Source organism: Vibrio sp. 1CM8B, from assembly GCF_023161685.1.
Taxonomy (GTDB): Bacteria; Pseudomonadota; Gammaproteobacteria; order Enterobacterales; family Vibrionaceae; genus Vibrio; species Vibrio coralliirubri.
Genome location: NZ_JALNTU010000009.1, coordinates 115,343 through 173,013, shown reverse-complemented (window position 1 = coordinate 173,013; position 57,671 = coordinate 115,343). Strand labels below are relative to the sequence as shown.

44 protein-coding genes and 1 riboswitch (2 of these 45 running past the window's edge) are annotated in these 57,671 nt (G+C 44.1%); of the genes, 24 read left to right on the top strand and 20 right to left on the bottom strand.

From position 1 onward, the window contains the following. The 5 genes from MSG36_RS17500 to MSG36_RS17480 all read left to right on the top strand — a co-directional run. Positions 1-387 carry the 3' portion of an ABC transporter ATP-binding protein gene (locus MSG36_RS17500; RefSeq protein ID WP_004736532.1) on the top strand. 384 nt of this gene lie to the left of the window's left edge, so only the last 387 of its 771 coding nucleotides appear in the window; its start codon lies beyond the left edge, outside the window; it ends in the stop codon at positions 385-387. Positions 388-523: 136 nt separating this feature from the next. Next, a complete protein-coding gene (locus MSG36_RS17495; RefSeq protein WP_050621843.1) occupies positions 524-1,294 on the top strand; it encodes an ABC transporter substrate-binding protein in 771 nt (256 codons plus the stop codon). Positions 1,295-1,373: 79 nt separating this feature from the next. Beyond that, positions 1,374-2,114 (top strand): ABC transporter permease, encoded by a 741-nt coding sequence (locus MSG36_RS17490; protein WP_017066929.1) that lies wholly within the window; start codon positions 1,374-1,376, stop codon positions 2,112-2,114. A 2-nt stretch (positions 2,115-2,116) separates the two neighbouring features. Then, entirely contained in the window at positions 2,117-2,794 is a 678-nt protein-coding gene (locus MSG36_RS17485; protein ID WP_017062123.1) for an ABC transporter permease, read from the top strand. A 223-nt stretch (positions 2,795-3,017) separates the two neighbouring features. Then, a complete protein-coding gene (locus MSG36_RS17480; RefSeq protein WP_248369038.1) occupies positions 3,018-5,891 on the top strand; it encodes an ImpA family metalloprotease in 2,874 nt (957 codons plus the stop codon). Positions 5,892-5,927: 36 nt separating this feature from the next. Here the strand turns inward: MSG36_RS17480 and xthA are convergent, their stop codons facing one another. The 3 genes from xthA to emrD form a co-directional block, all read right to left on the bottom strand. Continuing rightward, a complete protein-coding gene (gene xthA, locus MSG36_RS17475; protein WP_010437369.1) occupies positions 5,928-6,734 on the bottom strand; it encodes an exodeoxyribonuclease III in 807 nt (268 codons plus the stop codon). Positions 6,735-6,903: 169 nt separating this feature from the next. Further along, positions 6,904-8,994, bottom strand: coding sequence for a S9 family peptidase (locus MSG36_RS17470; RefSeq protein WP_248369043.1), 2,091 nt, complete (start codon positions 8,992-8,994; stop codon positions 6,904-6,906). 333 nt (positions 8,995-9,327) lie between these two features. Next, entirely contained in the window at positions 9,328-10,533 is a 1,206-nt protein-coding gene (gene emrD, locus MSG36_RS17465; protein WP_086971794.1) for a multidrug efflux MFS transporter EmrD, read from the bottom strand. Between the two features lie 499 nt (positions 10,534-11,032). Between emrD and MSG36_RS17460 the strand changes: the two genes are divergently transcribed. Beyond that, entirely contained in the window at positions 11,033-13,150 is a 2,118-nt protein-coding gene (locus MSG36_RS17460) for a methyl-accepting chemotaxis protein (RefSeq protein ID WP_248369035.1), read from the top strand. A gap of 127 nt (positions 13,151-13,277) precedes the next feature. On the opposite strand, the gene MSG36_RS17455 is transcribed toward MSG36_RS17460, so the two are convergent. The 5 genes from MSG36_RS17455 to dinG all read right to left on the bottom strand — a co-directional run bounded on the left by MSG36_RS17455 (position 13,278) and on the right by dinG (position 18,190). Continuing rightward, positions 13,278-14,411, bottom strand: a complete 1,134-nt coding sequence (locus tag MSG36_RS17455; protein WP_086971790.1) for a cupin domain-containing protein — start codon at positions 14,409-14,411, stop codon at positions 13,278-13,280. A gap of 64 nt (positions 14,412-14,475) precedes the next feature. Further along, a complete protein-coding gene (gene rsmS, locus MSG36_RS17450) occupies positions 14,476-14,646 on the bottom strand; it encodes a pleiotropic regulatory protein RsmS (protein WP_017055021.1) in 171 nt (56 codons plus the stop codon). After that, positions 14,636-15,184: a primosomal replication protein gene (locus tag MSG36_RS17445; protein ID WP_248369032.1), complete on the bottom strand. Its 549-nt coding sequence runs from the start codon at positions 15,182-15,184 to the stop codon at positions 14,636-14,638. The genes rsmS and MSG36_RS17445 overlap by 11 nt, the downstream gene beginning before the upstream one ends. A gap of 22 nt (positions 15,185-15,206) precedes the next feature. Beyond that, a complete protein-coding gene (locus MSG36_RS17440; RefSeq protein ID WP_248369030.1) occupies positions 15,207-15,986 on the bottom strand; it encodes a TSUP family transporter in 780 nt (259 codons plus the stop codon). Positions 15,987-16,114: 128 nt separating this feature from the next. Next, the gene (dinG, locus tag MSG36_RS17435) at positions 16,115-18,190 is read right to left on the bottom strand and encodes an ATP-dependent DNA helicase DinG (protein WP_017066711.1); all 2,076 of its coding nucleotides are present in this window, start codon (positions 18,188-18,190) and stop codon (positions 16,115-16,117) included. Between the two features lie 513 nt (positions 18,191-18,703). On the opposite strand from dinG, the gene MSG36_RS17430 reads away from it, so the two are divergent. Together MSG36_RS17430 and MSG36_RS17425 are read left to right on the top strand one after the other, a co-directional pair. Continuing rightward, positions 18,704-19,717: a porin gene (locus tag MSG36_RS17430; protein ID WP_116871836.1), complete on the top strand. Its 1,014-nt coding sequence runs from the start codon at positions 18,704-18,706 to the stop codon at positions 19,715-19,717. Between the two features lie 74 nt (positions 19,718-19,791). Continuing rightward, on the top strand, positions 19,792-20,439 hold the full coding sequence (locus MSG36_RS17425; RefSeq protein ID WP_248369027.1) for a DUF2057 family protein: 648 nt from the start codon (positions 19,792-19,794) through the stop codon (positions 20,437-20,439). Between the two features lie 75 nt (positions 20,440-20,514). Here the strand turns inward: MSG36_RS17425 and MSG36_RS17420 are convergent, their stop codons facing one another. Beyond that, a complete protein-coding gene (locus tag MSG36_RS17420; RefSeq protein WP_248369024.1) occupies positions 20,515-21,243 on the bottom strand; it encodes a pseudouridine synthase in 729 nt (242 codons plus the stop codon). 321 nt (positions 21,244-21,564) lie between these two features. Between MSG36_RS17420 and MSG36_RS17415 the strand changes: the two genes are divergently transcribed. After that, positions 21,565-23,793 carry an NADP-dependent isocitrate dehydrogenase gene (locus MSG36_RS17415; RefSeq protein WP_248369022.1) on the top strand — a complete coding sequence of 743 codons (2,229 nt, stop codon included), beginning with the start codon at positions 21,565-21,567 and terminating at the stop codon, positions 23,791-23,793. A gap of 302 nt (positions 23,794-24,095) precedes the next feature. On the opposite strand, the gene cspD is transcribed toward MSG36_RS17415, so the two are convergent. Further along, positions 24,096-24,317, bottom strand: coding sequence for a cold shock domain-containing protein CspD (gene cspD, locus MSG36_RS17410; protein WP_004736548.1), 222 nt, complete (start codon positions 24,315-24,317; stop codon positions 24,096-24,098). Positions 24,318-24,902: 585 nt separating this feature from the next. Between cspD and clpS the strand changes: the two genes are divergently transcribed. Together clpS and clpA are read left to right on the top strand one after the other, a co-directional pair. Continuing rightward, a complete protein-coding gene (gene clpS, locus MSG36_RS17405) occupies positions 24,903-25,223 on the top strand; it encodes an ATP-dependent Clp protease adapter ClpS (RefSeq protein WP_004737430.1) in 321 nt (106 codons plus the stop codon). A gap of 39 nt (positions 25,224-25,262) precedes the next feature. Beyond that, positions 25,263-27,536 (top strand): ATP-dependent Clp protease ATP-binding subunit ClpA, encoded by a 2,274-nt coding sequence (gene clpA / locus MSG36_RS17400; RefSeq protein WP_048607331.1) that lies wholly within the window; start codon positions 25,263-25,265, stop codon positions 27,534-27,536. A 243-nt stretch (positions 27,537-27,779) separates the two neighbouring features. Here clpA and infA read toward each other — a convergent pair whose 3' ends face one another. The 3 genes from infA to aat all read right to left on the bottom strand — a co-directional run bounded on the left by infA (position 27,780) and on the right by aat (position 29,488). Continuing rightward, a complete protein-coding gene (gene infA / locus MSG36_RS17395) occupies positions 27,780-27,998 on the bottom strand; it encodes a translation initiation factor IF-1 (protein ID WP_001040192.1) in 219 nt (72 codons plus the stop codon). 81 nt (positions 27,999-28,079) lie between these two features. Continuing rightward, positions 28,080-28,778, bottom strand: a complete 699-nt coding sequence (locus tag MSG36_RS17390) for an arginyltransferase (RefSeq protein WP_248369020.1) — start codon at positions 28,776-28,778, stop codon at positions 28,080-28,082. Then, positions 28,778-29,488, bottom strand: a complete 711-nt coding sequence (gene aat, locus MSG36_RS17385) for a leucyl/phenylalanyl-tRNA--protein transferase (protein WP_248369018.1) — start codon at positions 29,486-29,488, stop codon at positions 28,778-28,780. The genes MSG36_RS17390 and aat overlap by 1 nt, the downstream gene beginning before the upstream one ends. A 53-nt stretch (positions 29,489-29,541) precedes the next feature. On the opposite strand from aat, the gene MSG36_RS17380 reads away from it, so the two are divergent. Next, positions 29,542-29,997: a glycine zipper 2TM domain-containing protein gene (locus MSG36_RS17380; RefSeq protein ID WP_050634895.1), complete on the top strand. Its 456-nt coding sequence runs from the start codon at positions 29,542-29,544 to the stop codon at positions 29,995-29,997. A 162-nt stretch (positions 29,998-30,159) separates the two neighbouring features. Beyond that, entirely contained in the window at positions 30,160-31,440 is a 1,281-nt protein-coding gene (aroA, locus tag MSG36_RS17375; RefSeq protein ID WP_248369016.1) for a 3-phosphoshikimate 1-carboxyvinyltransferase, read from the top strand. A 61-nt stretch (positions 31,441-31,501) separates the two neighbouring features. On the opposite strand, the gene MSG36_RS17370 is transcribed toward aroA, so the two are convergent. Beyond that, entirely contained in the window at positions 31,502-31,747 is a 246-nt protein-coding gene (locus MSG36_RS17370; RefSeq protein WP_017062104.1) for a YciN family protein, read from the bottom strand. A 439-nt stretch (positions 31,748-32,186) separates the two neighbouring features. Between MSG36_RS17370 and topA the strand changes: the two genes are divergently transcribed. From topA to MSG36_RS17350, 4 genes are all read left to right on the top strand, one after another. Then, entirely contained in the window at positions 32,187-34,817 is a 2,631-nt protein-coding gene (gene topA, locus MSG36_RS17365) for a type I DNA topoisomerase (protein ID WP_248369014.1), read from the top strand. A 524-nt stretch (positions 34,818-35,341) separates the two neighbouring features. After that, entirely contained in the window at positions 35,342-36,571 is a 1,230-nt protein-coding gene (glgC, locus tag MSG36_RS17360; RefSeq protein WP_080582251.1) for a glucose-1-phosphate adenylyltransferase, read from the top strand. After that, positions 36,561-38,015 carry a glycogen synthase GlgA gene (gene glgA, locus MSG36_RS17355; RefSeq protein ID WP_248369012.1) on the top strand — a complete coding sequence of 485 codons (1,455 nt, stop codon included), beginning with the start codon at positions 36,561-36,563 and terminating at the stop codon, positions 38,013-38,015. The genes glgC and glgA overlap by 11 nt, the downstream gene beginning before the upstream one ends. 285 nt (positions 38,016-38,300) lie before the next feature. Beyond that, entirely contained in the window at positions 38,301-39,098 is a 798-nt protein-coding gene (locus MSG36_RS17350) for an alpha/beta hydrolase (protein ID WP_017062100.1), read from the top strand. Between the two features lie 131 nt (positions 39,099-39,229). On the opposite strand, the gene MSG36_RS17345 is transcribed toward MSG36_RS17350, so the two are convergent. Further along, complete coding sequence (locus tag MSG36_RS17345) at positions 39,230-39,547, bottom strand: DUF2007 domain-containing protein (protein WP_050651525.1); 318 nt, start codon at positions 39,545-39,547, stop codon at positions 39,230-39,232. A gap of 64 nt (positions 39,548-39,611) precedes the next feature. Continuing rightward, on the bottom strand, positions 39,612-40,292 hold the full coding sequence (locus MSG36_RS17340; RefSeq protein WP_248369010.1) for a TVP38/TMEM64 family protein: 681 nt from the start codon (positions 40,290-40,292) through the stop codon (positions 39,612-39,614). A gap of 379 nt (positions 40,293-40,671) precedes the next feature. On the opposite strand from MSG36_RS17340, the gene MSG36_RS17335 reads away from it, so the two are divergent. Continuing rightward, positions 40,672-41,031 (top strand): DUF3316 domain-containing protein, encoded by a 360-nt coding sequence (locus tag MSG36_RS17335; protein WP_248369007.1) that lies wholly within the window; start codon positions 40,672-40,674, stop codon positions 41,029-41,031. A 97-nt stretch (positions 41,032-41,128) separates the two neighbouring features. Here the strand turns inward: MSG36_RS17335 and MSG36_RS17330 are convergent, their stop codons facing one another. The 3 genes from MSG36_RS17330 to torD all read right to left on the bottom strand — a co-directional run bounded on the left by MSG36_RS17330 (position 41,129) and on the right by torD (position 44,070). After that, a complete protein-coding gene (locus MSG36_RS17330) occupies positions 41,129-41,719 on the bottom strand; it encodes a TfoX/Sxy family DNA transformation protein (RefSeq protein ID WP_019820997.1) in 591 nt (196 codons plus the stop codon). A gap of 127 nt (positions 41,720-41,846) precedes the next feature. Next, positions 41,847-41,932: riboswitch (cyclic di-GMP riboswitch) on the bottom strand. A 170-nt stretch (positions 41,933-42,102) separates the two neighbouring features. Next, a complete protein-coding gene (gene purR / locus MSG36_RS17325) occupies positions 42,103-43,107 on the bottom strand; it encodes an HTH-type transcriptional repressor PurR (RefSeq protein ID WP_017063507.1) in 1,005 nt (334 codons plus the stop codon). Positions 43,108-43,422: 315 nt separating this feature from the next. Then, on the bottom strand, positions 43,423-44,070 hold the full coding sequence (gene torD, locus MSG36_RS17320) for a molecular chaperone TorD (RefSeq protein ID WP_019820999.1): 648 nt from the start codon (positions 44,068-44,070) through the stop codon (positions 43,423-43,425). 285 nt (positions 44,071-44,355) lie between these two features. Here torD and torR point away from each other — a divergent pair, with 285 nt between their 5' ends. Continuing rightward, positions 44,356-45,069: a two-component system response regulator TorR gene (torR, locus tag MSG36_RS17315; protein WP_248369004.1), complete on the top strand. Its 714-nt coding sequence runs from the start codon at positions 44,356-44,358 to the stop codon at positions 45,067-45,069. A 164-nt stretch (positions 45,070-45,233) separates the two neighbouring features. On the opposite strand, the gene elyC is transcribed toward torR, so the two are convergent. Next, on the bottom strand, positions 45,234-46,085 hold the full coding sequence (elyC, locus tag MSG36_RS17310; RefSeq protein WP_248369001.1) for an envelope biogenesis factor ElyC: 852 nt from the start codon (positions 46,083-46,085) through the stop codon (positions 45,234-45,236). Positions 46,086-46,200: 115 nt separating this feature from the next. On the opposite strand from elyC, the gene cmoM reads away from it, so the two are divergent. The 5 genes from cmoM to fdhF all read left to right on the top strand — a co-directional run. Then, positions 46,201-46,986 carry a tRNA uridine 5-oxyacetic acid(34) methyltransferase CmoM gene (gene cmoM / locus MSG36_RS17305; RefSeq protein WP_017063509.1) on the top strand — a complete coding sequence of 262 codons (786 nt, stop codon included), beginning with the start codon at positions 46,201-46,203 and terminating at the stop codon, positions 46,984-46,986. A gap of 125 nt (positions 46,987-47,111) precedes the next feature. Continuing rightward, positions 47,112-48,449, top strand: coding sequence for a chromosome partition protein MukF (gene mukF, locus MSG36_RS17300; protein ID WP_172379746.1), 1,338 nt, complete (start codon positions 47,112-47,114; stop codon positions 48,447-48,449). Further along, complete coding sequence (gene mukE / locus MSG36_RS17295; RefSeq protein ID WP_248368998.1) at positions 48,430-49,230, top strand: chromosome partition protein MukE; 801 nt, start codon at positions 48,430-48,432, stop codon at positions 49,228-49,230. The genes mukF and mukE overlap by 20 nt, the downstream gene beginning before the upstream one ends. Then, a complete protein-coding gene (gene mukB / locus MSG36_RS17290; protein ID WP_248368995.1) occupies positions 49,227-53,687 on the top strand; it encodes a chromosome partition protein MukB in 4,461 nt (1,486 codons plus the stop codon). Before mukE ends, mukB begins: the two co-directional genes overlap by 4 nt. Positions 53,688-54,006: 319 nt before the next feature. Beyond that, a protein-coding gene (gene fdhF, locus MSG36_RS17285) for a formate dehydrogenase subunit alpha (RefSeq protein ID WP_248368993.1) crosses the window boundary here: on the top strand, positions 54,007-57,671 show its 5' portion. 565 nt of this gene lie beyond the right edge of the window; only the first 3,665 of its 4,230 coding nucleotides appear in the window; it begins with the start codon at positions 54,007-54,009; its stop codon lies off the right edge, out of view.

The window sequence follows — 57,671 nt, the reverse complement described above, 5'->3', positions numbered from 1 at the left end:
GCGATTGAAAATGCAGAGTTACTACTGAAGAAAGTAGGGCTGTATGAACGTAAAGATTACTACCCGGGTCATTTGTCTGGCGGCCAACAACAGCGTGCTGCTATTGCGCGAGCGCTAGCGGTTGATCCTGAAGTGATGCTGTTTGATGAACCTACATCGGCATTAGACCCTGAGTTAGTAGGCGAAGTGCTTGGTGTAATGCGCGATCTAGCAGAAGAGGGAAGAACCATGCTTGTGGTAACGCACGAAATGGCTTTTGCTCGTGACGTATCTAACCATGTGATGTTCTTGCATCAAGGTCTAGTGGAAGAACAGGGCGATCCAGCTAAACTGTTTACGGAACCTGAATCTGAGCGTTTACAACAATTTATCTCATCGATTTACTAATCAGAATTGAAATGCCGTTGCCAAGGTACACTGCGACGGTGTGAACAATAAAACACAACAAGTAAGTTAATAAGTAACAACAAACACAATATTAAAACTAGCAAAACATAAAAACCTAAATCACAGGAGTAGGGATATGAAAAAGTGGTTATTAGTCGCGGCACTTGCTGCAACTGCTGCAACGGGCGTAGCTCAAGCAAAAGAATGGAAAACAGTACGTTTCGGTATTGAAGGTGCTTACCCTCCATTTAGCTGGACAGAAGCTGACGGTTCACTGAAAGGCTTCGATGTCGATATGGCTAACGCGCTTTGTACTGAAATGCAGGTGCAGTGTAAGATCGTTGCACAAGATTGGGATGGTATTATTCCTTCTCTACTTGCTCGTAAATATGATGCGATCATCGCGGCAATGTCTATCACGGAAGAGCGTAAGAAAAAGATCGACTTCACTGGTAAATACGCACTTATCCCAAACAATTTCATCGCTAAGAAAGGTGCCGACCTTAACTTTGATGATCTAAGTGGTAAAAAGATCGCCGTTCAACGTGCAACAACGCACGATAAGTACCTAACAGACAACTACGGCGACACTGTAGAAATCGTTCGTTACGGTTCATTCGATGAAGCTTACCTTGATCTAGCTAACGGTCGTGTTGCTGCTGTACTGGGTGATGCATCTGCTCTAGAAGAAGGTGTCCTAAACAAAGCTGGTGGTGAAGACTACGAATTTGTTGGTCCATCACTAACAGATCCTAAGTGGTTCGGTGAAGGTTTTGGTATTGCTCTACGTAAGCAAGACAAAGATCTGACTAAGCAATTAGATGCTGCAATCATTTCACTACGTGAAAAAGGCATCTACCAAGAGATCGCTGCTAAATACTTCAACTACGACGTATACGGTGAGTAATCTCTAGCATCACTTCTTAAGGGAGAGGTTCTCCTCTCCCTGTCTTACCAACTTTTTCGCAGTTCTGTTGGAATGCATTATGTTTGATTTACAAGGATATGAAGCGTCGATCCTGAAAGGGGCGGTGCTCACAATCGAAGTTGCCTTGCTGTCGCTAATTTTAGCTATGGTTCTTGGTATGCTAGGTGCCTTAGCAAAACTAGCGCCTTATCGCTGGGCTCGTGCTATCGCAACCCTCTACACAACCGTTATTCGAGGCATTCCTGATCTCGTCTTGATGATGCTGATTTTCTTTGGTGGACAAATCCTTTTAAACAACAGTTTGTATTCCATCAATGAGTGGCTCAATGAGTGGTTCACATCAAGTGATCCTAACCACGAATGGACCGCTTACTTACCTGATTATATTGATGTCAGTCCATTTGTTGCTGGTGTCTTAACCATTGGCTTCATCTTTGGCGCTTACATGGCTGAAACCTTCCGTGGTGCGATCATGGCGGTTGATAGCGGTGAAATGGAAGCAGCAAAGGCCTATGGCATGGGACCTGTTCTAGCGTTCCGTCGTATTCTATTACCGCAAATGATTCGTCACGCCCTGCCGGGTTTTGGTAACAACTGGTTGGTTTTACTTAAAACTACCGCGTTGGTTTCCATTATTGGCCTAGAAGATATGGTGCGTGTTAGCGCACTGGCGGCAGGCTCAACCAAAATGCCATTTACCTTCTATATGACAGTGGCGATTATCTTCTTATTCTTCACCAGTGTTTCGACGGGCTTACTTAAGCTGGTTGAACGTAAATTCAGTATCCACGCGAGGTAGTTATGGACTTTTCATTGATAATTGAAAGCCTGCCGATTTACCTTGGTGGTTTGTGGACAACGGCTTGGATGGTTTGTGTCGCTTTGATTATTGGCTTATTCGTAGCCATACCATTAGCGATCGCTCGTAATAGCCCCAATATGCTGATTAACGCTCCGGCTTGGTCATTCATCTATTTCTTCCGTGGTACGCCGTTATTGGTGCAGTTGTATCTGATTTACTACGGTATGGACCAGTTCTTCCCAGTAAAAGACACGCTTTGGGAAAACGCTTGGTTCTGTGCTCTAGTAGCATTCATTCTTAACACATCAGCATATACAGCAGAGATCATTCGCGGTGCCATTAACGGCTTACCTAAAGGTGAAGTTGAAGCAGCAAAAGCGTACGGCATGAGTACACCAAAGACTTACCGCCGTATCATCTTACCAAGTGCTCTACGTCGCGCATTACCGGCTTACAGTAACGAAGTTATCTTCATGCTTCACGGTTCTGCGGTAGCTGGTATCGTAACCATTATGGATCTAACCGGTGCTGCTCGTTTGGTTAACTCACGTTACTACGCTCCATTCGAGTCTTTCTTAACGGCAGGTCTGTTCTACATGGCACTAACGTTCATCATTATCGCGATTTTCAAATTCGCAGAGAAACGTTTCCTTGCTTACCTAAGACCCCTTAGCTAATCGCACGGTATCCATACAGTTAACAAAACGGCGCTCATTGAGCGCCGTTTTTTATATCGTGAGAAAACTCAATGATAGCTTTGTAGAGGTTCATCTAGAAGAACTGTAGATTTTTCAAAACAGTTAACTTGCTTCAAATTGCATTAATATATTCATTAGAATAATTGCTTTGCTCTTAACGATAGATAGACTCGGCGAAATTTTGTTGTTGTATGGAATAATGATGAAAAAGAGTAGCTTACTGTCGAACTTGGTTGTTTGTGTTATCGCGTTATCACTTTTAGGATGTGGAGGTGGTAGTGGTGGTGAAAGTGCCCAAACTGGTTCTGGAGGTTCTGGAGGTTCTGGAGGTTCTGGAGGTTCTGGAGGTTCTGGAGGTTCTGGAGGTTCTGGAGGTTCTGGAGGGGAAGGTAATGAAGGCGGTGGAAGTGGGGATCCTGGTATCACTCCGGTTCCACAAACTGCTGTTCAAAAGGCGTTGTCCACAGGTGACGCTTCTTATGTAGCAGACTCCAATGAATTCATTGATGCAAGCCAAGCGTTAGTTACTGAATACAACTCGAACTACAACCACATTAAGCAAGCTCTATCACAAAACTCTGATGGTGAGCCTTTACGCAATCTTCATTGGGATCCAACACACGATACGGCAATTATCTTACCAACTTATGGTTTTAACGATGTCATCTTGCAAACCAATAAAGCGATGCAAGATGGGTATTCCGACCAAGAGCTTGTTATTGGTATCGCGGGTTATACGTCAGATAACAGTCGCTATGCAGCATTGGCAAGTAACCCGTTTCGAACTAAGCAACGCTTTCCAGATTCTGTCAACGAAGAGATGGATATTTGGCTAGAAAACTTGGTTAAGTGGGCTGCTGATAATGATTCACCACAAAATGTCGTATTAGCTCAGCTCGATCAATCTCATTATTTTCCTGACGACCAAGCTACGCGCAACTGGTTGACTAGCAATATCAATCCTTCAATGGTTATTAATGCCGACAATACTTGTGATGGCGGTAAGTTGAGTCAATGCATTGAAAACAATAACCCTGATTTACTGGTTTTGTCTCAAAAGCTGAATGATGGTGATGACATTGAAGATGTGATTACGGGTTTACGCTTGGCGTTCAATAAAAATATACCAGTGTTATATCTACACCTTGATGGCGGCATGACGGACTTAGGTAACGCGCTATTTTCAGAAATGCACATGACTTACGTTGGCGACAACTATTGGCGTAAGCTCGGTTTATCGAACTGGGATTCTACACAGCTGATAGATCGAATGCCGGATAATATTGTTCAACAACAAGCTCTTTTTCAGCGACTGAAAGACAACAGTTTTACCGTCGATCTGAATTCGTGTGAGGATAAATCTTGTCCTGACGATTCCAACATGAATGAAGAGTTCTATGCCGCTGCGAACAGTATTCGTTCACACCTAACGACTCTTGATAGCAAAAAAATTGATCTGTTTGCAACCGATGATTATGAATATGAAAAGCTGTTGCTGCTACTTGCTGATCATTATCGTCAAGACGTTCAGTACCCAATGGGTAAGGGCGTGACAGAGAGAATTGATTTTCTTCGTTCTTATTACAGTGATTACGCGACCTACAACAGTCGCGTGTATAACGCGGCGCAACCAAGTCTAGGTAACTTTAGTACCAAGAGTTTTGAAAACGTACCGCTCGTCACCAAAACAATTGCCTTTGAGTCCAAGAGACACTTTCGATCAGCTGGAGTGTACGCATTGCCAGGTGAGACGATTAAGGTGACTCGTTTGGACAGTAATGAGGTGGCGACATCGATAGCATTTAATACCCTACGTAGTGGCGCGACTCACGAATTTTCGGGCGATGATGGCTATGCTAGGCCGAAGTTTTTGACCTCAGTAACCTATCCAGTGAAAACAGGAGAGACGATTTATCTGACTTCTGCCTATGGCGGAACATTACAGGTTCATTTTGATACCAATGATATTGATGTTGAACTGCGTTTTGAGAATGTTGCTCAACACCCTGTTTGGCGAAGTGAAGCCGACAACGACAGTTTTGTCGCCCAGCTTGAAGAAGGAAAGTTTGATTGGGCCGAGTTGGTTACACCTGGGTTCGAAGTCCATTCTAAACTAGACAAGATGAAAGAGTCTATCAATGCCTCAGATTGGGCGCAGCCGCATGATATGGCTCTTGTCACAGAGCGTTATGTACATAACTTTCCTCATGCGCTTGCAGGTTTTAGAGGTCCTGGGATTGATGAAATTACTGAAGTACATCAATACGGTGAGGCAAAGGGCTGGGAAATTGCGACCATTGATATCGTGAAGCACATGAATGCCGATCAAGCGAACTGTGGTTACGGCTGTTCAGGAAATCCTTACGATGCTTACTGGTCTTTTCACCCATTAGGGCATGGTGATCTTCACGAGTTAGGGCATGGCTTAGAGCGTGGTCGATTTAGGTTTAGCGGTTGGGATGGGCACTCTACAACGAACTACTATTCGTATTTTAGTAAATCAAAATATTATAAAGACACAGGAAAAGTATCGTCTTGCCAAGGCTTAGATTTTAAAGGGCAGTATGAAGTTTTGCAGCAGAGCCGATCTCAACCTGACCCAAATGCTTTTATGGCAGCTCAGAATCAAACGGGTTGGAGTTGGGGAGCACGCATCTACATTCAAATGATGATGTTAGCTCAAGAGCAAGGCGTATTAGATTATGGCTGGCATATGTTAGGACGATTACACTTGATTGAACGTGAGTTTAATCGTTTGAAGTCGAGTGATGACTTGTGGGCCGCACATAGGCAAACCATTGGCTTTGACAGCTATACAAGAGATGATGCAAATCAGATCACGAACGACGATTGGCTGTTGGTTGCGCTGAGTTATGTCAACGAGCGCGATATGCGGAATTATCTAGATATGTGGGGCTTTAGTTTTACGGACAAAGCCAAACAACAAGTCGTGACACTGAATTTGCCACCAATGCCACTAACGTACTTCGCGAGCTCAAACCAAGGTTATTGTGTCGATGAGTTTGCCACAGCACCTATTAGTGTTGACGGGACAACCCCTTGGCCAATCAACTAATCTAAAAATAAATAGGGAGCATGAGCTCCCTGTTTTCTATTTAAACGTCGACCAAATTGGCGCGTGATCTGATGGTTTTTCTATACCGCGCAGTTCGTAGTCGATGCCTGCTTCCGTACACTTATCAGCAAGTTTCTGAGTTGCTAGTACAACGTCAATACGCAGGCCGCGGTTATCCACGAAACCTTTTGAGCGGTAATCAAACCACGAGTATTGATCATTCACTTCAGGGTGCAGCAAGCGGAAGCTGTCTACAAAGCCCCAGTCCATCAATGTTTTCAACCATTCGCGCTCTTCTGGTTGGAAAGAACACTTACCTGTTTTTAACCAACGTTTCGCATTAGGTTCACCAATGCCGATGTCTGCGTCGATAGGGCTGATATTAATGTCGCCCATTACGATCACTTGCTCATCTTTGTTGTGATAGTCGTTTAGGTAAGTCATTAAGTCTTTGTAGAATTGGCGTTTGTACGGGTATTTTGTTTCGTGCTTGATGTTATCCCCTTGAGGGAAGTAGCCATTTAGCACGGTAACCTTTTCACCATTTTCATCTTCAAACGTCGCCATGATCATGCGCTTTTGATGATCTTCATTATCTGTTGGGAAACCCTTCTGCACAGAGATAGGCTCTTGCTTACACAACATTGCCACACCGTAGTGGGCTTTTTGACCGTGGAAGTAAACCTTGTAGCCCATTGCTTCAACATCAGCAATTGGGAAGGCTTCATCGTGTACTTTTATCTCTTGCAGACCAATCACGTCGGGTTGGTGTTTGTCGATAATAGCTTGCAGTTGGTGAAGGCGGGCTCTAAGGCCGTTGATGTTGAAGCTAATTACTTTCATTTGTTTTTATACCTCTCGTAAACCTTTGTCACTGCTTGTCTTTAAAGGCTTTTGATTTGGTGAATTTCATGGTTCATCGTATTTAACCATGCTTGATAATTTCTGTCGCCACTTTGTGGAGACAAAATGGCGACATTAAATGATGTGAATACTTACAGTTACGTAGAATCTATTGAGTCTTTAGTAAATCCAAAAAGAACGCGTATTCAAGTGCGTCTTCTTTTAGTCGTTTAAATCGACCAGAAGCGCCACCGTGACCGGCTTCCATATCGGTTTTGAACAGCAACACATTGTTGTCTGTTTTCATTTCACGCAGCTTCGCCACCCATTTCATTGGCTCAAAGTATTGCACCTGTGAGTCATGCAGGCCTGTCGTTACCAACATGTTCGGGTAGTTTTGTACCTTAATGTTGTCGTACGGTGAGTACCCCAGCATGTAATCGTAGTAGGCTTTATCGTTCGGGTTACCCCATTCGTCATACTCGTTGGTGGTTAGAGGAATCGATTCATCAAGCATGGTTGTCACAATGTCTACAAACGGAACATGTGCACCAATACCACGGTACAGTTCTGGTGCTTGGTTGATGATTGCTCCCATCAATAGACCGCCAGCAGAGCCACCAACGGCGAACACTTTATCTTTTGCGCCATAGCCTTCTTCAACAAGCTCTTTGGTTACATCAATAAAGTCGTTGAACGTGTTTTGTTTGGTCAGTTTCTTGCCATCTTCATACCAAGGGCGACCAAGCATTTCTGAACCGCGGACATGTGCGATGGCATAAACAAAACCTCTATCCAGTAGGCTTAGGCGAGTTGAGCTGAAGGTAGGTTCAATCGTAGAGCCGTAAGAACCGTAGCCGTATTGGTAGATTGGATTAGTGCCGTCTTTCTTAAATAAGTCTTTACGATAAACCAAAGACACAGGAACTTGCTTACCATCGCGGGCCGTAACCATGATTCGCTCTGATTGGTAGTTATCCGCTTCGAAATCACCTAATACGGGTGTTTGCTTCATGAGCTCGGATTCACCTGTACTTAGGTCGAAATCATAATAAGTACCTGGCGTGGTTAAGCTGCTGTAATAGATACGAACTTTTGAGTTATCTAATTCATAGTTACTCGTTAGGTAAGCGGCAAATGCGGTGTCGTTAAATTCAAGTGGGAACTCGTGGCCTGTTGAGAGTTGGCGAACTTTCACTGTAGACAAGCCATCCGCGCGTTGCTCGTAAACAAGATGGTCATCAAACAACTCGAAATCAACAAGCTGAGTATTATCGTCCGCTGGGATGACATCGACCCATTTTGAGCGGTCATGCATCTCTTCGGCGGTGACTTTCATTAAACGGAAGTTGACCGCTTGGTAGTTGGTGTAGATGTAATACCAATCACCTAGCTTAGCGATGCTGTACTCTATGCCTGTCTCTTTTGGGTAGAAAGCCTCAGCTGTAGCCTTTGGGTTGTTGGCATCGATGACTGAAACACCGCTGGTTTCTGTGCTCGAGTGCCAAATGTAGACCTGTTCACCATCTTTGCTTTTACTCAAAGAGGTGTAGTAAGCGCTATCGGTTTCTTCGTAGATTAACTCATCGCTTGCCTGAGCGGTGCCTAACACGTGGCGGTAAACTTGATAACCCAGCAATGTTTGTGGATCTTTTTTGATGTAGTAGAAGGCTTGGTTGTCGTTTTGCCATGCGATAGCACTTGAAGCACCTTCAATTTCATCTTTTAGGTATTCACCTGTTGTGAGGTCTTTGATCTTGATGGTGTAAATTCGGCGGCTCAGCGTATCTTCGCCATAGGCCAACAAATTTTCGTCTGGGCTGATCGTTAAGCCACCAATACTGAAAAAATCATGTTCTTTTGCTAGCTCGTTAACATCTAAGATGACTTGCTTGTCTGTGCCTAAAAAGTTTTTTTCACGCAGGTGAACTGGGTATTCGTTGTCGCCTGTGACTTTATTCGAGTAGTAGTAACTGCCTTTGCGAACCGGTACCGAATTGTCGTCTTTGGCGATTCGGCCTTTGATCTCTTCAAATAATTGTTTTTGTGCTGCTTCTGTATGTTTCAGCACTGTATCTGCGTACTGATTCTCTTGTTCAAGTTGTTGCAAGACCTCTGGATCTTGGCGTGCATCATCGCGCATCCAGTAGTAATCATCGATTCGGCTGTCACCATGAATCGTCATTGCGTGAGGGACTTTCTTAGCAACGGGTGCTTGGGTTTGCTGAGCGACGAGTTGTGATTGAGAGTAGTGGTTCATGGTTGAGATTCCTTGATTGCTGCATCCGGCGACAAGCGCTATTGATACGACTAATGTGGTTAAAGCGATACGCATCTATATATCCTTAGTGTGCACCTTACTCTTTTTGATGCCAGCATCCTTTGTTGGTTGGGTATCTTCCAGTGATATTATTTGTAATTGGATTCAGGATATGCACCTTTATCGTAAGTGTCAGTTATTGTTTTCAAAAAATCAAAGCAATGTTAAATGAAATTACTGATACGTGAGAGTGGAAGGAATAAGGTGCAACAAAAAAGGGACACACTTTTCAGTATGTCCCTTTCTTTTGTTTGGCCGGATTTGAGCTTTACGTTAAATAGCCAATGGCATTTCGTTTGAGTGGTCAGGTTTACGATTAACCCAACGTAAACCAAGCATAGCGATGAATGACATTGCAATCATCAAGCAACCGAGTGGCAATTGGTCTTGAGCTGGGAAGAACGATGCCAATAGTGTCGCGATGCCAGCCCCTAGGTTTTGCATGCCACCTAAAATCGCACCTCCGGTACCAGCGTGGTACGGGAATGGCGAAAGTGCCCCTGTTGTCGCTGCTGGGAATAATATGCCAGCGCCCAAGAAGTAAATGGTTGCACCGCCAATTAAGGTTAATGCTGTTGTATGACCAAACAGACCCGGTATCAATACCACTGTTGAGCCTACCAAGATAGCTATTAGACCAACATTCAGTGCGCGGCGCTCAGAGCGACGTTGTGCGATGTAACTAGATAAGCCAGCACCGACTAAGTAACCCGGAATAGGCAAGACAAACAACAAGCTTACTGTCGTTGCCGGTAAGCCAAGCACGCCACCAAGCAACACACCTGCCGCTGCTTCAAATACGGCTACGCCAGCAAATGTTGCGACCAATACCAATAAGAAACCTTGGAAACGTTTATCAGACAGAACGAACTTGTAGCTGTTGGCAACCGATTCATGCTTGCGTCGTTCTTTCGGCAGTGTTTCCATCATGCTCGTCATCATAGTGATCACAACAGCAATACCAAACAGCGCAAGGAATAAGTAGCTAGAACGCCAACCGAAAACTTCGGTTAGGTAACCACCCAGTACAGGAGCTATCAATGGTGAGAAAATCACACACATGCTAATCAAGCTGTTTGCACGGTGCAGTTCTGCGCCTTCAAAACAGTCGCGAGTCAATGTACGAGACATCGCACCACCACAACCGATGCCCAAACCTTGGATAAAGCTGCCCGCTAAGAACCATTCATATTCGTGAGCGAACAATGCTACCAAAGTACCGATGATGTAGATGATCAAACCAATCACGATGATCGGTTTACGACCTAGGCGATCAGAAAGTGGGCCGTAGACAAATTGCGACAGACCATAAGGGATCAAGTAACACGCCATCACCGCTTGCAGTGAAGATGCCGAAACTAAGAACTCACCTGCCATATGACCGATAGAAGGCACGTACATCGTTTGAGTCATTTGACCTACGGCAGTCAGAATAGCGATTAAAAAGGTAAGTTTCGCTAATGGAAACGAGGCGGACATTTGCGTATCTCTCCAAAAATTAAGACGTAAAAAGCCTTAGCGCTCCATTAAAGGAGAGCCAAATGAATAAAGTGATCAGGGAATCTAGGCGCGAGATATTAGAGCTTGATTGCGGGCTTAGCAATCAAAAAGTGTGAAGTTGAGCAAGATAAAAATCTATAACTTAGATTATAAAAACTAATCCGAAATCGCTGTATTTTAAAGAGAGAGAGGGTGGAGTGGGCTTCCTTTAAATATCGATGTTTTGGCTATATCCACAGCGCTAAAACCTAAGCAACATAGCCAATGATTATATGAGTACATCATTTGAAATCACAGAAAAAAGGAAGAAAACACGCTCTATTAACATTTGTGTAAACTTTCGTTTTATATGTAAGCAATTTGTGCTGTAATTATCCGCTAAGCTATTCGTCTAACTCATTTACATTGTGTACAGCAATTCGTTGTCGATGTGATAGTTATGGTTATGGAAGTCTTTTGGCTTAAATAAGGATATTAAATGCGCTCTCTATCGGTACAGTGGAAAATAACCCTCTTAGCAGGTTGTTGTTTAATCATTACGTCACTGTCTCTTATTGGTTTCTCGATCTACAACGCAACGAGCAATCAACAAGTCATCAAATCTCAAAGTTCAGAATCAGTTATCAATAAAACTCAGCAGTTGTTGGCGTCTGTTTCTCAGCTTAATGCTCAAGAAACTCAACGTTATGTAGACGAAGCTATTTACCGCGCAGAGATGCTTGCGGCCAGTGCTCAGTTTCTAAAGAACAATGCAGACGAAAACTTTACGCCAAGTGAAGAGCTTCGTACCGCCTTGGATGAAATGGTTCGTCGCTCGGTTTTAAACTTCGACTCTATTCAAGGAGCGTATCTAGTTTTCAAGCCTGACTTGCTCGATAGTGAAGATGCGAATTATGTCGATGCTGATTATGTTGGTTCCAACGAAAAAGGTCGTTTTGCTCCTTACTGGAAGGTGGCAGATAACGGTGAAAATGTTCTAGCGAACGTTCTTTCAGAATCTATCTTGAATGATGACAGCAATAGCGAACGTTTTTACTGTCCTTTGTCTACAGGGCAAACGTGTATTAGTACGCCGAGAGTTGTGAACAGCGGTGGTGTAGCACTACTTACGTCCTCTATTTCGGTACCCATCTTAGTCGACGATGTCGCGATTGGTTTTCTTGGTATAGATTTAAGACTCGATGGTTTAACCAGTGTGATTACTCAATCTGACCAGAGCTTGTTTAACGGTGCGGGCAAAGCTTACGTGGTTAGTCTAGATGGTTCAGTCATCGCTTCTGATGATTCAAGCATTGCAGTCGGTTCAACCTTCCAAAGTGACAATACAAACAGTGATTTAATGACCGACTTTATCTTTGGTGGTGAAGTGACAACGCAATGGAGCGAGAACGGTGAGTGGTTACTTGCCTTTGCACCTGTTGTTGCGGCTAACCAAACTTGGGGTGTGTTGTTTGAGATCCCAAGAGAGAGCGTCGTCGCTGATGCCAACAAATTGGATTCCATCATTAGTACCAAGTTAAGTGAAGGCATTAAGACGGAAGTGATTGCCGGTACTGTGTTCATTTTGTTCGGTTTAGCCATTATCGCATTTGCTTCACTTTCAATTGTTAAACCTATTCGACAAGTGGTCGAGCGACTTAACGATATTGCTTCTGGTGAAGGGGATTTGACGCAGCGTTTAGAGGTTAAGTCTCAAGACGAAATTGGTCAGCTATCTAAAGGGTTCAACTTATTCTTAGACAAGCTACAACACACGATCAAAGAAGTTATTCACACCACAGAGCAAGTGGCGAGCACGACAAGCCAGGCTAAAGCATCGGCATCAAGCACTCGAGAAAGCAGCGAATCTCAATTTAAAGAAGTCGATCTTGTGGCGACAGCAGCTGAAGAGATGACTCAAACAGCGGGCTTAGTGGTACAAAATGCAGAAGTGGCCGTTGATGCCGCTTGCGAAGCGAATCGTTCTGCTCAACAAGGGCAGCAAGTTATCGAGCTTTCTGCTGGTGAAATGAGAAAGCTGGTGGAGCGTATGTCGAGTGCTGTTCCTATTGTTGAAGAGTTGGCAAAAAATAACGGTAACATCACCGAGATCTTAAGTGTTATTGAGGGGATTTCTGAGCAAACTAACTTACTGGCATTGAATGCGGCGATTGAAGCAGCTCGTGCTGGCGAACAAGGCCGTGGCTTTGCTGTTGTTGCGGATGAGGTAAGAAACCTCGCAAGTCGCACACAATCATCGGTTGGTGAGATCAGAGCGGTGATCGACAAGGTTCATGCTGGAACTCAAGATGTCGTTGAAGCGATACAAGAAGGCAATATACTTGCAAACGACACAGCACTACACGTTCAGAAAGCAGTTGAAGATCTGGGGTCGATCTTTACTTCTATTGAGGCGATCAGTGATATGAACAGTCAGATCGTTCGAGCAGCTGAAGAGCAACAATCGGTTTCCGGTGAAGTAAATCAAAGCGTGGTTAATATTCGCGATTTGAGTGCGAAGATCTTGGAGCAAGCCGCGGCTTCTGAGCAAGTGGGTAATGAAATTGACCAGCTGTCTCAACAACAACAGAAATTGGTCAATCAGTTCAAGGTATAGTTGTTCAAGGTATAAGTATTAATCCTTAACCAATTCTTGAATAGAAAAAGGGACAAATGAAGATTTCATTTGTCCCTTTTTTAATTGTTTCTCTAGAAGCTGGTCAATAACCAGCGGTTGACGCTGCTTACTCTTCAATAAACCAGTAGCCTTTGTTGACCAATTCAGTCACGACAGTTATGCCCGAAGGAGATAGGGCAGTAGCCGAGGTAATCATGGTCTCATCGCAAAGTATGTTGAGTAACGAAGAATCCGCTTCATCAACCTTAACCACCTCACCATTAATGTAAGCCGTGTTGCTTTCATTTTCGTGGTAGAGCGCTTTTAAGCCTGATACTCGGTGAATCTCACCTTCAGACTCTAAGTGTTGAGCGATCTCTTCTTGAGTCCATAGTGGCTCAGGAGCAACGATATCAAGTTGGTGGCGTGATTGGCTTAGCAGACAGCCCATGAATTCACTGATGGTTTCAGGTTGCTCTAGTGCAGATTTCAACATGTCTGTGAGATTGCTTAAATCCGATGAACGAATTTTTCCGTAGCCTTCTTGCGTTTTGAATTCTGGATCGTGCAGGTGTACGTCACCCATATCATGAGCAAGCACAAAATCGGCAAAGTTGCTGATCAGCTCTTGTTCTTTAGGGGAGCGGTAGCCAATAGAGTAGCTCATTGACGGCTCTAACGTGTTCCCTTCATGTGGGAAACCCGGTGGGATATAAAGGATATCGCCCGGCTCTAAAGTTTCATCAATGATCGGGTCAAAACCTTCAATTTGACGAAGTGCAGACGCTTGAACAGTCTCTTTGTATTGGCCAACATCTTTAGCGCCAACCTTCCATTGACGTTTACCTTGACCTTGAATGATGAAGACATCGTATTGATCAATATGTGGGCCTACGCCGCCTTCAGGTGCTGAGTAACAGATCATGAGATCGTCGAATAACCAGTTTGGTAACGCTTGGAATGCCTCAGTCAGCTGATTTGCGCCTTGGTGCCAGTGGTTCGCAGCTTGAACGATCAGTTGCCAATGGCTTTCGGTTAATTCGCCAAATTTTTCTTCAGAGAATGGGCCGTGTTCTGCAGTCCACTGATTGTCGAGGTTAGAGACAAAGCGAGAATCCACTTCTTCTTCCATCGATAAACCAGCAAGTTCTTCCGGCGAAATTGGGTCGACGAAGTTTTGGAAGCCACCCTTTAAGATGGTTGGTTTTTTATGCCAGTAGTTTTCAAGAAACTCGGGCATAGAAAAGCTGAGTTGGTACATGTGAATCCTGTATATTTTTATGCTAGATGCTAGATGCTAGATGCTAGATGCTAGATGCTAGATGCTAGATGCTAGACGCTAGTTTGGCTTGTAAATCTTGCTGGACAATTTTGATTGCTTCTAACGCGACTTTTGGATCGATTTCGTTGCTTTCGAGCAGATAGATCAGGTCGACAGCTAACTTAACTTCTTCTGGTGCGTTATCCAGTGGTGATGGTGTGTTATCAGTGTTCATTTCGCTTAGGGTTCTCTAAGTTAATCAGTCTCTCAATATTTTTCATTGAGTCTTCACAGCGTTCTAATCGCTCTTTGGCTAACTGCCAAGCCTCTTCCGCTTTTTTCTTACCGTGGCGAGGCGCAGAATCAAAAGCTAATTTCCGTACTCGCACTAAATCGACCAATCGCTTTTGCCAGTCTTGGTGCTGAGCGAGTTCGTTGTATAGATCGTTAAGGGTTTTCCCTGACTTACTTTTTCGGTCCAAGCGTAAATCGTGGTTGGCTAACTCTCTTTGGATTGCTGCAATCTGATTGGTCAGTTTTTCTGTCAGGTAGTTGGCTCTGGACGCGGTCAGTTGATTTGAGGTTTGTTCACGTACAATGGTGCGGTACGTTGCCTGAGTTTCAAGTGCATAGGGAAGCAAAACAGAGGCGCCACATTTAAATAAGGCTCGGTCAAATAAGGCTTGATGATAAGCCCCTCGAGATTTATCAACCTGCGAGCAATGGCCAATCAAGGTATCAATGACACTTTTTAGCTTTGAAAATTGATTCATTTCACTTCCCGTTGGCTACTGCCTATAAGTTCACAAACCAAGCTTCGTATGCCAGTTTAATTGCAAGTACGCTTACTACGGTAACAAACACAGGTCGTATAAATGTAGCACCGAAACGAATAGCAGAGTGAGCGCCAACGAATGCTCCAGCCATCAAACAAAGACCCATGGTTAAACCTAGAACCCAATCAATATGACCAAGAATCGCGAAGGTCATCAAAGAGGTAAAGTTACTGGTAAAGTTCATGGCTTTGGATAGACCAGAGGCAAGTAAGATGTTTAAGCGGTAAAGCGCCATAGAGCTTACCGTCCAAAACGCGCCAGTTCCTGGGCCTGCAACCCCATCATAAAAACCAAGAATGAATCCTTGGTACTTTTGTTTTCTCTTAAGCACAGGGCAAGGGTTAGGAGACACATTATGGCTCACATCTGGAGTCTTATGAAAAATGGTATAGACAGCAGCGGCAAGAATGACTAACGGCAATACCTTCTCTAACCACTCAGTGCTAATGGCATCAACAGTGAGCGTGCCGATTGTCGCACCTATTAAAGTAGATATGAATGCATTGACCCAACACTCAGGCTTGAACAGCTTTTTACGGTAGTAAGTGAATGCAGCTGTAGATGAAGCAAACGTTGCGGCCAGCTTATTAGTTCCGAGTGCAATGTGTGGCGGTAAACCAAGCGATAGCAAAGCTGGAACGGTTAACATCCCTCCGCCACCTGCGACAGCATCAATAAAGCCCGCTGCAAATGCAACCAGAGCAAGTATGACCAACATGGTTGGCTCAATCATTTCCATAAATAGCTAGTGTTCTCGTTATCGGCTGATAGGGCAGCCACATGAAAAATCTACGGATTAGTCATGTTGGGTTGTGAATGCAAGGGCCTAGCGATGAAGGCCCATAACTACCTCGAGGGCAGGGGATATTAGTATTTTATTGTTCTTTTAAAAGGCGGTAGTGAATCGAGTAGGGACTTTCCGTATCGCTTCGTTACTATGCGTCTATCAAGGATCGTGACTTTACCAGAATCTCTTTCCTTACGCAGTAGTCTACCCACAGATTGAATAAGCTTTTTACTCGCATCTGGAACAGTAATCTGCATAAAAGGGTTGCCACCGCGTGATTCAATATATTCTGAATGTGCTTGCTCTACAGGAGAGGTAGGAACACCAAAAGGAATCTTGGTAATCACCAGGTTTTCAAGAAGCTCACCCGGTAGATCAAGACCTTCAGAAAAGCTGCCAGTTCCAAAAAGAACGCTGGTTTTACCTTGGTCTATTAGCTTTTTATGTTTTTTTAGGATTTCAGTTCGTGAAGTATCACCTTGAACCTGCAATGCCCACGACTTTTTAACGAAATCTGTTGCTAACGCCTCTGCAACTTTGTTCATTTGCCAGTAAGAAGAGAATAGAACGAGATTGGCTTTTTTGTCTTCTATTACCTTAGGCAAAATTTCAATAAGATATTCAGTAAACTGAGGTGCTTGTGGTTCGTACTTCATTGCCGGCACGATCAACTCAGCTTGATTCTGGTAATCAAACGGTGATGCCAAAGCCAAAAATTGTACGCCATCTTCTGCTTTTTGGCTGATACCTGCTTGATGACAGAAAAAGCTGAAAGAGTTGAGCGCCCTCATGGTCGCAGATACTAATACGGCACCAACACAGCGGCTCCAGATTTGCTGATCCAGTTGCCACCCCACCTCTAGTGGTGAAACATTCACAACGAAATCGCCTTCGCTTTCTTTGTTCAGTTCGAGCCAACGAGCCAAAGGAGCGCCTTTTTCTCTCTTCGGTTCTGCCATTAAGCGCCAAACTTGGGCAAGGTTCTCTGTTCTTTGTATATAGAAGCCAATTTCTGCCAGTGCGGGCTCTGCAAGTTTTGCTGAAAGCTCGCCGTCTTTAACTCGTTCTGCAATTAGGTCTGCAATCTTCGCAACGGCTTGGCTCGCCTTTTGTGTGAGTTGCTTGAGATCTTTAGATTCATTCTCTAGCCACTCAGGTAAGTCGCCATGTTCGAAGCGATACAAGCCGTCTTCAAAGTGGTTAGCGTCAAACTGTTTGCTCATTTGAGTCAGTGTCGGGATTAGCTGTTGCACTGAGTCTTGCAGCTCATTTCTAAATCGGTGGACACGTTTCTCGTCTGCAAGACCTGAAAGCTTAGTGATTGATTGATTCAAACGCTCCAACCATGACGCCGCGCCTTTTAAGCTCGCAGCCGCAGAAGAGTGATCTCTGGCTACATGCGGTAAATGGTGAGCTTCATCGAATATATAGATGCTATTTTCTGGTTCAGGAAGTATCACGCCGCCGCCTAAGTCTGCATCAGCCATCACTAAACTGTGATTGGCGATAATCACGTCTGCTTTATCTAACTCTGAGCGAGCTTTCTGGAAAGGGCAGTCTCTATGCGTAGGCATACTGTTGTTACAGCTATGCTTATCACTGACAATCATCTGCCAAATCATATTGTCGATGGGTTTTGGCCACGAATCACGGTCACCATCCCATTTACCTTGGGTTAGGCTGCGGTACATGGTTTGAAGTTGGTCGATATCCTTCTTCTTCGGCTTAGATTCGAACATTGCCATTTGTCCGCCATCAACCCCGCAGGCAGCGGCTAGCTTTTCGGAACAACAATAACGCTGTCTACCCTTCGCTAATATGAAAGAAAACTCTCGATCAGTCAGTCTTCTATATAGAGGGAGATCCTTATTGACGAGCTGTTCTTGTAGCGCAACCGTCGCTGTCGATATGACTATTTTTCGATTATTGAGCACAGCGACAGGAATAGTAGCCATTAAATAAGCCAGTGATTTCCCGATCCCCGTTCCTGCTTCTGCAACAATCATGCGATTACTTTTGTGGTATTGACCACAAAGTGTCTTCGCTATTTCTGCAACAAGGTAATTTTGAGCACGACGAGGTACAAAGTTGTCCAACTGATCTTGGAGGTTTTGATAACTGGTGCGAATAGATTTTTGAATTTTAGTAGTTAGCATACTGTGACCTACGTAACGGAGCGAGGATAGTAGCACATATCACTAGTCGGTACATTTACGGTGAAATAGCTTGCTTTTGAATCAAAGGTAGATCTTGTTCACAAAAAAAAACTGAACCATCAGGAACTTAACTATTTTATTTATGTTGTGAAATATAAATATTAAAAAAGACCGGCTTGTAGGTGTTAAATCCTGAAGTGTGGCGTTGTTGCGAGTTGTTTGCGGTGTTAAATGCTGTTTTGTTCTTTTTTTGGATTATTATATTTCCTGATAAAACTAAGGATAAGCTGCTCGTAAAACAATGAAAAAAAATGTAAGTGGTTGATTTTGATTGCTTTGTGTTTTTTTTAGGTTTGTTTTTAGTTTATTTGACACGCAGGATAATCTTTTGCAATCTAGACCTCGAAATTTAGTGACGGTGATTAACCAACAAAGAGTGGTAATGACCAGTCATAAAAATAAAAGGGAACCGGGCAAGGATCTCCCATTCTTAGAAAAGGCAGTGGATTTATTATGAAAAAGACTCTATTAGCGCTAGCTATCGCAGCTACAGCAACTTCTGTTAACGCAGCAGAAATTTACTCTAACGACGATACTAAAGTTGGCCTAAAAGGTGAGGTAGATATCTACCTAACTCAATCTGAAGTTGACGATGTTTCTGGCGTAGGTTCTGAGAAGAAAGACGCAGACGTATCTACTTGGGCAAAAATCCAACTAGACGCTGAACAGAAGCTAAACGACCAGTTCACAGCATTCGCATCTTTCGAAATCGAATCTGACGGCAGCAACGCTAAGTTTGATGATGTTCTAGCTGGTTTCAAAACTGACACTTGGGGTATGGCTTTCGGTGAAACTGGTGACCTAGCAGAATCTGCAGACGCTATCCAGAAAGACGATATCACAAACGAAGGTAACTACATGGGTTCTACCGGTGGTCACCACCGCGAGTCTGCTGGCCACGGCGCTGTATTCAAAGGTCAATTCGTTGAAGGTTTCACTATCGTAGCTGATGTTAATACTAACTCTGATGACGACGTTGATAACACATACGGTATCTCTGCAGACTACGCATTCAGCAACTTCTCTATCGGTGCTTCTTACATCACTGGTGAAGCTGCTAAAGACGTAGATTACTCTCTTGCTGGTGTTTCTGCTTCTGCTGAGTTTGGTGGCCTATACCTAGCTGCAACTTACGCACAGTACGAAGGTAACCAAGGTTACGGTTACTGGGACCTAACTTCTAATTACGGTAACGGTGATACTATGGGTATCGCAGCTGCTTACCAAATCGACGCTGTTCGTCTATACACGACTTACGCAGTAGCAACGACTGATGAGCGTGTAAGCAGCACTGGTGTTGTATCTAAAATCTCTGATGTTGATTCATCTAACCTAGTAGTTGGTGTTGACTACGCATTCCGTGACAACATCCTATTCCTAGCTGAATACCAAACTGCTGACTTCGAGACAGATACAAAAACTCTTGATGCTGACGGCGTAACTGCTGGTGTTTACTACACATTCTAATCTGTAGTTAATTATGCTATACAAAAGCCAGCTATTAGCTGGCTTTTTTACATTTATTGATTAAGGAATCGTACATGAACAAGTGGTATTTGAGTTTTGTCTGCCTATTCTCTGCACCATATGCAACGGCTGCTCTTGATTTAGCTTCTGGTATTTCACTAAATACTTTGAACGGCGAGGTTGTTGAAAGTGCAGAAGATGCTGTATTTGCCCCAGGTGAAAACCAACTCGTTTTAGATTACACAGGGTATTTGAGTGATAAAGGTAAGCGCGAATTTATCAGTACAGTTCCTTACATTATGGTTGTAGATGTTCCTGAAAATGCGGATGTTGACGTTGATCTTGTAAGCCGAAAGTATGAGAAAATCGAAAAAAATGTAGACAGAGAGCTTTCTATATTCAGTATCTCCGTAAACGGTGATGATGCAGAAGTCGTGCAAGAAGTCTTGCCTCCAGCTAAAGGCGCACTGCCTTATAGCGATATTCCTCAGTTGGTTAAAGATTACAACCAAGAGAGAGGCTTAGTTTTTGATTCAGGGAAGATTCGTTCGTTGAAAGAAGAACTAGCGGCGGTACAAACTGGTGCAGTAGTTGGAGCGACGGTCGCTGCCGACAGTACTGTGCAAGAGTCTGAAAATACGCTTCAACTTAAGCTATGGTATTCAAGAGCAAACGAAGAAGAGCGCAAAGCATTCCAAAAATGGTTAATTGACCAGAAGTAAGACCTAAAATTTTTTAAAGCGAGGTGTTCTTGTCTATGACAGGTACCTCGCTTTTTCATTTCTACTAATTGTTTGCTAGATCTCTTTCCACTCACCAGGCTGCAGCTGCCCCACATTCATGTTGCCCATTGAATAGCGGATAAGACGCAGGGTAGGGAAGCCGATATTGGCTGTCATTCGTCTTACCTGACGGTTACGCCCTTCAATGATTGTAATAGCCAACCATGTTGTCGGTATCGCGGCTCTGAAGCGGACTGGAGGATTTCTATCCCACACTTCAGGTTCTTGCATCACTTCTACTTTTGCAGGTAATGTCATACCGTCTTTTAGTTCGACACCTTTTCTCAATTTATCTAAATCTTCCTCAGAAGGTGCGCCTTCAACCTGTACCCAGTATGTCTTTGGGGATTTTGAGTTTGGTTGAGTTAGCTTAGCTTGAAATATCCCATCATTGGTTAAGACCATTAACCCTTCGCTGTCGCGGTCGAGGCGACCAGCAGCATAAACGTCTTTCACTGGAATAAAGTCCGCTAGCGTTTTTCTCCCTTCGCCATCAGTAAATTGGCTGAGAGTATCGAAAGGCTTGTTGAACAGAATTACTTTGCGATCTTCGAGCGATACCTTAGGTTTTGCATTGGTAGGCTTGCCTTTATATCGGTGCTTACTGGAGTGAGATTTCTTGTGCGAATTGCCAGTGTTATTCTTATCACTGCTTCGGCTTTGTCTATTACCGCTTTGTTTTAATGTTGCACCAGAACGAGCCGGTTTGTCTGAACGAGATGCGCTGCGTGAGCGAGTAGACATGTTAACTACCTTGCAAAAATGTAAACGAAGTGTGCTGAAAAGTTTTCACTGAAACGGAATTGAGCTATCATTTGCGCGCCTAAAAGACACAAAATAGAACAAGTTGATGGACTCTTAAGCCTGATTTGTTTAATTATACCTTCGTGTTTTATTATAACAACGCACTCACGGATTTGGTTCATGCTGTCATCAAGATTGTATGAAAAATAAGATAGAGTACGACTATCGAGTAAGCAGTTTTCACTCTTAGAGTGGCTTACTGGTCAATTTATAACACGCTCACTACTTTAAATGAGCTTGTAAGAACTATAGGGAAATTTCATGCCTACTGAAAAACCAACGATCATCTATACCATTACAGACGAAGCTCCGGCACTAGCAACTTACTCTCTGCTGCCAATCATTCAATCTTTTACAGCTTCTTCTGGTATAAACGTTGATACTCGCGACATTTCACTTGCAGGGCGCATTATTGCCAACTTCCCTGACTACTTGAACGAAGAGCAACGTATTGGTGATGCATTAGCAGAACTAGGTGAATTGGCTAAGACACCAGAAGCGAACATCATCAAGCTTCCAAACATCTCTGCATCAGTACCTCAGCTTCAAGCAACGATCAAAGAGCTACAGTCAAAAGGTTACGCACTTCCTAATTACCCAGAAGAAGCAAATACCGACGAAGAGAAAGCTGTTAAAGCGACTTACGACAAAATCAAAGGCAGTGCAGTAAACCCTGTGTTACGTGAAGGTAACTCGGATCGCCGCGCTCCACTTTCAGTTAAAAACTACGCGAAGAAGAACCCACACTCAATGGGTGCTTGGTCTGCAGATTCTAAGTCGCACGTTTCAAGTATGGACGACAAAGACTTCTTCGGTAGCGAAAAGTCAGTAACCATTGAAGGTGCTACAGAAGTTAGCATTGAATTCGTTGGCAAAGATGGCGCGAAGAAAACATTGAAGCCAGCTTTTGCACTGCAAGATAAAGAGATCATTGATGCGTCAGTGATGAACAAGGCCGCTTTGGTTGCGTTCTTCGAAAAAGAAATTGCATCGGCTAAAGAGCAAGGTGTACTGCTTTCTCTTCACATGAAAGCGACGATGATGAAAGTATCTGACCCAGTGATCTTTGGTCACGCGGTTAAGGTTTACTACAAAGACGTATTTGCTAAGCATGGTCAACTGTTTGAAGAGCTAGGCGTTGATGTAAATAACGGCATCGGTGATGTCTACGCGAAGATTGCTGCGCTTCCTCAAGAGCAGAAAGAAGCAATCGAAGCTGACCTGCAAGCAGTATACGAGACGCAGCCACCACTAGCGATGGTTGATTCGGACCGTGGTATTACTAACCTACACGTACCAAGCGATATCATTGTGGATGCATCTATGCCGGCAATGTTGCGTTCTTCTGGTCAAATGTGGGATCCAGAAGGTAAGCAAAAAGATACCAAAGCAATGATCCCAGATCGTAGCTATGCGAGCATCTACCAAGCGGTTATTGATTTCTGTAAAGAGAACGGCGCGTTCGATCCAACAACGATGGGTAGCGTACCAAACGTTGGCTTGATGGCTCAAAAAGCCGAAGAGTACGGTTCTCACGATAAGACTTTCATCCTTGAAGTTGCTGGTCAGGTTCAAGTTGTTGACGCTTCAGGCGCTGTGCTTCTAGAGCAAGACGTAGAGGAAGGCGATATCTTCCGTATGTGTCAGGTTAAAGATGCACCAATCCAAGACTGGGTTAAGCTTGCGGTAACGCGTGCTCGTGCATCGGGTGTTCCAGCGGTATTTTGGCTAGATGCGTCACGTGCGCATGATGCTCAGCTTATTAAGAAAGTTGAAGCGTACCTTCCTGAATACGATACCGATGGTCTTGAAATTAAGATCCTTGGTCCACTTGAAGCGACTCAATACTCACTGGCTCGTATCAAAGAAGGCCTAGATACTATTTCGGTTACAGGTAACGTACTGCGTGATTACCTAACGGACTTGTTCCCGATTCTAGAGCTTGGTACATCAGCTAAGATGCTATCGATTGTTCCACTAATGAACGGTGGTGGTCTGTTTGAAACAGGTGCTGGCGGTTCTGCTCCTAAGCACGTTCAACAAGTAGAGAAAGAAAACCATCTGCGTTGGGATTCCCTAGGCGAATTCTTGGCATTGGCTGCATCTCTAGAGCACCTGAGCGTAGTAACAGGTAACGCTAAAGCACAAGTTTTAGCTGACGCGCTTGATAAAGCGACGGGCGAGTTCCTTGATAACAACAAGTCTCCTTCACGTCGAGTAGGTGAGCTTGATAACCGTGGTAGCCACTACTACCTAGCGGCATACTGGGCTAAGGCGCTTGCTGAGCAAACGGCTGACGCTGATCTTGCTGCTGAGTTTGCAGGTGTGGCAAGTCAACTTGCTGAAAGTGAAGAAGCGATCGTTGCAGAGCTGAACAACGCTCAAGGTGTGGCTGGTGACTTAGGTGGTTACTACCTACTTGACGACGCATTGGTTTCAACACTAATGCGCCCAAGCTCAACGCTAAACGCATTTATTGATGCATCGTGATTGGACTCATCGTTAGTCAGTCATGAAGGTGATTTGCTAACGAGTTGCTTAGTCTGACAGCTACGTCATAGATAAAGTCAAAACGAAAGACGCTTTAACGATAACGTTAAAGCGTCTTTTTTCTAGCTCAATACGAATACATCCGCGAACTAGTGGTCTAGTGAGCAACTTTATAGCCCCTAAAACGAAAAAACCGCTCACGTAATCCTGTGTTACAGGTATTAAATGAGCGGTTTCAATATTCTGCTTACCTATCCGCCGTTAATGACGACTGATGGAGGTTAACATGAGTTGGCATTCGCCTATTTTGCGGCGCTGCCTTCTACAGGAACAACGGAGCTAGCATGCGAGCCTTTAGGTCCACTTTCTACTTCATAGTCGACCTGCTGACCAGCCTTTAAGGTTCGATAACCTTCCATTTGTATTGTGGAGTAGTGCGCGAATATATCGCCGTCTTCACCTTCTGGACAAATAAAGCCAAACCCTTTGGCATTGTTAAACCATTTTACTGTACCTGTAGCCATGCTATACATCCCTCATGCATTTTGTTACTAACGTTGTTATATCAATTGTTGTAAGTGCGATTGATATCATTCCTACCAGCTAAAGAATTTCAGCTAATAGCTTGAATCTCGTACATTGCTTACGGAAATTAACGCTACCCTGCGTAATTATTCCTTATTGTTAATTTTTGAAGCGTGTTACTGATCTTAAATCATGTTGCAAAAATGTATTAAAAAACCTTTTAGCTCCAATGTAGCTAATGATTGAGCACAGTCAATAGTAAATTGGTATAAAAGTGATCAATTTTAATAACAAATCACATTCGAGATTAACTGCAAACTATTAACTAAATAGTAACTTAGCAGTGATCTTATCGTTAGTATCAATAGTTATGGCGTCTTTTTAATCAATCACATATGTTAATCCTGTTAATCGAGATCTTTTATTTGCAGCGATGGAAATGGTGGATTAGGCTCAGTATAGAGGAATATTTTTTGGTACTGTTTCTCGGTGCAGTTTCTTAGTACACCGTAAAGCGTGAATGTGGTAAATTTGAGTTAGGTAAACACTCACGACTTCCGAAAAATAACCCTTAGCAAAGCGATATGAGCAGAAACTTTGAATGGGCATCTCCAGGCTCAGATTTACTGGAGAAAGAAGCAACAAAAGTAAAGCCACCGGCGATGTATAACGTTGTGTTAAATAACGATGATTACACGCCCATGGACTTTGTAATCGAGATCCTAGAGCGATTCTTCTCACTAGATATCGAAAAAGCAACGGAAGTGATGCTCAAGGTTCATTATGAAGGTAAAGCTATATGTGGCACATACAGTGCTGAAATAGCGGAAACAAAGGTAGCGCAGGTCACGATGTACTCAAAGGAAAATGAGCATCCGCTACTATGTACAATGGAGCAAGTATAAATTGCTCGAACAACACTGTTGTTCCCTTAGGAGGTACTTATGCTAAATAAAGAATTAGAGACGAGTTTAAATGGCGCATTTGCTCGTGCGCGAGACAAGCGACATGAATTCATGACTGTCGAACACCTCCTACTAGCATTATTAGAAAATGATGCGGCCAAGGAAGCGCTCCAAGCTTGTCAGGCTGATCTCGATGCTCTTCGCAATGAGCTCGATATTTTTATCGATCAAACGACCCCACTTATCCCTGAAAGCGACGAAACTCGCGAAACTCAGCCTACGTTGAGCTTTCAACGAGTACTTCAACGCGCTGTTTTTCATGTTCAATCTTCAGGTCGCAGCGAAGTAACAGGTGCTAACGTACTTGTGGCTATTTTTAGTGAGCAAGAATCTCACGCGGCATATCTTCTTAAGAAAAATGACATTAGTCGCTTAGATATTGTTAACTTCATCTCACACGGTATTACTAAAGCCAGCAACGAAGGCGACAGTCCTTCATCATCTGATTCATTTGGTGGTGCAGAAAATGCTGAAGAAGCTAACTCCGAAGACCGTTTAGAAAATTTTGCTACTAACCTTAACGAAGTAGCGAAGCAGGGCAATATTGACCCACTAATCGGTCGTGACAAAGAGCTAGAACGCACTATCCAAGTTCTATGTCGTCGTCGTAAGAACAACCCGCTGTTAGTGGGTGAAGCGGGTGTTGGTAAAACTGCCATCGCGGAAGGTCTTGCATGGCGCATCGTTGAAGGGCAAGTGCCTGAAATCATTCAGAGCAGCGTAATTTATTCTCTAGATATCGGTTCACTATTAGCCGGAACCAAATATCGTGGTGACTTTGAGAAACGTTTTAAAGCGATTCTTAAGCAACTGGAGAAAGAAGAAGACGCGATTCTGTTCATCGATGAGATCCACACCATTATTGGTGCGGGTGCTGCATCGGGTGGTCAGGTTGATGCGGCAAACTTAATTAAACCACTACTAAGCAGTGGTAAATTACGTTGCATCGGTTCAACAACGTACCAAGAGTACAGCAGTATTTTTGAGAAGGAGCGTGCTTTAGCTCGTCGCTTCCAGAAAATTGATATTATAGAACCATCGCTAGACGATACGACCAAGATTCTGATTGGCTTGAAGCCAAAATACGAAGCTCACCACGAAGTGCGCTACACCAACAAAGCGTTGCGTGCCGCTGTGGAACTGTCTGCTAAATACATTAATGAACGTCACCTTCCAGATAAGGCCATTGACGTAATCGATGAAGCGGGCGCTCGTAGCCGTTTGGCGCCTGCAAGCCGTCGTAAGAAAACGGTAAGCGTGGCTGATATTGAATCAATGGTTGCGAAAATGGCGCGTATTCCTGAGAAGTCAGTATCGTCTTCAGACAAAGATACGCTGCAGAAACTGGATGACCGCATGAAAATGTTGGTATTTGGACAAGACCCTGCAATCGATGTATTGAGTGAAGCGATTAAGCTAACCCGTGCTGGATTGGGTGCAGACAATAAACCTGTTGGTTCATTCTTGTTTGCTGGTCCTACTGGTGTCGGTAAAACAGAGGTGACGGTTCAACTGTCTAAGTTGATGGGTATTGAGCTCCTGCGCTTTGATATGTCTGAGTACGGCGAGCGTCACTCTGTGAGCCGCTTGATCGGTGCTCCTCCTGGTTATGTTGGTTACGACCAAGGTGGTCTGCTAACGGATGCCGTAATTAAGAACCCGCACTCTGTTGTGTTACTGGATGAAATCGAGAAAGCTCACCCAGATATCTTTAACTTATTACTGCAAGTAATGGATAACGGTACGTTAACTGACAACAATGGTCGCAAAGCGGATTTCCGTAATGTGATTCTAGTGATGACGACCAACGCAGGTGTGGCTGAAACCGAGAAGAAATCGATCGGCCTGATCCAACAAGATCATGCGCCAGATGCGATGGGTGAAATCAAGAAGGTATTTACTCCTGAGTTCCGTAACCGTCTCGATAATATCATTTGGTTCAACAGCCTTGATCCAAGTGTGATTAGTCAAGTAGTTGATAAGTTCATTGTTGAGCTTCAGGTTCAACTGGACGCTCGTGGCGTGTCTTTAGAGGTTTCTGAGGATGCTCGTCACTGGTTAGCTGATAAAGGCTATGACAAGACCATGGGTGCTCGTCCAATGGGACGTGTGATTCAAGAGAAGCTTAAGAAACCACTCGCTAACGAGTTACTGTTCGGTAGCTTGGTTGATGGCGGTACGGTTAAAGTATCCCTGAAAAAAGACGAATTGGATTTCATCTATGTTGGTGCTAAAGAAGAGGTTATGCACTAACGAAGTGATTGATAAATCAAGGGCTTAAATATAAAACGCATGACTTCGGTTGTGCGTTTTTTTATGTTTGAGAGATGAGAGATGAGAGATGAGAGATGAGAGATGAGAGATGAGAGATGAGAGATGAGAGATGAGAGATGAGAGATGCGAGATGCGAGGTTGATGTGCTTGTGTAGTAAAAAGTTCAGGCAATAAAAAACGGAGCCTTAAGCTCCGCTTCTTATTGTATTCGCTAATTAAAAATTAACGAGCACGGAAGACGATGCGGCCTTTAGAAAGGTCGTATGGAGTCATCTCAACAGTTACTTTATCACCAGTAAGAATACGGATGTAGTTCTTACGCATTTTACCAGAGATGTGTGCTGTCACTACGTGACCGTTTTCAAGCTCAACACGGAACATTGTGTTTGGTAGAGTATCAAGGACAGTGCCTTGCATCTCGATTACGTCTTCTTTAGCCATCTAATCCTCTTTCGAAATTTGGCGGTTTTCAACGGCTTGATTGTGCCGTTAAAATCAAAATATGTAAAGTTGTCGCGTATTCTACCCTTGCCACCGCTGATTTACTAGCCTTTGATGACGTTGAAATCGTACTTTATAGTTCATCGCAGGGCATTCATCGATTTGATAACCCAAATATAACCATTGTTTTTGTTCTTTCTGGGCATGTTGGATCTGAAATAGAACGCCAAGTGTTCCCATCGAAATATCTATATCAGGATCGAAGAAGGTATAAAACGCGCTCGTACAGTGAGCCATGATGTCGGTTACGGCGATACCAACCAACTTGTTCTCATCATAGATGTGCATGAACTTTGTAGTAAGCCACTCATTTTTAGAGAATTGTAGAAATTCTTCTTTTTTGGGTGGGTACATGGTTCCCGAACGGTGACGAGCGGTGATATAGCGACTGTATAAGTCAAACCAGTTGTCATCCATCTCATCTTTCAGCTGCCAACGTAGTGATTTTCCTTTGTTAAGGATCCGTCGTTGGCTTTTGGAAAGCTTTACCTCAGGAATTGAAAGACGAATTGCTTGGCATGCTGAGCAATTATCACAATGTGGCTTATAAATGGTTGAACCACTGCGGCGAAAACCGTTCGCAAGCAGAACTTCATAGTTATCTGAGGTGTGCATGTGTTCATCAAGCGTGACCGCTACTCTTTCTTCGAGGTGAGGTAAGTAGCTGCAAGCGTGATTGTCTGTTAATCCAATTCTGATTTGTTGTAAATCTGGATTCATTAAGGCACTTCCTTTAGCCATTGGGTTTGAAAGCATGCATCGTCAACGGAAAATTCTTTGAGTAATTGCAGAGAGCCTAGGAATTCATCCCTATCAACCTCGATAGCGCCTAAGGATTCCAAGTGAGGGTTCATGACTTGGCAATCAATCAGTTGTCCGCCGAATTGTGTAAAGTGTTCACAAAAATACCACAGCGCGATTTTAGAGGCATTGGTCTTCAGGCTGAACATCGATTCACCGCAAAAGACTTGGCCTCTTTGTAAGCCGTAAAGTCCGCCGATCAGTTCATCATCTTGCCAAACCTCAACCGAGTGGCAGAAACCTAATGAAGCGAGTTTGCGGTAGGCTGACTGCATGTCGCTGTTTAGCCAGGTTTCTTCTTCGGGTCTTAGTGAAGAGCAATAACCAATTACTCTGTCCGTCGATTGGTTGATGCTGACTCGGTAATTGTGCTTTCTTTGAAACTTTTTAAGACTTTTTGACGGTTCGAATGTCTTAGGATTAAATACCGCTCGCGGTGCAGGGCTCCACCAAAGTATAGGCTCACCTGGGCCATACCATGGAAATATACCTTGGCTATAAGCGTTTAAAATTCGCGTTGGTGATAAATCACCACCGAAGGCGAGCAGACCGTTGGGTTCATCAAGCGCGTCGAAAGGCGAAGGAAACTCTATACTGGTAGTATCAAGTTCGGTTAGGTATATAGTCATAAGTACCGCATTACAGATTAATCACTGACCAAGAGGTCTTTAGGAGTTTTACCATGAAGAAGTTGCTTTGGATTTTACTTGTTTTGCCCATGTTGGCAAATGCAGCTTACAACAGAAACCAAGCTCGACCAGTAAACGAGGTGGTTTATGGTGAGATTGATACGGTCAGATACATCACGCAGCAAGAGATCGTTGAGTCGAAAGCGAATGGTTGGGAAACCTTGTTAGGTGCGGCGATTGGTGGCTTGATTGGTAATCAGTTTGGCGGCGGCACCGGTAAAGAAGTGGCGACAGCTGTCGGCGCAGTAGCGGGCGCGGGTATTGCTCGTAACCGAGGTAACACACAATATAAAGTAGAGTACAAACTGGTCGAGTTATTGGTCAAAACCAAAGACGACAAGCTGGTCAACATCATCCAAGATGTCGATAACTCGATGTTGTTCAACCGAGGCGATGATGTACGAATTCTCTATTTTTCAGATGGTGTTCGAGTTGATCTCGCGTACTAGTATGTAGATACGATTGATTGGCTAATTAATCATCGGTTTGAGCGGGATTAGCTCTGGAGTTCGTTGGAAAAGTTCGTTAGTCTGCAAGTACGAAGAATTATTCATCACCCGAAAATAAATACGCGCCAGTGACTTCGGGTGGTACAAGGACTATAAGATTTAATGGAAAGCCTTACGTTACAACCAATTCAAAAAGTGAACGGGGAAGTTAACCTACCTGGTTCAAAAAGCGTTTCCAACCGTGCACTTCTTTTGGCTGCACTTTCTACGGGAACCACTCGCCTAACAAACTTACTAGACAGTGATGATATTCGTCATATGTTGAATGCATTGACGCAGCTAGGTGTTGATTACCAGTTGTCTGCAGACAAAACCGTTTGTGAAGTGACAGGTGTTGGTGGTGCATTCTCAAGTGATAAAGCTCTAGAGCTTTTCTTAGGTAACGCGGGTACGGCGATGCGTCCGTTGGCGGCTGCACTATGTTTAGGTCGCGGTGAATACGTTCTTACTGGTGAGCCGCGCATGAAAGAGCGCCCAATTGGCCACTTAGTAACGGCCCTGCGAGAAGCCGGTGCCGACGTTGAATACTTAGAGAACGAAAACTACCCACCATTGAAGATCACAGGTACAGGTTTGAAGAGCGGTACGGTTTCTATCGACGGTTCAATCTCTAGTCAATTCTTGACGGCATTTTTGATGGCTGCGCCCTTAGCTGAAGGTGAAGTGACCATTAAAATTGACGGTGAATTGGTTTCTAAACCTTACATCGATATTACGCTGCACATCATGAAGCAATTTGGTGTGTACGTGATCAACAACGATTACCAAGAGTTTGTGATTCCTACGGGGCAATCTTACTCGGCACCGGGTGATTTCTTGGTTGAAGGTGATGCATCATCTGCGTCATATTTCCTTGCAGCCGCTGCTATCAAAGGTGGTGAGATTAAGGTCACTGGTATTGGTAAAAACAGTATCCAAGGTGATATCCAATTCGCTGATGCGCTTGAGAAAATGGGTGCGGAAATCGAATGGGGTGACGACTACGTTATCTCTCGTTGTGGCGAGCTGAAAGGCATTGATATGGACTATAACCATATCCCAGATGCTGCGATGACTATCGCGACAACCGCATTGTTTGCGAAAGGCACAACGGCAATCCGTAATGTCTACAACTGGCGTGTGAAAGAGACAGACCGCTTGGCTGCAATGGCAACAGAGCTACGTAAAGTCGGCGCTGAAGTGGAAGAGGGTGAAGATTACATCATTGTTAACCCTGTGGCTGAACTGACTCACGCGGCGATTGATACTTACGATGATCACCGTATGGCGATGTGTTTCTCGCTGGTTGCTTTGAGCGATACGCCTGTGACGATTAATGATCCAGGTTGTACGTCAAAGACATTCCCTGATTATTTCGACAAACTGAAAATGCTAAGCCTATAAAAATGCTTAGTATGTAAAGGTTTAGGAACAAAAAAGCTTGCCTAAGTGGCAAGCTTTTTAATTATTGCTGAATTGTAAATTCTTTCGAAAGGTGGTGCGCTAAGTATTTAAACATGTTAAATACCGCGGTTGTATTCTCGGTCGGCATTCCATTGCTGTCTAAGAAGTATTCACCTTTGAAGACGAGTACATCGTCTTTTTCTACTACGCTGTTTGCGCGCATGCCTTCAATGTAGTCATCATGTGATTGGATAATTTGGTTTGCGATAAGCAGTAAATCAAATTCTGCTATTACTTTCTTTGTCATGAGTTTATCTCTGATAACTGAATATAACGTTGAGTTTATGGTGTCGAACTAGAAATTCAATGATTTCACAACCAATTAAGAGAGTCTTTTCAAACATCCACAATTTATTTTGTGATTTACGGCAAAAATAATTGAATGGGGCTCGCGTTAGATTCGCGGACAAGCTTAGTATGAGCCCGTTTAGACGTAATGCCTGATGAATAGGCTCTTGCAAGTATTCTTAGTGAGTACTTTATAGCTTCTTTATATTGTGACCCTTTTATCTATGAGTCGTCGAATTGTCGAGCGATCAGATCCAATTTTGAAAAAAGCGGTTGATCTTCTAGTAATCTCGCACAATAGTAAAAAAAGAAGCAATGAATTTAGAATATCATGCGTAAAAGCCCACAAGCTAAATTGTTGGTGCTGAAGCATCGTGATTAAGGACGTTAGAGTCAATATGGGTAAATCGCTCGTTATAGTGGAGTCGCCAGCCAAGGCTAAAACTATCAATAAATATCTTGGCAAAGACTTTGTCGTTAAGTCGAGTGTAGGTCACGTACGTGATTTACCAACGGCGGGTCAAAGTACTGGTCAAAAGGCTGCTGCAGTTTCAACCAAGGGTATGAGCCCAGAAGACAAAGCTCGTATCAAGAAAGAAAAAGATCGCAAAGCTCTTATCAAAAAGATGGGTATCAACCCGTATAAAGAGTGGGAAGCGAACTACCAAATCCTACCTGGTAAAGAGAAAGTCGTCGCTGAATTGCAAAAACTGGCTGAGAACGCAGACCATGTTTATCTCGCAACCGATTTGGACCGCGAAGGAGAAGCTATCGCATGGCACCTTCGTGAGATCATCGGCGGCGATGAAACGCGATACAAGCGAGTGGTTTTTAACGAAATCACCAAGAATGCTATTCAACAAGCTTTCGAAACTCCAGGTGAGCTAAATATTGATGGCGTAAACGCTCAACAAGCACGACGTTTTATGGACCGTGTTGTTGGCTTTATGGTGTCACCTCTGCTTTGGAAAAAAGTAGCACGAGGCCTGTCCGCTGGCCGCGTTCAATCAGTAGCGGTAAAACTACTGGTAGAGCGTGAGCGCGAGATCAACGCCTTTATCCCTGAAGAGTTCTGGGATGTGCATGCTGATACTAAAACAGCAGAGAAAACCGACTTTAGATTGCAAGTAGCACAGAAAGACGGTGTTGCGTTTAAACCTGAAAATGAAGCGCAAACACAAGCTGCTGTTAGCGTTTTAGAAAAAGCGCAATACGAAGTATGTAAACGTGAAGACCGCCCAACAAAGAGTAAACCGTCTGCACCTTACATCACGTCGACGCTGCAACAAGCGGCGAGTACCCGTCTTGGTTATGGCGTAAAGAAAACCATGATGCTGGCTCAACGCCTGTATGAAGCGGGTTACATCACTTATATGCGTACTGACTCAACCAACTTGAGCTCAGAAGCTGTAGAAGCCGCTCGTGAATACATTGGTTCTGAGTACGGCGCGCAATACCTTCCACCTAAAGCACTTGTATACGGCAGCAAAGAGGGCGCTCAAGAGGCCCACGAAGCGATTCGTCCTTCAAGTGTAGATGTTAAGTCGGAAGACCTAAACGGCGTAGACGCAGACGCACACAAGCTTTACTCGCTAATTTGGAATCAATTCGTAGCGTGTCAAATGACGCCAGCTCAATACGATTCAACGACAGTAAGCGTTAAAGCAGACGAGTACACGTTAAAAGCGAAAGGTCGTATCCTTAAATTTGATGGTTGGACTCGTGTTCAGCGTCCAATGGGTAAGAACGAAGATACGATCCTTCCAGCAGTACAGATCGGCGATAAGCTTGATCTGATCGCGTTAGACCCTAAGCAGCACTTCACTAAACCACCGGCTCGTTTCACTGAAGCAGCGCTAGTTAAAGAGCTTGAGAAGCGTGGTATTGGTCGTCCTTCAACATACGCATCAATCATCTCGACGATTCAAGATCGTGGTTATGTAAAAGTTGATCAGCGTCGTTTCTATGCTGAGAAGATGGGTGAAATTGTTACTGACCGTTTAGACGGCAGCTTCAATGACTTAATGAACTACGACTTCACTGCTCGTATGGAGCAGAAGTTGGACCAAATCGCAGAAGGCGAAGCAAGCTGGAAAGGCGTGCTAGATAACTTCTTCGAAGACTTTACTGGCGATTTGGAAAAAGCAGATTTAGACGAAGACGCTGGTGGCATGAAGCCAAATCATATCGTGGAAACCGATATTGAGTGTCCGACTTGTAGCCGTAAAATGGGTATTCGTACTGCTTCGACAGGTGTATTCCTTGGTTGTTCTGGTTATGCACTTCCACCAAAAGAGCGTTGTAAGACAACAATCAACCTTGGTGATGAAGAAGGCATTATCAACGTGCTTGAAGAAGACGTTGAAACAGCAGCACTTCGAGCTAAAAAGCGTTGTCCTATTTGTGAAACGGCAATGGATGCTTATCTAATCGATGATAAGCGTAAGATGCACGTATGTGGTAACAACCCGAACTGTGAAGGTTATGTGGTTGAGCACGGCGAATTTAAAGTGAAAGGCTACGATGGTCCACTTGTTGAGTGTGACAAGTGTGGTTCTGACATGGTTCTGAAGAACGGTCGTTTTGGTAAATACATGGACTGTACGAGTGAAGACTGTAAGAACACTCGTAAGATTCTGAAAAATGGCGAAGTTGCGCCACCGAAAGAAGACCCGGTACATTTCCCTGAACTTCCGTGTGAAAATTCAGACGCGTACTTTGTTCTTCGTGATGGTGCTTCTGGTCTATTTATGGCTGCGAGCAACTTCCCTAAATCGCGTGAAACACGTGCGCCATTAGTGGAAGAGCTGGTTCGTTTTAAAGACCGTATCTCACCTAAGTTCCAATACCTAGCATCAGCGCCAGTTGCTGACCCTGATGGTAAGCCGGCAGTGGTTCGTTTTAGTCGTAAGACCAAAGAAAACTACGTGCGTACTGAAGTCGATGGAAAACCGTCCGGTTGGACTGCGTTGTACACCGACGGTAAGTGGGAAGTTACGGATAAGCGTAAAAAGCCTAAAGAGAAGTAACTGAACGTTATTGATGAAAAAGCAGCCTAATGGCTGCTTTTTTTTGGTCTCTATATGACTAAATATGCAACTTGTTGATTTTGTGTTTCGTCTGCGAGAATTTATTAAATTCACATCGTAAAATAAATGACGACAATTAATCAGGTCTTCTTATGCAACTTTAACGAGAATGTAACTTAATTAAAATATTGTAACTCACAGATCAGCGTTTAGTTGTATACCTGATGTGTGTCGGGTGTTAATGTAATGTTTCGTCTGGACGGTGTAGTGTGAGCTGCTTTAAGTCTTAGGAAAGCAATCAGCTTACGTACCACAGAATGGCGTATTAAAAATTGAATTCGGCCGAAAAGTCGATAACGTATATAAAACCAAGTGCAAAGAATAGTGCACACATAACAACGTTTGGCTTAGGATATTGTCACTATATGTGAATGGATATTCGCTAAATACCGAAATAAGTGTTGGTGCTCATCCCCCAGAGGAAGATACCTCTACGAGTACTAACATCGACAAGCTATAGATATATGGAGAATAAAATGGCTGGTGTATTGGGAATGATTCTTGCTGGTGGTGAAGGCTCTCGCTTAAGACCTTTAACTGAATCTCGCAGCAAACCCTCGGTTCCTTTCGGTGGTAGTTACCGCTTAATTGATTTCGCTTTGAACAACTTCGTTAATGCTGATCTAATGAAGATCTACGTATTAACACAATTTAAGTCACAGTCACTGTTCCACCATATGAAAAAAGGCTGGAATATCAGTGGCATAACAGACCGTTTTATCGACCCAATTCCTGCGCAAATGCGTAAAGGAAAGCGTTGGTATGAAGGCACAGCAGATGCTATCTACCAAAACATGGGCTTTATGGAGTTGGAAGAACCTGATCAAGTATGTATTTTTGGTTCAGACCATATCTATAAGATGGACATCAAACAGATGCTTGATTTCCATAAAGAGAAGAAAGCGGCTCTAACAGTATCAGCATTGCGCATGCCGCTTGCTGAAGCATCAGAATTCGGTGTTATTGAGGTTGATGCTGACGGCCGTATGATTGGCTTTGAAGAGAAACCTGCAAATCCGAAGTCGATCCCGGGCGATCCAGAATCAGCGCTCGTTTCAATGGGCAACTACGTGTTCGAAGCGAAAGAGCTTTTTGCTGAACTAACGGAAGATGCTGATAGAGAAGGTTCGACACACGATTTCGGCAAAGACATTATTCCAAACATGTTCCCACGTGGTGATGTGTTTGTTTATGATTTCAGCACCAACCGTATTACTGGTGAGAAAGAAGAAGTTTACTGGCGCGATGTAGGTACGATTGACGCGTACTGGCAAGCGCACATGGACCTTCTTAAGAAAGATGCGCCATTCTCGCTATACAACCGTAAATGGCCTCTACACACTTATTACCCGCCACTACCACCAGCTACGTTTACTGATTCGGCAAATGGTCGAATTCAGATCATTGATAGCCTTGTGTGTAGCGGTAGTTATGTACGTGGTTCGCGTATTGAAAAGAGTGTACTGGGCTTCCGCAGCAATATCGCATCAGCGTGTGATATCAGCGAAAGTATCTTACTCGGTGATGTAAAAGTGGGTGAGGGTTGTATCTTGCGCCGCGTTATCATTGATAAAGATGCAGACATCGCTCCGGGTACACAGATTGGTGTAAATCTGACAGAAGACAAAAAGCATTACCACGTATCTGACGATGGTGTCGTAGTGATTTCTAAAGGAGCACGAGTTGGTTACTAAGACTCTCTCGGTACTTTTTGTAGCGTCTGAAGTTGAAGGCTTGATCAAAAGTGGTGGCTTGGCTGATGTAGCCAAGGCACTGCCGAAAGCGTTGCAAACACTCGAACAGGACGTTCGAGTGACTATCCCCGCATATAGAAACATTCCAAACATTGATTCAGCAGAAGTTATTTTATCGACTGAACTCGATCATTGGCCTCATACAGCTTATCAAGTTAAAAAACTGAGCGTAGAAGGCGTTCCAGTTTTTGGTATTGAATGTGCCAAGTATTTCGACCGCCCGGAAATGTACGCAGAAAACAATCAAGCTTATGCTGATAACGGAGAGCGCTTCTCGTTCTTTAGTGTAGCCTGTCTTGATATGCTTCCTAAGCTTGGTTTTCAACCGGATATCATTCATGCAAATGACTGGCATACTGGTTTCGTACCTTTCTTGCTTAAATCGCGTTATCAACAACACGATTTCTTTGAAAATACGCGCAGTGTTATCTCGATTCACAATGCGGTTTTCAAAGGTGTGTTCGCATACGATGAACTGCAATTCCTGCCAGAGATGCACAGTTACCATGTACCTGAAGCTTCAGTGAGTGACACTCATGTCACTATGCTAAGAGCTGGCGTGATGTGCGCGGATAAAGTGAACGCAGTAAGTCCTACCTATGCAGAAGAGTTGAAAACGGAATTAGGTAGCCACGGTATGGCTGCAGAATTCCAACACAGATCAGCTGATCTGTTCGGCATTTTGAATGGGTGTGATTACGGGGCTTGGAATCCGGAAACTGATGCTTTCCTACCTCGTAAATACAAAGCGACCAAACACAGCATGGCTCGCGGAAAATCAGCTTGTAAGCAAAAACTGCAACAAGATGTAGGTTTACCCGTTGCCGATTGCGCGGTTTATGGCATGGTTTGTCGCTTGACGAATCAAAAAGGTGTTCATTACTTACTGCCTATCATTGAACAGTTTTTGAAAAATGATCTTCAGGTCGTGATTGTCGGTACTGGCGATCCGGTTTTGGCGAGTCAATTGAAAGAGCTATCAGCGCTTCACTCAGATAAGTTCTCGTTCGTGGAAGCGTACAATAATGAACTTGCGCACTTGGTTGAAGCAGGCTCTGATTTCTTCTTGATGCCTTCGGAATTTGAACCGTGTGGCTTAAACCAAATCTACAGCATGGCTTACGGTACTATGCCGATTGTTCGTTCTGTGGGAGGTTTAAAAGACAGCGTGAATGATTACGATCAGGATCCTGAAGTCGCGACTGGGTTTGCTTTTGAAGAGCCAACACCGCAAGCGTTATTGGCTGTGTTACATCGTTCATTACTGCTTTACGCACAAAACCCATCTGAAATTAAGCGTGTTCAGCTTTATGCGATGCAGCAAGATTTTAGTTGGGAAGATGCGGCTAAAGAATACCTAGCTATGTACCATTCAGCACTTTAACTTGTTGACTTAGCATTAAAATTAGCTGGCGAGCGACAACCGCTCGTAATAAATGAAGGCGCTCTAATTGTAGAGTGCCTTTTTGTTTCCTGGTCAGAGCACCTCACGTTTACGAAGACAAAGCTTGCAAACTCATTTTAGTCAGGTAGAAAAGGTGAGGTAGGTATTCACATGACTAATGATAGGTTTGACACTATTATCACTTAAAGTTCTTAATAGCGTGATATCCTTAGTCATCGCCTCGTGATGAGGCATAGCTCCATTCCAATAATTAAAGCGATAGGTATGTCTGAGAGTTTACTATTTCATAAAACATTTACTCACCCTACGAGCGATGAGTGGGTTGTATTTGTGCATGGCGCAGGAGGCAGTTCCTCCATCTGGTTCAAGCAGATCAAAGCGTATAAACAGCATTTCAACTTACTTCTCATTGATCTGAGAGGGCACGGTAAATCAGACAATATACTTAAAGGGCTGATTTCGAATCGCTATACGTTCAAATCGGTGACGCTTGATATTCTTAAGGTGTTAGACCATCTTAAGATCCGTTCTGCACATTTCGTTGGCATGTCTTTGGGCACGATTATTGTGCGTAACGTTGCCGAGTTAGCGGCTGGCCGTGTACGTTCAATGGTACTGGGTGGCGCTGTCACCAAGCTAAACACTCGCTCTCAAGTGTTAATCAAGTTGGGTAACCTCAGCAAGCACATCATTCCTTACATGTGGTTATACAGCCTTTTTGCTTATGTTGTGATGCCACAAAAGAGTCAGAAAGAATCGCGTCACCTGTTTATCCGCGAAGCTAAAAAGCTGTGCCAGAAAGAGTTTAAGCGCTGGTTTATCTTAACGGCTGATGTAAACCCCTTGATGAAATATTTTAAAGATAGAGAGCTACCAATACCGACTCTTTATTTGATGGGTGAACGTGACTACATGTTTATTAAGCCTGTAAAAGAAATGGTCGCAGCGCATGAGTCGAGCGAGCTAGTAGAAATCCCGAATTGTGGACACGTATGTAACGTGGAAAACCCTGAAGAGTTTAATCAGCGTTCGATTGCGTTTATTCAAAAACAAATTCAGTGATTTTCTAGGCGTGAAATCAAAGATGATGATTTAATCGAATTGAAATAAAAACGGGAAGCTAACTTTAGCTTCCCGTTTTTATTTGGAGGAGGTATCTGACCGAATCGTTCTATCAGATCACTGAAACCTTGCTATTCAGGTGAGGCAGAACCGCACTGCCAGCAAGAGCCGAATTGAGCTTCGTTGACTTCATGACACTCACCACAACGCCACTCTTCATAGATGATCGAATCTTGCTGTTTTTGGTAGTCATTTACTAGCATGCGAGCTTTACTGGCCAATTCTGGCTCATATAACCATACGTAAGGGTCAGTTTCTTCAGTGAATGGGATTTCCCCCTTCAATCCGAACAACCCCTCACCACGGACTTCACAGGCAATATTCTCGCTTTCTAATAATCCACAGATGATATGAGCTTCTGTCGGATTCGATGCACTGAAGATTTTCATTGAAATAGAACCTTATTCGGCTATCTGTGTTATTTAGCTATTATAAATTATTCAGCTATATACGTTATTCAACCACGGGTGCTGAGCGAAACTTACCCATCAACCATTTAGCCACTATTGGGAATATCCCCAATAACGCAAATGACAATAGTACTGAAGGGGAGACGATGCCCGAAAGTGAATCAATTTCTGCGAGCTGAGTACCAGCATTCAAGAAAACCGCCGTCCCCGGTAACATCCCGATTTGACTCGTAATGTAGTAACGACTCACTGACATCGGTGTTAGACCCATCAATAGGTTGATAAGGAAAAATGGGAATACAGGAATCAGACGCAGAGAAAACAGGTAAAATGCGCCGTCTTTTTCAACCCCCTTGTTAATCGTCGCCAATTTGTCACCAAATTTGGTTTGAATCCAGTCACGCAACAGGTAACGGCTACTTAAGAAGGCTAAGGTCGCACCGATCGCACTTGCGAAAGATACCAGCAGCAAGCTATTCCAGAAGCCAAATAGCGCGGCCCCTAATAAGGTTACAACAGCGGCACCAGGAATGGAGAAAGCCGTAATCATGACATACGCGACAAAATAGATAGCGGCAGCCGCAATAAAGTTGCTGTCAATGTAATCATTTAACACAGCTTGTTGGGCTTTAGCATTTTCAAGCGTTAAGTACTGGCCGAAATTGATGCCTAACAACACGATGGTTACGACCAACACAATACCCAATATCATTTTCTTACTCATTGATACTTCCTCTAAATTTTCAATGCATACCGATAGTATAGATAGACAGGAAAAGCATAGATTAACTTTCACCAGTTAATAAAAAACTATTTATTCTAGACGATGGATTGGGGGTAAACAGCTAGCCTAATTGCTTAATCTTATCTTGCCGACAAGTATTGGCGAAATAGAGGTGGAAAAAGATTCGTTGATTAGAAGGTTGTGACTCTCTGCTAGCGACTTGTTTTGTATGCATTATTTTTATAGCGATAATTTGTACCACGTAAAAAGTAACAAAAATTTGAAAGAGTTTTGGTCTTGGCTCGTTCTATATACGTAACAATCGTGGCATGAAGATTGTTTTAGATAATTATTCAGGCAGACAACTAAGGAGCTAGCTATGAAATTATTATCAATGATTACGGTTATTGCTACAACGAGCCTATTCTCTTTCCAAGCCATGGGATCGGGCGTCTATCACCGTGCGGCTGTTGAGTCTAAAATATTTAAAGGCGATGTAGTGGCGAGCCAATCACAGGCTTACGAATCTGGAAAAAAAATCTGGATGGATATAAACAGCAAGCGCTCATATGAATTGAGCAAAATCTTACCGCAAGCCTCTGAAAAAGTAGATGTACGCTCGTTTGAAATCAAAAACGGTACCATCAAAGTAAAAGAAATAATGGATTCCTCTGGAGAAATTAACTTCATTCCGATGGTTAAAGTGGATTACAAATACTATTACCGTCCATCCTTTTGATCACAGTGGTCCAGTGATACATAAGACTAGTTTTGTCGACATAAAAAAAGCCGCAGTAAATGCGGCTTAGTTATGTATATAGATTGCACTGACAAAGTTAATTGACGCGATTGATAAGCTCTTCGCGACGCTGCTGCGGTATAACAGACCAATGTGTACCATTGATCGCGCCTTCTAGCGCCCAAAGTAGTTCAATACTGACAGAAGACGCATGCGATTCTTTGATGGCGTTAAATGCGTTTACAGAGCCAGATTCATATAAACGTTCTACAGAATCGATCCCTGCCTTTTTCAACATACGCTCGGTAGCGAGTCGAAGATTAGGCAGATCTTTGAGTCGGGTCGGCTTAGCAGAAGACTGCTCAGCTTTTTCTTCTTTAGCAAAACCTAGAGACGTGGTTGCAAGCTGCAAGATTTTCTCTTGGTCTTGCCAGAGGCCTTCAGGTAAAGCGAAATATTTAGTAACGACAGGGAAACCACGTTTTTTGTAGACGTACGGTTGAAACCCTTGTTGTTCGAATTGTTTCGTTGTGCCTTTGTCTGCGCGTATGTGCAACTGGTCATTTACAACCAGAGCAAACATAGTGTCATCAGCAAAAAGACCGAAGCCACCAAACATTGAGCGTGATTTTATTTTTCCTAGGGACTCAAATAACTTCATCGAGTCCTTTAGTATCGGTTTATCCATGTTATTTATCTCGGTGTATTTGAACTACGCCACCAAATAAGCAGGTCCGAGAGATTAGCAAAATGTTGCAATTAAATTGTCAATAAGCCGTAAATTACTAAATTATTAGTAGTTACTGCATTTTGCCATCGGTAACCCCGCTACCATACCAACGAGTGGTTTAGGCCGGAAGCTTTGCGTCTCACTCTTTCGAGTGGTTTGCCCTGTGCGTGACTGATTGAATAGAATAAAGTTTTTGTTGAATGAAGCTCACAGTTGATATTTCAAAATGTGATATTGCTTCAATTAATGATCTTTCATTTATGCATAAAGGTTCATTGTAGTTGCTGATAAAAAAAGCGCACCTAAAGGTGCGCTTGATGAAATTAAACTCGAATTATCAATTAATTTAACGTTTTAACTGTACTTCGTTCAACAATTTCAGGGTGCATTTCGAAGACGCGTTTTTCGTGGTCTTTGTCTTTGATGCGCTCTAATAGAATTTCGAATGCATTCTTACCAACACGACGTTTTGGTTGGTGAACGGTCGTTAGCGGTGGAGAGAAGTATTCAGCCAGTTCGATGTTGTCGTAACCGATGACTGAGATATCTTCAGGAATGCGAATGCCTTTTTCTTGCAGGCGGCTCATTAAGCCGAGTGCCATTGTATCGTTAAAGCAGAATACCGCTGTTGGACGATCTTCCATCTCAACGATTTGTTCTGCAGCAAGAACAGCCGTATCACACTCGAAGTTACCTTCGATGATCATATTGTCATCGGCAGAAATCTTAGCTTCGTTGAGTGCGCGCTTGTAACCTGCAATACGTTCAACACATGCTGCTTTGTCTAAGTGGCCACTTAAACATGCAATCTTAGAGTGACCGCGTTCAATAAGGTATTTGGTCGCTAGGTAGCCACCTTCTTCAGAGTTATCGATGATCTTATCAGCCTGAGAGCTCTCTGGGCCCCAGTCCATGATAACTTTAGGGATGTCAGCGTGACGGTCTAACATCTCTCTTAGTTCTTCAGTTAGGTCAGAACACATAACTAAGATGCCATCTACACGTTTCTCTGCAAGCATTCGAATGTAGTCACGTTGCTTCTCATAGATACCGCCCGTATTACACAGGATCAAAGTGTAACCTTGACGGTAGCAGTAGCTCTCAACACCATCGATAACTTCAGAGAAGAATAGGTTAGTTGATTGAGTCACTAGCATGCCGATAGTGCGTGTTGTATTGCATTTCAAGCTACGAGCAACAGCACTTGGTGCATAGTTCAGTTCATCTACGGCTTTGTTTACTTTTTCTTGAGTTGCTTCTGCAACAAAGCGAGTTTTGTTGATTACGTGAGAAACGGTTGTTGTTGATACGCCGGCTAAGCGAGCGACATCTTTTATAGTGGCCATGGTTTTATCCTATTAGAAGCTACTTTCCCAAAGTACGGAATAAAGTAGCCGTTAAGCTACCTAACTAAGAGCTTAAATTTGTAGGGCTCTTTGGGTACTAAAGTGCTAAAAAACAAAAAACCGCTATTGAGCGGCTTGTCTTAACACCGAAATGCTCTGAACTTTAATAAGCATAGCATTTCGTGAATGTTTCATATTTTATCGTTTGCGGTCACAATTTTAGACTGACTAGAAATTACTCGCAATAAAATTCACCCAGAAATCCGGGTGAATTGTCACATTCTACTGAATTTATTTACCTAGTCATCCAATAAGCTATTCACCAGCTAAATATTGAGTGTCTAATTGACAGAATGCGAGTAGCAAAGATGAGACACTAGCGTAGAAACCGAATTCATCAACGTCATGACATTTCACGTTGAACTTTGGTACCCAAGTCAGCAGTTGTTGTTCGATAAACTGCTGTTGAACGGCAAATGAATTCTCTAGCTCTTCTTCAATATCCGTTTCGTTTGAACGAATGATCAAGTTACCAAGGAAATCGAGTTCGATAGCAATGTGGTCTGCTGGCTCTTTTAGATCTTGGTTCACAACTAAGTTGTGCTTAGCCATGATCTCTTCCATATCTTTTGCTGGCTTATCATTCAAAAGGCCAGTTTCGCCGATATACATAGAAGCGTAAGGAAGAGCACCGTGTTTATCTGTCTTTAAGAAAAGATCGCAAAAGTCTGCAGACAGTTCTAGCTGAGCATCTTCGCGTGTTTGTAGGCGGTTCAGCGCATCCACTAACTTATCAATCGCTGGCTTTAGTGTTTCATTTTCGCCTAAACCAGTTAGGAAAGAACGAATTTCAACAGAGTGGTAGTGATCGAGTTCTTCTTGAGTGAGCTCTTTGGCGAATAAGCTTGATAGCCACCAGTATATTTCTGCTCTTTGCTCGTTGAACGCTTTCGTATCTTTCATTTCTTAGATCCTGACTTAGTCTTGTGATGTTGCTTGTATGCATCTTGTAGTCACTTGGGCATAAGCACACCAAGGCTGAATAACAAGGTTATTTGCGAAACGCAAAGTTACTCGTTAGTAGTAATGCCTATATTGAATTGCGATGGACGATAAATAGCAAGGTTTAAGATTGTCTTGTATCAAAAAAAATCCATGTTTCTGGCTTTTATCTTCTGTACCACTAGAATTGTTACTAGTTATGAATAGAATAGTCACTGAAACTATTAAATAAGAAAAGTGGTGTAGATGAGCTATCACGTATTAGTCGTAGAAGATGATGTGGTAACCCGCAGTAAACTGGTTGGATACTTCCAGAACGAGGGTTACGCAGTGAGCGAAGCAGAAAGCGGCGCTCAAATGAGAAACGTGTTAGAAGAAAACAACGTTGACCTCATTATGCTGGACATCAACTTACCAGGCGAAGATGGATTGATGCTAACTCGCGAATTACGCAGTCAATCAGACATTGGAATTATTTTAGTTACTGGACGCACGGATAGCATCGACAAAATCGTTGGCCTTGAAATGGGCGCTGACGATTACGTTACTAAACCCTTCGAACTTCGCGAGTTATTAGTTCGAGTTAAAAACCTACTTTGGCGTATTTCTGCCGCTCGTAAAACAGCAGCGGGCGCAGTCGAAGAAACATCAGATGAGTCTGTGGTTCGTTTTGGTGAGTGGACATTTGATATCCCTCGTCGTGCGTTAAGCAAAAACGGCGAACCGGTGAAACTGACCAAAGCAGAATACGAACTGCTAGTGGCGTTGTCTTCTTACCCTAACCAAGTATTAAGCCGCGAACGTATTCTGAATATGATCAGTCACCGAGTGGACGCGCCTAATGACCGTACTATCGACGTATTGATTCGTCGTATGCGTGCAAAAATGGAGTTCGATCCTAAGAACCCACAAATCTTTGTGACGGTTCACGGAGAAGGTTACATGTTCGCTGGTGATTGATTTCCTTCGGGAGTGATTAATCAACAACGACATTTAAACGTAAAAAGCCGAGACATTATTGATGTCTCGGCTTTTTTATTGCTTAGCTTTTATTGTTCACGACCAGAGAATCTATAAATATTTGGGACTCTGTCTGCTCAGATGAGTTTAAAGGTTCAATCGGTTTACTGAGGCTGAGCCGCAGAAACTTCACTGTCATCTTCAACTAAGCTGGAAGCTTCTGGAATAACCGGCTCTTCAACAATGTCATTGCTTGTATCTAACCAATCACGCAGGCTTTGCCAAACCAATCCCATGGTTTCGTGCCAGTAACGCTCGGTCTGCTCAAGGTAAAGAGCTTTTGGCATGTACTTGTTCCAAGGCTCAACAATACCTTCTTGTGCAAGGTAGTTAGTTGGTGCCGGCAGTGGTTTCATGCCAGCAGCATTGAACTCGTTCAGTGCGCGAGTCATATGGCTCGCTGAAGTCACCAACACCATTCTTTTATTCTTAACGAACGCAGCGGCTTGGCGGGCTTCTTCCCAGGTGTCTTTTGCTGTTTCAAGCAGAATGATGTCGGGCTTTGCTACGCCAAGAGCTAACGCTACTTTAGCCATCATTCTTGCGTTACTGACTTCAGTGCCTGCGCCATAGCCAGACAATATCAGTTTTGCACCAGGATAAAGACGTAGAATACGAATCCCTTCACTTAAACGCATCAGGCCGGTGCGGCTAAGTTCTGATGTCGGTGGAATTTGGTCGTCTACGACGTGACCACTTCCGAGAACCATCACGTAATCGACGGTTTCATCGACAGGTAAAAATGCGGTGTGTTGCCTTTCCATTGGCATTAAAAGTTGACTAGAAACTGGTTGGAAAGCGATTAGGAAAATACCACATAGGGCTGAAAGGGTGATTAGGCAACCCGTCTTCCTTTTGGTAGTAAACATCACTAGGGCTAAACCCAGAAAAGCGAGAATTAACATTGCTGGCAGTGGCATCAATAGCGAAGACACTACTTTTTTCAGCTCAAACATATCCGAATAGTCCGAAAAAACATCACTTAGTAGTAAAAAGAGACATCGCCTCTTTATTCCTGAAATTCCTGTGACAGAATAGCAGGCACGATAGGACATAATAACTCAAGTAGCCGTGACTGAAGACCGTAATTTCGACGATATTGCCCACAAATTTGCAAAAAATATTTACGGCTCTGACAAAGGAGAGATCCGTCAGATCATCGTATGGGAAGATTTAGAACAAGCTTTGAGCAAATTTGAGCAATCAGCTTCGCCGCTGCATGTGCTTGATGCTGGAGGCGGCCTTGCGCAGATGTCGCAAAAAATTGCGTCGCTTGGGCATAACGTTTCTCTTTGTGACCTCTCTTCTGAAATGCTGAAGCTCGCAGAAGAAAGTATCAGCGAAGCGGGTTTGCTAGAGCAATATCGATTTATTCATTCACCGGTACAAAAAGTCGCAGAACATCTCGATGAGAAAGTCGATTTTGTGATGTTTCATGCCGTAATGGAATGGTTAGCCGATCCTAAAGAGGCGCTTGATTTATTGCTTGAACAAGTTAAACCGGGTGGCGTTGCCTCGATAATGTTTTACAACCACCACGGATTAGTCCTGAAAAATGTGATTTGTGGCAACATTCCTCATGTATTGAATGGGATGCCACATCGAAAACGGTTTAAGCTGCAACCACAAAAAGGCTTGAAGCCGGAAGAGGTTTATCAATGGATAGAAGACGCTGGTCTAGAAATCTGTGGTAAATCAGGCATTCGCTCTTTCAGTGACTACATAGGTAATATGGAGTACATGGGCGATTACCAATTTGAAGATGTATTGGAACTGGAAAAACAGCTATGTCGCCAAGAGCCATATCTGTCACTAGGCCGTTATATTCACGTTTGGGCTCAAAAACCTGCGCAATAACAGCGGTGAATGTGGTAAAAGAAGCCACAACATGCGCTATGCAATCGTAAGAAGCCCGCGTCATAAAGAAATAGGCGTCATATCTAATACATTCGATATGACGAAGAACAGTAACAGGAACCACAATGAGTGAAATGACTCAAACTGCCGAAGAGCAGCCAATTGATGAGTTGGTGGGCTGGGTCAAGCAGCATGATTTTTCATTAAACTTGCCACCAGAGCGCTTAGCATTTTTGATTGCTATCGCAGTACTAAGCAATGAAAGGTTCGATGAAGAGTTGGGCGAGGGTGAACTGCACGATGCATTTACCATCGTCACTCGACTGTTTGAAGATACTGGCGAAGCGTCCGCGTTTCGTGCCAACAATGCCATCAACGAGTTAGTTAAACAGAAGTTGATTAGCCGCTTTACCAGCGAAATCACTGATGGTGCGAGTATTTATCGCTTATCACCACTGGCGATTGGTATTTCAGATTATTACTTACGCCACCGTCAGTTCTCTAAGTTAAAACTGTCTATCCAGCTTTCTATGGTTGCGGACGAGATGGCAAAAGCCATTGAAGCAGCACAAAAAGGCGGAACTCCAGGACATTGGAGAAAGAATGTTTACGGCGTGCTCAAGTATTCTGTTGGTGAAATTTTCGATCAGATTGATCTTAACCAACGTGTTATGGATGAGCAGCAGCAAACCGTTAAACAGCAAATTGCCGACCTTTTAAACAAGGATTGGCGAGAGGCGATTAACAACTGTGAAACCTTGCTTTCAGAAACCTCGTCCACACTAAAAGAATTGCAAGACACCTTGCAAGCGGCGGGTGATGAACTGCAAACACAGATCCTCGATATTCAAGAAATTGTTTACGGTGACGATGAACTCGAGTTCGTTGGCGAAACCCTGTTCGGCTTGCAGATGAAGCTAGACCGAATCACCAGTTGGGGCCAACAAGCCATCGATTTATGGATCGGCTACGACCGCCATGTTCACAAGTTTATCCGTACCGCGATTGATATGGATAAAAACCGTGCCTTTAGCCAGCGCTTGCGTCAGTCAGTCACAGACTACTTTGATGCGCCTTGGCTATTGACCTACGCCGATGCTGAGAAGCTGACGGATCTTCGTGATGAAGCGCTTGTGCTTCGTGATGACGAAGTGACGGGACAAGCACCAATCGACGTCGAGTACGAAGAATTTGAGCAAGTGAATGACCTGCTTTCAGATCGAATTGCAGAGATGTTAAAAGCTCACAAACAGCAAGGCGCGCCAATTGATCTTGGCCTTGTGTTACGCGATTACCTCGCTGCACACCCTCGCACACACCATTTTGATTTAGCCAGAATTGTTGTCGACCAAGCCGTGCGCTTAGGTTACTCAGAGTCTGACTATCAGGCTATTCAGCCAGATTGGCAGGCAATCAACGATTTCGGTGCAAAGGTACAAGCAAATGTCATTAACAAGTACTGATGATTACATGCCAGAGAAACTGGTAAAAGCGATAGCGAACCCACTGTTCCCTGCGCTAGATAGCATGCTGCGTTCAGGTAAGCATGTTTCAACAGAAGATCTAGATAACCACGCGTTGCTGTCTGATTTCGAAGTGGAACTTCAGCATTTCTATCAACGCTACAATACGGAGCTGGTAAAGGCGCCGGAAGGTTTCTTTTACTTGCGTCCGCGCTCTACGTCTCTGATTGGCCGTAGTGTGTTGTCTGAGCTAGACATGCTGGTTGGTAAGGTGTTGTGTTTCTTATACCTAAGCCCAGAACGTCTTGCTCATGAAGGTATCTTCACCAATCAAGAACTGTTTGATGAATTGATGTCGTTAGCGGATGAGAAAAAACTCATGAAGCTAGCAACCAACCGTGCGTCCGGTTCTGATTTAGACAAAGAAAAGCTCTTCGAAAAAGTTCGTACTTCTTTACGTCGTTTACGCCGTATCGGCATGCTGATTGCGATTGGTGAAACGGGCAAGTTCCGTATCAGCGAAGCGGTATTCCGCTTTGGCGCTGACGTTCGTGTTGGTGACGATATGAAAGAAGCGCAATTGCGTCTTATCCGTGATGGTGAAGCTGTGGTGCATACCCAAGAGCCTAACCAAGGTAGCTTGTTGAATGAAGAACAAGCGGAAGCTGTATCAGAAGTAGTTGCAGACGAAAACGGTCAACAAGACATTTTTAACGATCAAGCAGATTTTGACCTTGAGTCAAACGATGGCGAACAAACAAAAGTAGAAGGTGAAGCATGATTGAAAGAGGTAAGTATCAATCATTAACCATGGTCAACTGGAACGGCTTCTTTGCGCGTACTTTTGATATTGATGGATTGGTTACAACGCTTTCTGGCGGTAACGGTGCGGGTAAGTCGACCACAATGGCGGCATTCATCACAGCACTGATCCCTGACCAAAGCCTTCTGCATTTCCGTAACACAACGGAAGCGGGTAGCTCGCAGTCGTCACGTGATAAAGGCCTTTACGGTAAGCTTCAGCCAGGCGCATGTTATGCCGCGCTAGATGTTGTGAACTCGCGTAATCAACGTCTATTGTTTGCAGTAAAACTGCAGCAAGTTGCGGGTCGTGATAAGAAAGTCGACATCAAACCGTTCGTTATTCAAGGCCTTCCAAGCCATGTGAAACCAACGGATGTGTTGATTCAGAACGTTTCAGACAGCCACGCTCGCGTATGTCAGTTGAACGACGTGAAAGCGGCGGTTGCGCAATACGAAGGCGCGCATTTTAAAGCCTTCTCTTCGATTGTTGATTACCACTCACAGATGTTTGAATACGGTGTGGTCCCGAAGAAACTGCGTAACAGCAGCGACCGTTCTAAGTTCTACCGCTTAATTGAAGCGTCACTTTACGGTGGTATCTCAAGTGCGATTACGCGTTCTCTGCGTGATTACCTTCTACCGCAAAACGGTGGTGTGAAGAAAGCATTCCAAGACATGGAATCAGCACTACGCGAGAACCGCATGACACTAGAAGCGATCAAGACGACTCAGTCGGATCGTGACCTGTTCAAGCACTTGATCACTGAATCTACGAACTACGTGGCTGCGGACTACATGCGCCATGCCAACGATCGTCGTAACAAGCTTGACCAAACCATGAAGTTCCGTGGCGAACTGTTTGGCTCTCGTGAAACCTTGCTTGATCAGAACAACTTGTTGAACCGCGTTCAAGAAGAGCTTGAGCTTTTGGTGGATCAAGAATCAGCACTAGAGCAAGATTATCAAGCGGCTTCGGATCATCTTCAATTAGTTCAAACTGCACTTCGTCAGCAAGAGAAAATTGCCCGCTACAGCGAAGATCTAGAAGAGCTTAATGAGCGTCTAGAAGAGCAGATGATGGTGGTTGAAGAAGCTCAAGAACGAGTACTTCTTGCAGAAGAGCAGGCAACCATTACTGAAGAAGAAGTGGATAGCCTGAAAACTCAGCTTGCTGATTACCAACAAGCATTGGATGTTCAGCAGACTCGCGCACTTCAATACCAGCAAGCGGTTCAAGCATTAGAGAAAACCAAGCAGTTGCTAGGTGATGAATCTATTACGGCAGAAAGCGCGTTGACCTTGGTTTCTGAGCTAAAAGCACAAGAAGAATCAAGCACACAGAAGCTACTGTCTACTAAGCACAAGCTAGACATGTCTTCTGCAGCTTCTGCACAGTTCGACAAAGCCCTCGCTCTTGTTAAAAGTATTGTGGGTGATGTTGAACGTAAAGAAGCGTCTCACAGCGCTAAACAAGCTCTAGAAAAAGGTCGTAACGCAAAACACGTTGTTGAGAACGAACAGCAATGGCGTGCTCAGCATCGCGACATGGCTCGTGATGTGGCGCAGCAGCGTCAAGCAAAAGAGCTGGCGACTGAATACCAAAAGCAACACAACATTTCACTGACTGACGAAGCGGTTTTCGACGAAGAGCGCGAACGTCATGCCATGCAGATCGAAACGCTTGAGTATGCTCAGGAAGAGTTGCGTGAAGCGAAAAGTGAACAACGTCGTGTGCAACAAAACCACGATCAAGAGATTCAAAAACTTGAGTCCATTGCTCCTGCGTGGATCACAGCAAACGACGCACTTGAAGCACTAAGAGATCAAACAGACGCTGAGCTAGAAGATAGCCAAGCAGTAATGACTCAAATGCAGCAAGTGCTCGAAGATGAGAAATCTCAAGCGCTAGCAAAAGATCAGTTGGCAAAGCGCCGTGCTGAACTTGAGCAAGAGATTGAGCGTTTAGCTTCTCCTGGTGGCTCTAACGATCCTCGCCTGAAAGGCCTGGCGGATACGCTTGGTGGCGTGCTGCTTTCTGAGATCTACGATGACATCACGATTGGCGATGCACCGTACTTCAGTGCTATGTATGGCCCAGCTCGTCACGCAATTGTGGTTTCTGATCTTGATGGTATTAAAGAGAAGCTGGTGGATCTTGATGATTGTCCAGAAGACCTTTACATCCTAGAAGGTGATGTAGACGCGTTTGATGACAGCTCATTCAATGCCGACGAGTTAGAAGGCGCAGTATGCGTTCAACTGAACGATCGCCAAATGCGCTACTCTCGCTTCCCTGAGATTCCACTGTTTGGTCGCGCAGCTCGTGAACAACGCCTTGAGAAATTGCGCGAAGAGCGTGATGTAGTTGTTGAGAACCACGCGAAAGCAGCGTTTGACTCTCAAAAACTGAATCGCTTATACCAAGCATTCAACAGCTTTGTTGCGAAGCACCTACACGTTGCGTTTAACGCAGACCCAGAACAAGCACTTACTGCGATTCGTGATAAGCGTAATCAAATTGTTCGTTCTCTGGCTGAGCTTAACTCTAAAGAGCAGCAACAACGTAGCCAGCTTCTACAAAGCAAGCAGGCACTTGGTGCATTAGATAAATTAGCGCCAATGGTTCGTATTTTAGAAGACGAAACATTGGCTGAGCGCTTAGTTGAATTAGAAGCGCAACTAGAGCGTTTAAGTGAAGCTAAGTCTTATTTGAATACTCACGGTAAAGCGCTTATTTCTCTAGAGCAAATCGTATCTGCACTAGACGCTGACCCAGAGCAGTTCGAAGCTTTGGAAGCCGAATATCGTCAAGCTGATAACGCGCTACAAACTCTAAAAGGTAAAGTGTTCGCGCTGTCTGATTTGATTGAGCGTCGTCACTACTTTGCTTACGCGGACTCTGTTGATTTGCTTAACAAGAGCAGCGAACTGAGCGAACAACTGAAAGCAAAACTGGTTCAAGCGGAACAAGCAAGAACCAAAGGCCGTGATGGCTTGAAGCAAGCTCGTGAACAGATGAACCAATACAACCAAGTATTGGCGGCATTGAAGAGCTCACATCAAGCGAAGCAAGAAACGGTTCAAGAGTTCAAACAAGAGCTACAAGAGTTTGGCGTAAATGCTGATGAAGGCGCTGAAGAGCGTGCTGTACGTCGTCGTGATGAGCTTCAAGAGCGTTTACACACATCTCGTAGCCGTAAGAGTGAATACGAGCGTACGATTACGTCAACGGAACTTGAGATGAAAGCCTTGGCTAAGCGTCTTAAGAAAGTACAGAAAGAGTACGCAGAGCTTCGTACCTTCGTAGTTGCAGCAAAAGCAGGCTGGTGCTCAGTACTTCGTTTAGCTCGTGAAAATGATGTTGAACGTCGTCTTCATAAGCGTGAACTGGCTTACCTAACGGCGGGCGAACTTCGCTCAATGTCGGATAAATCATTGGGTGCGCTACGTCTGGCTGTAGCTGACAATGACGACTTACGTGATTCGCTGCGTCTATCGGAAGACAACGCACATCCAGAGCGTAAAGTTCTGTTCTATATTGCAGTTTACCAACATCTTCGCGAGCGTATTCGCCAAGACATCATTCATACGGATGATCCGGTTGAAGCAATCGAAGAGATGGAAGTTGAGCTAGCTCGATTGACAGAAGAACTGACGCAGCGTGAAAATCGCTTAGCGATCAGCTCTGAGTCGGTAGCAAGCATCATTAAGAAGACGATTCAGCGTGAGCAGAACCGTATTCGAATGCTGAACCAAGGTCTGTCTAACATCTACTTTGGTCAGGTTAAGGGCGTGCGTCTAAACGTTAAGATCCGTGAAAGCCACGAAATCTTGCTGTCAGGGCTAGCGACTCAGCAAGAGCAGCACAAAGACTTGTTTGAATCAACGCGCTTCACATTCTCAGAAGCAATGGCGAAATTGTTCCAACGTGTGAACCCACATATCGATATGGGTCAACGTTCTCCGCAAGTTCTGGGTGAAGAGTTGCTGGATTACCGTAACTACTTAGAACTCAGTGTTGAAGTTAACCGTGGTTCAGATGGTTGGTTACAAGCAGAGTCTGGTGCATTGTCCACGGGTGAAGCAATCGGTACGGGCCAATCTATCCTATTGATGGTGGTTCAGAGCTGGGAAGAAGAGTCACGTCGACTTCGTAGTAAAGACATCGTTCCATGTCGTTTGTTGTTCCTTGATGAAGCGGCACGTCTGGATGCGAAATCTATTTCAACGCTATTTGAACTGTGTGACCGTTTAGGAATGCAACTTCTGATTGCGGCACCAGAGAACATAAGCCCAGAGAAAGGCACAACTTACAAACTGGTTCGTAAGGTATTTAAAGACCACGAACATGTACACGTTGTTGGTTTGCGCGGTTTTGCTCAAAACAAGCCAGCATCTCCAGTGCAAGAGCTTATCGAAGAAACTGAGCAATAAGCTCGATAGCGATTCAACGATACTAATTCATAGCCCCTAATCATTAGGGGCTTTTTAGTACTTAAATCTAGCGTTCTGCAATTGCTTTAACCCCCTTTGGCCTGATCCGCTTCATATACCTCGTAACTTACCCCCTTTGAACTACTGATATGACCACTCATACATTAGGGCTAATCTCAATAGAACTTGTTTGAAGTCACACGCACAAAACCACAGTTAATGTATGGTAATGGTATGGCAGTAGTGTCTACACACGACTGAACGACTAATTAATATTTATGAGCGTGACTATTACGCAAACTGGAAGGCAGGACTCAATATGATTCAAATCGTTATTGATGGGAAATTTCGAATCGTCGAACAAGGACAAACCGTACTTGAAGCGGCAAAAACATGTGGTTTAGAGATCCCATCTCTATGTGGTTTGAACAAAACAACAGATAAGATTCCATGCGATTTATGTGTTGTCGAGGTTGATGGCTTAGGTATGAAGCGCTCGTGCGAGCTTGAAGTGTCTAATGGGTTGAATATTACGACTCAGTCAAAGCCGTTGACCAACCATCGACAAGAAGCGCTGAACCGCATCATGACAGACCACTACGCAGATTGTGAGGCACCATGCCAAACTGCGTGCCCTGCAGGGGTCGATATTCAATCTTATCTGCATCATATTGCTCAAAATGATCACATTAAAGCGATTGAGGTGATCAAAAAGACATTACCAATGCCGCTTTCGATTGGTCGTGTGTGTCCTGCATTTTGTGAAACTGAATGCCGTCGAAACTTGGTTGATGAATCCATCGCGATACGCCAACTCAAACGACACGCAGCCGATGCAGATTTAGCGGCGCAAGAAAGCTATATACCAGTTCAGAAACCAAATAAAGGTAAGAGTATAGCGATTGTTGGTAGTGGTCCCGGTGGTCTTACTGCAGGTTATTATCTATCCAATGAAGGCTATGATGTAATCGTTTATGAGTCGATGCCTAAAGCTGGAGGTTGGCTGCGTTACGGTATCCCAGAGTATCGCTTACCTAAGTCGATTCTAGATAAAGAAATCGAGCTGATGTGCCGTAATGGGATGTCGGTAGAGTGTGATAAAAAACTGGGCGTTGATTTTACACTGTCTGATTTGAGCAACGATTTTGATGCGGTTTGTTTAGCTGTTGGTGCATCACAAGCGGTTGAAATGAATTATCCGGGTAGCGAGCTTAGCGGTTGTTACCTAGGCGTCGATTATCTTAAAGATTACGTGACCGATCAGCAGTATGTCACAGGTAAAAAGGTTGCAGTGATCGGTGGCGGTAACACCGCGATTGACTGTGCTCGAACAGCGGTGCGTGATGGTGCGGATACCACGTTGATTTATCGTCGTACTCGAGATGAGATGCCTGCAGAAGATTACGAAATTGAAGAAGCTGAGCATGAGGGTGTGAAGTTCCACTTCTTGACTAACCCGGCCGAAAATATAGCGGATGAGAATGGCCACGTATCAGAAATACGCTTAGAGCGTATGGCTTTAGGGCCGGCTGATGCTTCCGGTCGTCGTAGCCCTAAACCAACGGGTGAGTTCTTTGTCGAAGCCTTCGATACGGTTATCGCTGCGGTGTCGCAAAAGCCTGATCTGAGCTTTATGGACAACGAATCGATTGATATTCCACTGACTCGTTGGAATACCGCTGATGCTGATCCGCAAACTATGCATACCGGTACTGGCAATATCTTTAGTATTGGTGATTTCAGGCGCGGTCCTGCGACGGCTGTCGAAGCCGTTGGCGATGGACGCATTGCAGCGCAAGCGATCGATCGTTTCTTTCACGGCGACATGGATAACATTCCGGTCAAACCGTTTAACTCAAGAAAGCACAAGCAGCTCAAAGCGGTGGATCCTGAGCAGTACAAGTCCATTCAGCGAATGGCGCGCAAGATCATGCCAGAGCTAACCCCCGAGCAGCGCGAGCAAAGTTTTGAGGAAGTAGAAACAGGCTTTGATAATGCAGATGCAATCGCAGAAGCGGCAAGGTGTTTAGAGTGTGGTTGCCAAGCCAACACTAACTGCGACTTACGAGATTACTCAACGGAGTACAAGGCGACGCAAACACACCCAGAATACAAAATTGATGTGGCTTCAAATGAGAGCTGGCAAGCGATTCGAGCAGAAGAAGCGAAGGTTGGCTCCACAAGACAGAAGTTTGCTGTCGATGATAGCTCTGAATTCATCATCTTTGATGCTAACCGCTGTATCAGTTGTGGTCAGTGTATCCAAGCCTGTCGCGAACAGAATGTTCATGGCGTTCTAAGCTTCATGAATCAGTCGGACGGGAAGCCAGCTTCAAGACCTGAGTGTCGTCCTAACGTTGGTGCGGATAAGACCTTAATGGGCGACTCAAACTGTGTTCAATGTGGTTCTTGCATTCAGGTGTGTCCAACCGGTGCGATGGTGGATGCTCGTGATAGAAAGCAAGGAGACACAGACGTACTCAAGAAAGTCGATACCATCTGCACCTATTGTGGTGTGGGCTGTAAACTAACCATGCATATCGATGAGCACAAAAATAAAATCCGTTATATCGAAGGTGGGGACTCTCCGGTCAATGAAGGCATGTTGTGTGTTAAGGGGCGATTTGGCTTCGATTTCGTTGGCAGCGATGCGCGTTTAACCACACCATTAATTCGTAAAGATGGCAGGTTACAACCTGCAAGCTGGGATGAAGCGATTAAGCTCATTGCCGAGAAGTTTACGGCGATTAAGCAAGGCTTTGGCAGTAACGCTTTGGCGGGTTTTTCGTCGGCGAAAACCACCAATGAAGATAACTATGCGTTCCAAAAATTCATTCGTCGTGAACTAGGTACCAATAACGTCGATCACTGTGCGCGTCTTTGTCATGCCTCGACGGTGACTGGGCTTGAAGCTTCGCTAGGCAGTGGAGCGATGACCAATGATATTCCAAGTATCAAGCACTCTGATGTGATCTTTATTATTGGTTCGGACACCACATCGGCACATCCAATTATCGGCTCACACATCAAACAGGCGGTAAGACATAACGGTGCTCGCTTGATCGTCGCTGATCCTAAGAGAATCGATATTGCCGACCATGCTGAACTTTACCTAGCTCACCGACCGGGTACAGACGTGATGCTGATTAATGGCGTGATGCAGCAGATCATCAAGCACGGTTGGTATGACCAAGAGTATATCGAAGACCGTGTGGACGGCTTTGATACCTTGTTACAAGAGGTCATGTCACCAAGCTACTCCTTAGATAAAGTGGAATTGGTGACAGGCGTTAAAGCGGAAGACATTTTTGCGATGGCGCGCTTGATCGGTACTGCAGAACGTACCGCGGTGTACTACTCGATGGGTATTACGCAACACACTACTGGTCACGATAATGTTCGCTCTATCGCTAACCTTCAACTCTTGTGCGGCAACATTGGTATTGAAGGCGGTGGTATAAACCCATTACGTGGTCAATCTAATGTACAAGGCGCGTGTGACATGGGCGCATTGCCGAACAACCTTCCGGGCTACCAAAAAGTGTATAACCCAATGGTTCGTCAAAAATTCGCGATGGAGTGGGGTGTTTCTGACTTACCTGCCGAAACAGGTTTAACGCTCACCGAAATTATTGATGGAGCGTGCCATCGAGATGTTCGTGGCCTGTACGTAATGGGCGAGAACCCAGTGCTGAGTGACCCGAACCAAGCGCATGTGATTGAAGGTCTTGAAGCGTTAGATTTCCTCGTGGTTCAAGATATTTTCTTAACTGAAACCGCCCAGTATGCCGATGTGGTTCTGCCGTCTTGCTCGTTCGCTGAGAAGTCTGGTCACTTTACTAATACCGAGCGCCGTGTTCAGCGCATTAACCCGGCGGTATTACCTCCAGGTGAAGCGAAAGAAGATTGGGTGATTATCCAAATGTTGGCTAATGCGATGGGCGGTAATTGGGACTATAAAACCGTTGCCGATATCACCAATGA

Bases quoted from the DNA above. Each gene is read 5' to 3' on its own strand.
- MSG36_RS17370 (WP_017062104.1), bottom strand. From the start codon at position 31,747: ATGACAAAGAAAGTAATAGCAGAATTTGATTTACTGCTTATCGCAAAC.
- aat (WP_248369018.1), bottom strand. From the start codon at position 29,488: ATGACTATATACCTAACCGAACTTGATACTACCAGTATAGAGTTTCCT.
- clpS (WP_004737430.1), top strand. From the start codon at position 24,903: ATGAGCAGAAACTTTGAATGGGCATCTCCAGGCTCAGATTTACTGGAG.
- elyC (WP_248369001.1), bottom strand. From the start codon at position 46,085: ATGTTTGAGCTGAAAAAAGTAGTGTCTTCGCTATTGATGCCACTGCCA.
- MSG36_RS17350 (WP_017062100.1), top strand. From the start codon at position 38,301: ATGTCTGAGAGTTTACTATTTCATAAAACATTTACTCACCCTACGAGC.
- MSG36_RS17335 (WP_248369007.1), top strand. From the start codon at position 40,672: ATGAAATTATTATCAATGATTACGGTTATTGCTACAACGAGCCTATTC.
- torD (WP_019820999.1), bottom strand. From the start codon at position 44,070: ATGAAAGATACGAAAGCGTTCAACGAGCAAAGAGCAGAAATATACTGG.
- MSG36_RS17340 (WP_248369010.1), bottom strand. From the start codon at position 40,292: ATGAGTAAGAAAATGATATTGGGTATTGTGTTGGTCGTAACCATCGTG.
- MSG36_RS17415 (WP_248369022.1), top strand. From the start codon at position 21,565: ATGCCTACTGAAAAACCAACGATCATCTATACCATTACAGACGAAGCT.
- mukF (WP_172379746.1), top strand. From the start codon at position 47,112: ATGAGTGAAATGACTCAAACTGCCGAAGAGCAGCCAATTGATGAGTTG.
- MSG36_RS17425 (WP_248369027.1), top strand. From the start codon at position 19,792: ATGAACAAGTGGTATTTGAGTTTTGTCTGCCTATTCTCTGCACCATAT.
- cspD (WP_004736548.1), bottom strand. From the start codon at position 24,317: ATGGCTACAGGTACAGTAAAATGGTTTAACAATGCCAAAGGGTTTGGC.
- mukE (WP_248368998.1), top strand. From the start codon at position 48,430: ATGTCATTAACAAGTACTGATGATTACATGCCAGAGAAACTGGTAAAA.
- aroA (WP_248369016.1), top strand. From the start codon at position 30,160: ATGGAAAGCCTTACGTTACAACCAATTCAAAAAGTGAACGGGGAAGTT.
- MSG36_RS17345 (WP_050651525.1), bottom strand. From the start codon at position 39,547: ATGAAAATCTTCAGTGCATCGAATCCGACAGAAGCTCATATCATCTGT.
- MSG36_RS17390 (WP_248369020.1), bottom strand. From the start codon at position 28,778: ATGAATCCAGATTTACAACAAATCAGAATTGGATTAACAGACAATCAC.
- MSG36_RS17380 (WP_050634895.1), top strand. From the start codon at position 29,542: ATGAAGAAGTTGCTTTGGATTTTACTTGTTTTGCCCATGTTGGCAAAT.
- torR (WP_248369004.1), top strand. From the start codon at position 44,356: ATGAGCTATCACGTATTAGTCGTAGAAGATGATGTGGTAACCCGCAGT.
- MSG36_RS17420 (WP_248369024.1), bottom strand. From the start codon at position 21,243: ATGTCTACTCGCTCACGCAGCGCATCTCGTTCAGACAAACCGGCTCGT.
- xthA (WP_010437369.1), bottom strand. From the start codon at position 6,734: ATGAAAGTAATTAGCTTCAACATCAACGGCCTTAGAGCCCGCCTTCAC.
- rsmS (WP_017055021.1), bottom strand. From the start codon at position 14,646: ATGAACACTGATAACACACCATCACCACTGGATAACGCACCAGAAGAA.
- MSG36_RS17445 (WP_248369032.1), bottom strand. From the start codon at position 15,184: ATGAATCAATTTTCAAAGCTAAAAAGTGTCATTGATACCTTGATTGGC.
- MSG36_RS17430 (WP_116871836.1), top strand. From the start codon at position 18,704: ATGAAAAAGACTCTATTAGCGCTAGCTATCGCAGCTACAGCAACTTCT.
- mukB (WP_248368995.1), top strand. From the start codon at position 49,227: ATGATTGAAAGAGGTAAGTATCAATCATTAACCATGGTCAACTGGAAC.
- MSG36_RS17455 (WP_086971790.1), bottom strand. From the start codon at position 14,411: ATGTACCAACTCAGCTTTTCTATGCCCGAGTTTCTTGAAAACTACTGG.
- glgC (WP_080582251.1), top strand. From the start codon at position 35,342: ATGGAGAATAAAATGGCTGGTGTATTGGGAATGATTCTTGCTGGTGGT.
- purR (WP_017063507.1), bottom strand. From the start codon at position 43,107: ATGGCCACTATAAAAGATGTCGCTCGCTTAGCCGGCGTATCAACAACA.
- MSG36_RS17480 (WP_248369038.1), top strand. From the start codon at position 3,018: ATGAAAAAGAGTAGCTTACTGTCGAACTTGGTTGTTTGTGTTATCGCG.
- emrD (WP_086971794.1), bottom strand. From the start codon at position 10,533: ATGTCCGCCTCGTTTCCATTAGCGAAACTTACCTTTTTAATCGCTATT.
- infA (WP_001040192.1), bottom strand. From the start codon at position 27,998: ATGGCTAAAGAAGACGTAATCGAGATGCAAGGCACTGTCCTTGATACT.
- topA (WP_248369014.1), top strand. From the start codon at position 32,187: ATGGGTAAATCGCTCGTTATAGTGGAGTCGCCAGCCAAGGCTAAAACT.
- MSG36_RS17470 (WP_248369043.1), bottom strand. From the start codon at position 8,994: ATGAACCACTACTCTCAATCACAACTCGTCGCTCAGCAAACCCAAGCA.
- MSG36_RS17460 (WP_248369035.1), top strand. From the start codon at position 11,033: ATGCGCTCTCTATCGGTACAGTGGAAAATAACCCTCTTAGCAGGTTGT.
- MSG36_RS17440 (WP_248369030.1), bottom strand. From the start codon at position 15,986: ATGGAAATGATTGAGCCAACCATGTTGGTCATACTTGCTCTGGTTGCA.
- MSG36_RS17330 (WP_019820997.1), bottom strand. From the start codon at position 41,719: ATGGATAAACCGATACTAAAGGACTCGATGAAGTTATTTGAGTCCCTA.
- MSG36_RS17485 (WP_017062123.1), top strand. From the start codon at position 2,117: ATGGACTTTTCATTGATAATTGAAAGCCTGCCGATTTACCTTGGTGGT.
- MSG36_RS17490 (WP_017066929.1), top strand. From the start codon at position 1,374: ATGTTTGATTTACAAGGATATGAAGCGTCGATCCTGAAAGGGGCGGTG.
- dinG (WP_017066711.1), bottom strand. From the start codon at position 18,190: ATGCTAACTACTAAAATTCAAAAATCTATTCGCACCAGTTATCAAAAC.
- clpA (WP_048607331.1), top strand. From the start codon at position 25,263: ATGCTAAATAAAGAATTAGAGACGAGTTTAAATGGCGCATTTGCTCGT.
- MSG36_RS17495 (WP_050621843.1), top strand. From the start codon at position 524: ATGAAAAAGTGGTTATTAGTCGCGGCACTTGCTGCAACTGCTGCAACG.